Raw genomic sequence first — 50441 nt, 5'->3', positions numbered from 1 at the left:
CGACGCCAGCCTGTCCGATCGGGAAGGGGCTGAAAAGGCCATCGAAGCCTTGTCGGACTTCTTATTCAACACCTTAGGTCTCGACAGCCAACTGTCTGATCTTGGCATCGACGAATCGCACTTTGAAGAAATGGCGAAAAAAGCCTGCGGTCCTACGGGGGTCATCGAAGGTTTTGCCGATCTCACGCCGGAAGACGTCGTAAACATCTATAAAATGTGCCTCTAAGAAATCTTAAAAGGCAACAAATCTCTAAAATCCCATATTACAAGCACGGCTGCTTTAGCGGCCGTGCTTTTTTACGGTCTGTTTTGACCTTGCAGTAGGGAAAAGGGATTCATTAAGATTTCGAAAAAGGGATTCTGCTAACGATGGCGAATTACATATAATATAACAATTCTTATTGATTAAGAAGGGAGATTTATGATGAACGATTTCGTATTTCAAAATAGAACCAAGATTTACTTTGGCAAAGATCAATTAACTCACCTCGGTGAAGAAGCGGCAGCTTTTGGGAAAAAAGTCCTCCTCGTCTATGGCGGCGGTTCGATTAAACGGATCGGCCTCTATGACAAGGTCGTCGATGTCCTGACCAAGGCCGGCCTGACCGTATCGGAATTGGGCGGTGTCGAACCGAATCCGCGCCATACGACGGTCAATAAGGGCGTTAAAATTTGCCGGGAAGAAGGCATCGACGTCATCTTAGCCGTCGGCGGCGGCTCAACCATCGACGCTTCAAAGGTCATGGCAGCCACGGTCGCAGCTCCGACGGACGACTGCTGGGATTTAGTCATAAAGAAGGTCGAAAGCCCGCGGGCACTGCCCCTCATGACGGTCCTGACCATCGCGGCTACGGGCTCGGAAATGAATGCCGGCGCCGTCATCAGCAACGTCGATACAAAGGACAAGCTTCCGTACTTTTCGCCGGCCGTTCAGCCTGCCGTATCCTTCCTCGACCCGACCAATACCTTCTCCGTACCGGCTTATCAGACGGCATCAGGCAGCGTCGACATCATGGCTCATGTCTTTGACATGGTGTATTTTTCACGGCAGCCGCGGATGGATATGCTCTACCGCGTCCAGGACGAAGTCCTGAAGACCATCGTAACCTTCGCCCCTATTGCCCTCAAAGAACCGGATAACTACGAAGCCCGGGCCAACCTTATGTGGGCCTCGACGTGGGCCCTCAACGGCTTTCTGGCTGGCGGCGTGTCTCAGATGACGTCGTGCCACCGCATGGAACACGAACTGTCTGCCGTCTATGACATTACCCATGGCCACGGTCTGGCTATCCTCATCCCGCGCTGGCTCAAGTACGTCATGAACGATGACAACGCTTGGCAGATCAAACGCCTGGGGACCAACGTCTTCGGTATCGACGCCAGCCTGTCCGATCGGGAAGGGGCCGAAAAAGCTATCGAAGCCCTGTCTGACTTCTTCTTTAAGACCTTGGGCCTCGACAGCCGCCTGTCTGATCTCGGAATCGATGACAAACATTTCCGTGACATGGCTGAAAACGCCTGCAAACAGCTCGGCGGAACCCTCCACGGCTTCATCGACCTCACGCCGGATGATATCGTGAAGATTTACGAAATGTGCCTCTAAGATTTATTTATAAGGATTGAAGCCCCATATCCGATGTTTGATAAAGCACAGTTCTTTCGAGAGCTGTGCTTTTTTTGTATAGAAACGAGGCAGTGTTGGACAGAAAATCATTCTGCCAGTATAATAGAAGTATATTGCACGGAGAGGGAGAGAATGATTATGCTTCATATCGGATTGACCGGCGGAATTGCGTCGGGGAAGAGTACGGTAGTGACCATGCTCAGAGAATTTGGCGCCGGCATCGTCGACTGTGACGTCATCGCCCATGACGTCGTCTTGCCGGGAACGAAGGGCCTTGAAGCCGTTGCTGCTGCTTTTGGCCCGAAAGCTCTTTGCGAGGATGGCTCCATGGACCGGGCTTACATCGGCAGCCTTGTCTTTCAGGATAAGGCGAAAAAGGCCCAGCTCGAAGGCCTGCTGTTTCCCCTCATCCATGACGGCATCGAAGAAGAAATCCGAAAAATCGAAGAAGATAAAAAAAATCCGGTCATCTTTCTTGACATGCCTTTACTTTATGAGATAAAATACAATTCGTACGTTGACGAAACATGGCTCGTATACGTCGATGCCAAGACCCAACTTCAGCGGTTGATGCAGCGGAATGGCTATTCCGAACCGGAGGCGCTGGCGCGGATTCATGCCCAGCTTCCCATCGACGAGAAACGGTCTTTGGCACAGATTGTCATCGATAATAACGGGTCGCCTGAAGCGACGCGGGCACAAGTGAAAGCCGCATGGCAGGACTTGATGGACCGCATTGGAATGTAGGGAAAAGTCGTGAGAAAAAAGGGAAGTACAAAAGGGAAAATCATCATAGCAGCACTGGTACTTTGCTTTTCGGCATCGTATTTCTATTCATGGAAAGATGATGTCATGCGAAAATTCGTCTACCCCCTTCAGTACGATTACCTCGTTCGGCAGTATTCTTACGAATCGAAGATCGATCCGGCCCTGGTGGCGTCGGTCATCTTAGTCGAAAGCAAATTTGACGAACGGGCGGCTTCTCAACCCGGTGCCCACGGCCTGATGCAGGTCATGCCGGATACGGCGCAGTGGATTGCCGATGAGATGGGAATGACTGACTACACGCCGGATAAGCTCAGTGACGTCCGTACCAACATAAGGCTGGGAACATGGTATCTCGCCTATCTGTTAAAAGAGTATGATGGGAATCAAATACTGGCTCTGGCTGCGTATAATGCCGGTCGGGGACACGTCGATTCTTGGGTCCGGGAATATGGCTGGACAAAAGATTTTCAAGAAATTGAAAAAATACCCTTTTCAGAAACGCGGGAATATGTTAGAATAGTTTTGTTGAACGAAAAGCACTACAAGCAGCTTTATGATTTTTAAGTTATGCGGTTGTGGCGGAATGGCAGACGCGCTGTCTTCAGGCGGCAGTGATCTTCGATCGTGCGGGTTCAACTCCCGCCAACCGCACCATTCATTACTATGGATAACACATTGATTGAAACACTCAAACAATGGAATATCATGACTGTTCTCCCACTTACGGTGGGAGATTTTCAGTTATTGGAAGAATATCGCATGGTCGAGAAAGACGGCAACCCCGTCGAATATCGCCTGTTCACTTATGAAAATAAGGAGAACGGCTGGACTGTGAGAGCTATCTTCAACCCCGAATCGGAGGAATACGCCGTTCGGGTCGATATCGGCATGTTGGAATTTGCCCTTATCGAATTTATTACCGGATCCTTTGACGCCTTCCGCAAGATGGTGGAAGAGCGACTGGCCCGGATCATTCATAATTCCTATGTGGATCGAAAGGAAAACTTCGGCGTCATCTTGAAACACAAGGGACTGCCCGACCTTTCCTGGGATGATTTTCTGCCTGAATCGTACGGCGGGTTCCGACGGCTCATCAAGCCGAACGACGCAGTACGCATCATCAACGGCTCCTACATGATCTTGTCGTATTACGATAAGGCATCGCGAAGCGGGCTGTCCCTGATGTACAATGTCCTGCGAGACGATTTCTTCGCCGAACGGCGGGTGCAGAATTTCCCCAATCTGGTTCATGACTTCGATACGTCGACCCTGCGGGAGCTGGAAGCGGCCCTTCGCAAGCGGTTACTGCCGGTCCTCGATGAGATCGGTGCCGACCGGGACAAGTCGTTGTCAGAATGACCAGACAGTGGTATACTAAAAGTAATTTAGATGTTTCGATGCGAAGAGTGGGTGAGAGCCCACTCTTAACTTTTACCTAACAGAAAATTTTTTGAGGACAGGCTGGTGAATACGATGAGACGTGAACACATTGAAGATTTGATTGCTAAAGAAGTAGAAACGATTATTGCGGGATCTGATATCGAGTTAGTCGATGTCGAATACGTGCGTGAGCGGGACTGGTACTTGCGCGTGTTTATCGATAAAGAAGGCGGCGTCGACCTGGAAGACTGCCAGGCTGTCAGTGAAAAACTGAGCCAGGTCCTCGATGAAAAGGATCCGATTCGCGAAAATTATCTCCTCGAAGTATCGTCGCCCGGATTGGACCGCATCCTGCGGAAGGATAAAGACTTTATCCGCTATGCCGGCCGGAAAGTCGATATCCATTTTTTCAAAGCCTGGAACGGCGTCAAGGATGTGACGGCTGAACTGGTCAAAAAGACGGCAGACGATAAACTCGTCGTTCTGATAGACGGGGAGGAACACGAGATAGACAGGAAAGAAATATCGCAAGTCCGTTTGCATATTGATTTTTAGTGGAGGTTATTACCGTGAATAAAGAATTGCTCAATGCTATTGCTTACTTATCCAAAGAGAAAGGCGTATCTTCGGATGTCATCTGCGATTCTCTGGAAGCCGTCCTGATTACGGCCTACAAAAAAGAGCCCGATGCCAATCCGACGGCAGAAGTTACCCTGAACCGTACGACTGGGGACTATCAGATCCAGGCTGCCAAGACCGTCGTCGATGACGTCGAAGATGAAAACATCGAAATTTCTCTTGATAAGGCACGGCTCATCGATCCCGGCTATGAAGTCGGCGACATCGTCAACGTCGATGTCACACCGGCCAACTTCGGCCGCATCGCCGCTCAGGCCGCCAAACAGGTCATGATTCAGCGCCTGCGTGAAGCCGAACGCAATATCGTCTATGATGAATTTTCCGACCGCATGGATGACATCATTACAGGAATCATCCAGCGTATCGAAAATAAGAGCGTCTATGTCGATCTCGGGAAAGCCGAAGCGATCCTGCCGGCGTCGGAACAGATTCCGACCGAAACCTACACCGTAGGCCAGCGCATCAAATGCTACGTCGTCGAAGTACGTAAGACGACGAAAGGCGCCCAGATCCTCGTATCCCGGACCCATCCGGGCCTGCTCAAACGCCTCTTTGAATTGGAAGTACCGGAAATCTATGAAGGTGTCGTCGAACTGAAATCCGTGGCCCGCGAACCGGGTCGCCGTTCGAAGGTCGCCGTCTATTCCCGCGATGAAAACGTCGATTCCGTCGGCGCCTGCGTCGGCCCGAAAGGCGTTCGCGTCCAGAACATCGTTTCTGAACTGCAGAACGAAAAGATCGACATCGTCAAGTGGGATGAAGATCCGGCCGTGTACATCGCCAATGCCCTCAGCCCGGCCCAGGTCATTTCGGTCACCGTCGACGAAGCTGAAAAATCTTCAGGCGTCGTCGTTCCCGATTACCAATTGTCCCTGGCCATCGGCAAAGCCGGTCAAAATGCACGCTTAGCTGCAAAACTGACCAACTGGAAAATCGACATCAAGAGCGAAAGCCAGGCGGCCGAATCCTTCGACGATGACGCTCCGGAAGCGGCGGAAGCCGATGACATGGACGTCCTCAGCGAAATGGCCCTGCCTTCAGATGACGATACGACCGTCCCGACGGAAGGAGAATAAACGATGAAGACCCGAAAAACTCCGATGCGCGTCTGTGCCGGCTGTCAGGAACTCAAGAGCAAGAAAGAGATGATCCGCGTCGTCCGCACGCCGGAAGGTACGGTTGAAATCGACAAGACCGGCAAGAAGTCCGGCCGCGGCGTCTACCTTTGCCCGGACAGCGAATGCCTTGAAAAAGCTTATAAAGAGCATCGCTTGGAACGGTCGTTAAAGACCAAGGTATCGAACGATATTTATGAAGCTTTGAGAAAGGACCTGTTGTGAGCGACAAAATCCTGAATCTCTTAGGCCTTGCCTGCCGGGCCGGCAAGACCGTCTGCGGTGATGGAGCCGCACAGAAAACATTGAAAAAAAAGAGCGTCCCTTTGCTGTTTCTCGCAGCCGACGGCGGCAATGACAACGTCACCAAATACCGCCGCCTGGCCGAAAGAAAGGGAATCGTCATCATTGATACATATACAAAAGATGAATTAGGAAGCGCTGTCGGCAAAGCCCAGAACGTCATCGTTCTGGTCGACGATAAAGGATTTGCGGCAGCCATAGAGAAAGCGAAGCGTGATATATAGAAGGGGGTAACTAGATGACGAAACGAGTATACGAAGCCGCGAAAGAATACGGCGTTCCTACGAAAACCGTTATAAAGACGTTGGAAGATCATCAGATTAAAGCCGGTAACTTTACCAGCATCGATGCCAACATGAAGGGTATCCTTGACGCAGCCTTTAAAAAGGGCCCCAAAGAAGATGCCAAGGCAGACCGCAAACCGGAAAGGAAGCAGGAAAGCAGACCTGAAAAGAAACAGGAAAATAAACCGACAGGGGAAGGAAATAGCCGAACAGTGAACGAAACGAGCCGACAGAATAAAAACAGAAAACAGAGCAACCCGCGCAGACAGAATAGTCAGAACAATCAGGGAACGCAGAATACCCAGAACCAGAACGCCAAACGCCAGCAGGGACAGCAGGGCCAACAGAGCCATAACGCCAAAAATGCCCAGGCCGGTCAGAAACAGGGTGCGTCCCGTCAGCAGCAGGGCGGCAATAAAGGCGGTCAGAACCGTCAGGGCGGCGATACGAAACGTACCCGCTACTTCGGCAATTCCCAGCAGGGCGGAAACGAAGGCGCTAACCGCAGCGGCGGCAACAATAAGAACAACAATCGCCGCGGCGGCCAGCAGAACCGCAACAACAAGAATAACGGCGGCAGCCGTCCGCATACGCTCTTGTCCAATGTATTGAACAAAGGCAAGCATAAGAATAAGCGCAATCAGAAAAATCAGGCTCCTGTCGCTGCTGAAATGCCGAAGAAGAACTATCCGACGTCGGTCGAACTGCCGGAAACGATTATCGTTAAAGATTTTGCCGAACGGATGGGCCGCGATGTCGGCGAAGTCATGAAGAAGCTCCTCATGGGCGGCATCATGGCTACCATCAACCAGGAACTCGACTTCGATACCGCTTCTTTGATTGCCGACGAATTCGGCGTCACCGTTACCATGGAAGCCCCGCCGGAAGATCCGACGGAAATCGAAGAAATCATCGATGCACCGGAAACCCTGAAAACTCGTCCGCCTGTCGTCACCATCATGGGTCACGTCGACCACGGCAAGACGAGTCTCCTCGACGCCATCCGTCAGACCAATGTCACCAGCCACGAAGCCGGCGGCATTACGCAGCACATCGGTGCTTACCAGGTCCGTTACGAAGGCAAGAAGATCACCTTCATGGATACGCCGGGCCACGAAGCCTTTACAGCCATGCGTGCCCGCGGCGCCCAGGTTACGGATATTGCCGTCTTGGTCGTTGCCGCTGACGACGGCGTCATGCCGCAGACGATTGAATCCATCAACCATGCCAAATCGGCAGGCGTACCGGTCATCGTCGCCATCAATAAGATCGATAAAGAAAGTGCCAACCCGGAACACGTCATGCAGCAGCTGACCGAATACGGCCTCATCAGTGAAGACTGGGGCGGCGATACCATCATGGTTCCCGTTTCGGCACATAAGAAAATCGGCCTCGACGAACTCCTCGAAAACATCCTCGTCTTGGCAGAAGTACAGGATCTCAAAGCCAATCCGAACCGCCCGGCTCAGGGTGTCGTCATCGAAGCCAAGCTCGATAAAGGCCGCGGTCCTGTCGCATCCGTCCTCATTCAGAAGGGCACCCTGCGCGTCGGCGATACGATCATCGTCGGCACGGCCTTCGGGAAAGTTCGTGCCATGAACAACGAACGAGGCGAACGGGTCAAGAAAGCGGAACCGTCCCTGCCCGTCGAAATCCTCGGCCTCAACGACGTACCGGAAGCCGGCGACATCCTGAACGTCACCGACGAAAAGACGGCTCGTTCCGTTGCCGAAAAACGAATGGAAAAGAAACGTTCGTCCGAACTCCACGTCAATGCCAAGGTTACCCTCGACGACTTGTTCAACCAGATCCAGCAGGGCGAACTGAAGGAACTGCCGCTCATCATCAAAGGCGACGTCCAGGGTTCCGTCGAAGCCCTCAGCCAGTCCTTAATGGGCATCAAGAGCGACGAAGTCCGCATTGCCATCGTCCATTCCGGCGTCGGCGCCATCAACGAATCGGATATCATGCTGGCTTCGGCTTCGAACGCCCTCATCATCGGCTTTAACGTCCGTCCTGATGCCGCTGCCCGTAAGATGGCGGAACACGAAAAAGTCGACATGCGGATGTACCGCGTCATTTACGACGCCATCAACGACGTCGAAGCGGCTATCAAAGGCATGCTCGAAAAGAAATATGAAGAAAAGATCATCGGCCGTGCCGAAGTCCGTAAAGTCATTACGACGCCGAAGGTTATCGTCGGCGGTTCCTATGTCAAAGAAGGGAAGATCACCAGCACGTCTAAGATCCGCCTCATCCGTAACGGCATCGTCGTTCACGAAGGTGAAATCGACGGCCTGCGCCGCTTCAAAGACGACGTCAAGGAAGTCGCTTCGGGCTACGAATGCGGCGTCACCCTTGAAAAGTACCGCGACATCAAGGAAGGCGACGAAATCGAAGCCTACGAAATGGTCGAAGTCGAACCCGAATAAAGGAGGGGACATTCGATGGGAGAATTACGAGTACGAAAAATCCAGGAATTTATTAAACAGGAAGTATCGAAGATGCTCCTGAATGAATTAAAAGATCCGCGCATCGGTTTCGTCACCGTTACCGATGCCCGCATCACCGGCGATTTGCGCGACGCGACGATTTACGTCAGCCTCTTTGGCGACGACGAAGCGAAAAAACAGACCTTAGAGGCCTTGAAACGCGCCACCGGCTACATCCGGACGGAAGTAGGCAAACGCCTGGGCATCCGTTATTCGCCGTCCATTGTATTTAAAGAAGATACGTCTCTTGATTATGGGATGAAGATCGATAAGATTCTGCACGACATTGAAAAGAAGGATTGATGATATGAATTGCTCCGCTCAGGAAATCTATACCCTGCTTCACCATTATGAACACATCTTGGTGACGGCGCATGTCAGTCCTGACGGCGATGCCTTAGGGAGTGTCCTGGCTTTATGGCACTGGCTGAAAGCGGAGGGGAAGGATGCCGTCATGGTCATCGACGATGACATTGACGACCGCTATAACTTCCTCGACGGCTTGTCGGCGATTTGCCGGCCCGACCAGGTCAAGACCGACGCCTCGTGGCTTACGGTCGTCCTCGATGCGACCGGCCTGGGGAGAATCGGCAAGACGGCCGACCTCGTCTGCGGCAAGGTCCTGAACCTCGACCACCACATCTCAAACGAGCATTTTGCCCAGTGGGAATACTTTAAGCCCGACTATGCGGCGACGGGAGAAATCCTGACCTACCTCTTTGACCAATGGCATATCACCTGGTCTCCGGCCATAGCCGACGCCCTCTATACGGCTATCGCTACGGACTGTGGTTTCTTCAAGTTCAACAACACGACGGGCCATACCCTGCGCATGGCCGCCGTCTTGGTCGACAACGGCGCTCAGCCCGACGTCATCTCCGACCACCTCGACGCCCGGTCCCTCAATAAGCTCCGGGCCCTGTCGAAGGTCTTGGATCAATTGGAACTCTTTGCCGACGGCCGCATCTCCTGCCTGTCCTACACGCCGGAACTTTTGGCCGTCATCGGCGAGCACACGGGCATCTATATCGACTATGCCCGCCGCATCAAGGGGGCCGAAGTGGCCTTTACGGTAAAATACATCGGCCCGACCGAAACACGGGTCAGCCTGCGTTCCAAAGGCGTCGACGTCAATGCCATCGCCGCATCTTTCGGCGGCGGCGGCCACGTTCGGGCTGCGGGCTGCACCTTGGATAAACCTTTGGATGAGGCTAAAGCCCTCATCGTAAAGGAAATTGAAAAGCGCCTATGATACACGGAATCATTAACGTACTCAAGCCGACAGGCATGTCGAGTCACGACGTCATCGGCTGCCTGCGGCGTATTTACGGCATGAAAAAAATGGGCCATGCCGGTACCCTGGATCCCTTGGCAGCGGGCGTCCTTCCGGTCTATGCCGGTCAGGCGACGCGCCTCATCGAATACGGCGACAGCGACGTCAAGTCCTACCACGCTGAGTTCGTCCTGGGACTGGCTACCGATACCGAAGACAGTACGGGGACCGTCGTCGAAACGGCACCGGTTCCGGACCTTACTGCCGACGACGTGCGCCGCACCTTAGCTTCTTTCTGCGGCGATATCGACCAGGCGCCGTCGAAGTATTCGGCGATTAACGTCAACGGCGTCAAGGCCTATAAATTGGCCCGCCAGGACCGGGATTTCACTCTGCCCGTGCGGCAGGTGACGATCCACAGTTTGGAACTCTTGTCCTTCGACGGCCGGCGCGGCACCTTCGCTGTGACCTGCTCGAAAGGGACGTATGTCCGCTCCCTTATCCGCGACTTGGGGACGGCCCTTGGAACCTGCGCCTGCATGACCTATCTGGTCCGGACCCGGGCCGGGCTGTTTACCATTGAAGAAGCGGCGACCCTGGAGATGCTGGAACGAGATCCGGCGGCCTACGTCCTTCCGGCTGACATGGCCATTCATGATATACGGCGGGCGAAATGCTCGGCGAAACAGTGTGATTTTCTCCTTCAGGGGCGGCCTGTGCCCTTTGCTGGGCCCAACCTTACCGATGGAGACGTACTGCGTGTCTATGGGCCTGACGGGCGGCTGATGGGCATCGTACGCTACGATGAAGCGCACCATATCCTGCGTCCCCATAAGATGTTTGCAGACGGATTGTGAGGTAACTAACGATGGAAATATTCCACTCCTTTCAGGAAATAACCGGCTTTACCGGAGCCGTCGTGGCCCTCGGGACCTTTGACGGCATCCACAAAGGCCATCAAATGGTCATGAAGACGGCTATCAAGCGGGCTGCTGCCGGCGGTGTGAAAACCATGGTTGTCACCTTCACGGCCCATCCCATGTCGGTCTTGTGCCCGGAAAAAGAACCGCTGCGCCTGGCCACCATCGGCCAAAAAGCAGAATATATCGAAGCTGTCGGCATCGACGGGCTGGTCCTCCTGCCCATGAGCGAAACCTTACTTCGCGAATCACCGGAGGAATTCTGTCAAAATCTCGTGACCCATATTCATCCGTCGGTCATCGTCGTCGGCTCTAACTTTACCTATGGGGCCAAGGCGGCCGGCAATACAGACACCATGAAAGAATATATGGCGCAGTACGACATTCCCGTCGAAGCCCTGACCCTGCTCGAACGGCCGGGTGGGACGACGCCCATCAGCAGTACGGTTATTCGCCGGCTCATCCAAATGGGCCATATGGAAACGGCAGAAAACCTGTTGGGCCGCCCCTTTGCCCTGACGGGTGTCGTCGTGCCCGGTGACCACCGCGGCCGGACCATCGGCTTTGCCACGGCCAACATGATGATTCCCGTCAACATGGCCATTCCGCCGGACGGCGTCTATGTGACCGAATTGTGGTGGGATGGGGAAGGGCACCCAGCCATGACCAATATCGGCGATAACCCGACCTTCGAGAACCAGTACCGCCGCATCGAGACCCACGTCCTCGACTGGGACAAGGATCTCTACGGCAAGCATGTCAGCCTGCGCTTTCGGAAGCGCCTGCGCGGCGAAGAAGTCTTTGCCGGCGCCGACGACCTCATTGCCCAGATGAAGGAAGACGAAAAGGCGACGCGGCAGTTCTTTGCAGTGGATGAAATTGAATAAAAACCGTTAACAGGAAAAGGTTTTGCTCATGATTTTCTTAATTAGAGCAACTTTTCCTGTTTTTTTCATAAAAAATGTAGAATAACACACTCTGAAGTGGTATAATAAGTACCATTACGACGGATAGTTATACGTCGTATCCAAAGCAAGTCAATAGATAGGAGTGAAGTTTTATGGTAATGTTTTCTGAAGAAGCAAAAAGTTTGCACGCATCTGACATCCGTGAAATCCTGAAAGTCACAGAAAATCCGGAAATTATTTCCTTTGCCGGCGGTCTTCCGGCACCGGAACTGTTCCCGATTGACGAAATGATGAAGGTGGACGTGGAAATTTTGAAGAAAGAAGGGCGTCAGGCCGTACAGTACAGCACGACCGAAGGGTACATTCCGCTGCGCAAACAGATTGCTGCCCGCATGAAATCGTCCTTCCACACGGACTGCACCTATGAAGACATTATCATTACCGCCGGCTCTCAGCAGGGCCTGTCTCTCCTGGGCCAACTCTTTTTGAATGAAGGCGACGTCGTCCTCGTCGAAAGCCCGACTTATATGGGCGCTACGACGGCTTTTGCTGTCAATTTCCCGCAGTTCGTCGAAGTCGAAACGGATGATAAAGGCATGGTGCCGGAAGCCTTGGAAAAGGCCATTGAAAAGTACGGTGACCGCGTCCGCCTGATGTACGTCATCCCTGAATTCCAGAACCCGACGGGCATCACCTGGCCGTTGGAACGGCGCAAGGCCGTCATGGATATCATGAACAAACATGACATCCCGGTCATCGAAGACGATCCCTACGGCGAACTCCGTTATGAAGGCCAGACCATGCCGACCTTGAAGTCCATGGATACCAAGGGCAACGTCATCTTCCTCGGTTCCTTCTCGAAGATCTTCATGCCTGGCCTTCGCATCGGCTGGATGGTCGCTCACCACGACATCCTCGAAAAGGCCGTCATGCTGAAACAGACCGTCGACCTCCAGTCCTCGTCCTTTGCCCAGCGCCAGGCTTCGTATTATATCGACATGTACGACCTCGACGCTCACGTCGCCAAGATTCGTGAACTCTACGGCAAACGCCGCACCCTGATGTATGATTCGATGAAAAAATACTTCCCCCAGGGCCTTTCCTTTACCTATCCGGAAGGCGGCCTGTTCACCTGGGTCACCTTGCCTGAAAACATCGATGCCAAGGCCATCATGCCGGAAGTCATCGAAAAGAAAGTCGCTTACGTACCGGGCGGAGCCTTCTATCCCAACGGCGGCAACGGCAACCACTTCCGTTTGAATTATTCCAATATGCCGGAAGACCGCATCGTCGAAGGCATCAAACGCTTAGCTGAAGTTTTGAAAGAAAAGATGGGTAAATAATTAAACTTTGCAGGAAATGAGACGCTCTCTCCCGAGGGCGTCTTTTCTTTTTTTATTTTTTTTAAAAATTTTTTACATGAATTACTTAATATTTTCTTGAATTGACTTTTGGTATTATCGGTAATTGACTCTAATACCCACGATTTTATAGGTTTGCATAATTGAGAATGTAGCTATGACATAAACGTTTAATTGCATAAAAGTAATTTAAATGATACTATATAAACATAGATATGCGCTATGCACAATAATGAAGGAGTGAGTGAATATGCAATTTTCCAACTTAGCTATGAATTTGAAAGCCTCTGAAATCCGTGAACTCTTGAAACTGACGACCATGCCGGAAATTATTTCCTTCGCTGGCGGCCTGCCGGCTCCGGAACTGTTCCCGACAGAAGATCTCAAAAAAGTTGACGAAGCTGTATTGACCAAAGAAGGCCAGGCTGCCCTGCAGTACGGCACGACCGAAGGGTACACGCCCCTTCGCGAACAAATCGCAGGCCGCATGAAAAAATCCTTCATGGTCGACTGCACCCCTGAAAACATCGTCATCACGTCCGGCTCGCAGCAGGGTCTGTCCCTCTTGGCTCAGATTTTCCTCAACCCCGGTGACGTCGTTCTCGTAGAAAGCCCGACCTACCTCGGCGCTATCAACGCTTTTAAACTCTGTGGTCCTGAATTCGTCGAAGTTCCGACCGACGACAAAGGCATCATTCCGGAAGAACTTGAAAAAATCTTGGCAAAATACGGCGATCGCGTCCGCATGATGTATGTTATTCCTGAATTCCAGAACCCGACGGGCATTACCTGGCCGATGGAACGCCGCAAAGCTTTCATGGACATCATCAACCGTTATGACTTCCCGGTTCTCGAAGACGATCCGTACGGCGAACTCCGTTTCGACGGCGATAAAGTTCCGTCCCTTAAATCCATGGATACCAAAGGCAACATCATCTTCCTCGGCTCCTTCTCCAAGATCCTCATGCCGGGCCTGCGTATTGCCTGGATGGTTGCTGATCCGACCATCATCGATAAAGTCGTTAAGCTGAAACAGGCCGTCGACCTCCAGTCCTCGTCCTTCGGTCAGCGCCAGACTTCCTTCTTCATCGATATGTACGATCTCGATGCTCACGTCGCAAAGATCAAAGAATTGTACAAAAAACGCCGCAACCTCATGTGCGATTCGATGAAAGAATACTTCCCTGAAGGCATCACCTTTACATACCCCGAAGGCGGCCTGTTCACGTGGGTAACGTTGCCCGAAGGCATGGATGCGAAAGAACTCATGCCTAAAGTCCTAGCGAAAAACGTTGCCTACGTGCCGGGCGGTCCGTTCTACCCTCATGGCGGCAATGCCAACCACTTCCGCCTCAACTACTCCAACATGCCGGAAGAACGCATCGTAGAAGGTATCAAACGCTTAGCTGAAGTACTGAAAGAAGAATTGGCAAAATAAGCTTAAAAATGATATGATATAAGGGAGCTGTCGCTTTGCGGCAGCTCCCTTTGTCCGTTTATGAAGGAAGGATGACCTTTTTCATGCTTGAAATTGAATCGTTGTTAAAACAATATTTTGGCTATTCATCATTCCGGCCGGGCCAGCACGAAGTCATTCAGACCCTGCTCGACGGCCGCGACTGCCTGGCAATCATGCCGACAGGGGCGGGGAAGTCGATCTGCTTTCAGCTTCCGGCTCTGATGATGCCCGGCGTGACCTTGGTCATTTCACCCCTTATTTCGCTTATGAAAGATCAGGTAGACAGTCTGGTCAACCAGGAAATCCCGGCGACGTATATCAACAGCCAGTGCACCTTTGAAGAGGTAAAGGCCCGCTTTGCCGCCATCCGTGCCGGCCGTATCAAATTGGTCTATATCTCGCCGGAACGCTTGGAAAACCAGTTCTTTACGGCTTTCATGCAGACCCTGCCTATTTCCATGTTCATCATTGACGAAGCCCACTGTGTCTCTCAGTGGGGGCACGACTTTAGGCCCAGCTACTGTGCCGTCCGCGACTGGATTGCAGCCCTTCCCCAAAGGCCTGTCGTCGGGGCCTTTACGGCGACGGCGACGGAAAAGGTCAAGCTCGATATGATGAATCTCTTAGGCCTTCAAAAGGAGCGGATTTTCATCGGCGGTTTCGACCGGCCCAATCTCTATTTCCGCGTCGTCCACGTCAAGGGCAAGATGGAGTTCACCTTGTCCTATATCGCCAAACACCGGGAAGACAGCGGCATCATCTATGCGGCGACGCGCAAGGAAGTCGATCGTATCTGCGATGAACTGAACCGGCGGGGCATCAAGGCCGGCCGCTATCATGCCGGCCTCAGCGATGAAATGCGCCGGTCTATGCAGGAAGCTTTTACCTACGATAAAATACAGGTCATCGTAGCCACCAATGCCTTCGGCATGGGCATCGACAAGAGCAACGTCCGCTACGTCATCCATTACCAGATGCCGAAGAACATCGAAAGCTACTACCAGGAAGCGGGCCGCGCCGGCCGCGACGGGGCGCCGGGAGACTGTATCCTCCTCTTTAACCGGCAGGATATCATGATCCAGAAATTCCTCATTGAACAGTCCGTCCGCGACGTAAAACAGCAGGAGGTCGAATTCCGCCTGCTCCATGCCATGGTCCGCTACTGTGAAGGCAATCACTGCCTGCGCCATTATATCCTGTCGTATTTTGGCGAACATCCGTCGTGGGAACACTGCGATAAATGCGGCAACTGCGACCAGGAAACGGTTGAAGAGGATATGACCGAACAGGTCCGCAGCATCTGCCTCTGCGTCGATGAATTGAAAGGGCGCTTCGGCCTGACTATGGTGGCCGATATCCTGAAAGGGAGTCAGAACGCTAAAATTCGCCGCTACGGCTTTGAGCATAATGCCGCCTTTAGCATGCTCGGGAATTTTACCCTGTCCGAAGTTCGCGATATGATCCGTCAGTGCATCGACGACGGCTATCTCGAACAGTCCGACGGTAAGTATCCTGTCGTCTCCCTGACGGCCGACGGCCGACAGGCCATGGGCGGCCATAAGCGCATCGTCCAACAGAAACGAGTCGTCGAAGCGATTCCGGCAGCCATTCCCAAACGACGGCAAAAACGAAGTGCCGGTGCCGTTGACGAAGAAGCCTTGCGGCCCTTATTCGATGCTTTGCGGGCTGTCCGCCGCGACTTGGCCAAAGATGAAAACATTCCGCCCTTCGTCATTTTTTCCGATGCTACCTTATGGGATATGGCGGCCCTCAAGCCGTCCAGTCTCGACGCCATGGGCGACATCAAGGGCGTCGGCAGTTTTAAGCTGCATAAATATGGCCGCAGCTTCGTCAGTGCTATTCAGTCCTATATGAATAATCAGTAATTTTGAGGTGATATACATGAGCATGGCCGATACACAATACTTGAACATCGTCGAAAATATCCTCGACCACGGCTACTTCGACAACAACCGCACGGGCGTGCGGACCTACAAACTGCCGCATCAGATCATGCAGTTCGATTTAGAAAAGGAATTTCCCATCCTGACGACGAAGTTCGTCGCCTTTAAGACGGCCGTCAAAGAAATCCTCTGGATTTGGCAGCTCCAAAGTAACGACGTGCGGGAACTGCAGAAGATGAACTGCCACGTCTGGGACGAATGGATGCGGCCTGATGGGACCATCGGCAAGGCCTACGGCTATCAGATCCGCAAATATAAGCAGGTCGATAAGCTCTTGGATATGTTGAAAAATGATCCCCAGAGCCGGCGCATGATCGTCTCCTTGTGGAACATCGAAGACTTGGATGACATGGCCCTCCAACCCTGCGCGTACCAGACCTTGTGGGACGTCACCGACGGCCGCTTGAACTGCATGCTCATCCAGCGCAGCGGCGACATGGGCTTAGGCGTACCCTTCAATATGACCCAGTATGCCGTCCTCATCCACCTCATCGCCCAGTCTGCCGGCCTTCGCCCAGGCCTCTTTACGCACGTCATCAACAACGCCCATATCTACGAAAACCACGTCGAAGCCATGAAGACCCAGCTGGCACGGCGGGACCAGGCGATGGACGCTCCCAAACTGATACTCAACAGCGACATCCACGATTTCTATGGCTTTACGCCGGATGATATCCGCCTCGACGATTATCAGCATCTGGGCAAACTTTCCATGGAGGTAGCCGTCTGATGATCCACCTCATTGCTGCCGTCGACCGACAGCTCGGTATCGGCAAAGACAACGACCTTTTGTGCCATATTTCAGCCGACTTGAAGCGCTTTAAAGCCCTCACCATGAATCACACGATGCTCATGGGCCGCAAGACCTTTGAAAGCCTGCCCGGTGTCCTGCCCGGCCGTCCCCATTGGGTCCTGACCCATAATGAAGGCTATCACACCGACAGTCCGGCCGTGACCTTGTTTCACAGCCCGGAAGCCATGTGTCAGGCCATGAACGATGGGGAAGACTACTTCGTCATCGGCGGGGTCGCCATGTACCGTGCTTTTTTGCCTTTGGCCGACAGCCTTTATTTGACGGAAATCGACGAAGTCTTTCCCGATGCCGATACGTTCTTCCCTGAGTGGAAGGGTGATGACTGGACGGAAATAGAACGAGAAGTCCATGATAGGGAGAATAATAATAAATATAAGTTTGCCTTCGTTCATTATGTAAAAAAATAAGGGAATAACGGGAAATTTACTTATATAAATTCGATTGACATTAGCAATCTGTTATGTTACACTAACAAAAGAGCTATAAGGTAGCACTTGCTATGGATAGCTGTAATTGTTTTGATTTTTAGGAGGATTTATCATGCACGGTAAAGTAAAATGGTTTAGCGCAGAAAAAGGTTATGGCTTCATCGAAAGAGAAGACGGCGGCGACGTTTTCGTTCATTTCTCTGCCATTCAGGAAGATGGTTTCAAATCCTTGGCCGAAGGTCAGGAAGTTGAATTCGATATTGTTGAAGGTGCGCGCGGACCGCAGGCAGCTAACGTAGTAAAAGCTTAATCGGAAAGTATAACACATAGACCTTTTGGACCGGTAATCATCGTGATTACCGGTTTTTTGCGTCTTCAAGACCGTCGGTTGCGCTGTACGAAATTGGCTTATATGTATAAATTAAAGAAAATTTCGTATAAATACTTGATAAAGAAAATCTCTTGTGCTATGATATAGCCATCAATAAGTTATAGTTTTACTGGATGAGAGGATGGATATACATGAAACACGCCAACAGCTTTGTCGATTATACAGCCGAAGAATTGAAGGGAATCTTATTATTAGCCGATAAAATCAAGAAGAATCAAGACGCTTACAGCCATATTCTCGATGGTAAAAAATTATACACCTTGTTTGAAAAGACGTCTAACCGGACTTACTTGTCCTTTTCCATCGGCATGGAAGAACTGGGCGGCAAGGCCTATAATCAGCTCTGGAAGGACAGCAACTTTACCATTGGCGACCTCATGAGCGAAGTCAAATACGTCTGCCGCAACGTCGACTGCATCATGGGCCGGTTCAAGAAGGCTGAAACGACGGAAGGTTTCATGAAATATGCTACGGTCCCGGTCATCAACGGCTGTGACAATACTTTCCATCCGTCCCAGGCCTTGGCCGACATGCTGACCCTTTATGAAAAGACAGGCCGTTTTGAAACGAAGGTCCTCTATATCGGGGCCAAGAACAATACCTATAACTCGCTCAGTGAAATCGTCGTCAAATTGGGCGGCACCATGTACGGGCTGACGCCGTTCAGCCAGGTGACCAACGTGCCGGCTGACTTCTACGATACCTTAACGGCGACGGGCCACTATAAAGAACTGCCGACGGATATCTCCAAAGAAGACCTCAAAAAAGTCGTCGCTGACGTCGACTGCGTCTACACCGATACCTGGGTCGACATGGAATTTTTCACCAATCCCGACTACGCCGAAAAGAAAAATCAGATCATCAACATGATGATGCCCTATCAAATCGACGCCGACCTCATGACAGGGACGGATACCATGGTCTTCCACGACATGCCCATCCATCCGGGCTATGAAATCACCAAAGACGTCATGGAAACCCATTTGGAAACGATCCTCGACGAAGCCGAAAACAGACGGCACGCCGAAAAAGGCCTCTTGGTCTACCTCATGACAGGTAAACTGGACTGGTAATCGCGAAACAAGGGACGGAGATACAAAGGAGGCGTTTCCAACAATCACTTCCTACGACTTATCCATCCATTGAAACATAGACCCAGCCGTCAAGGACTGAATGCTGTCCCTGGCGGCTGTTTTTTCGCTGGAAGCGGAGTTGACAAATCGATGAATTTTATTTACAATTACTTAGGATACTAAGAAAGGAGACGGCCATGATATCTCAGCATCGCCATACGGGCAGCTATGTCAGCAAGCTGTCCAACAAGCTGCGCCGCAAACTGGATATGCTTTCATCGCGCGGCGAGTTCAGCGGCTCCCAGGGACGGGCCCTGCACTTTTTACTGGCCCAAAAGGAAGACGTCTTTCAAAAAGACGTGGAGGAAGAATTCAGCATTCGGCCGTCGACGGCAACGGAGCTCTTAAAGCAAATGGAAAAGAGCGGCCTCATCGTCCGCGAGGCGGCAGCCCATGACAACCGCTTAAAAAAGATTGTCTTGACGGAAAAAGCACTCCAGTATAAAAAACAAGTAATCGACGATTTGACCGCCTTAGATGAAACACTAGTCAAGGGCATTTCCCAAAAGGACTTGCAGACCTTCATCAAGGTCGTCGAGAAGATGATGGATAATCTGGCTGAATGAGATGACGGCCTGTTATCCATTCTTTTTCAGTAAATACTTAGGAAACTAAGATATAAGAGAAAGGTGAGGAGTCTTCATATGAAGGAAAGAAATGATTTTTCGACAGGGAAGTTATTTCCCATGATTTTGAAATATTCCGTTCCGGCGGCGATTTCCCTATTGATTACGGCTATTTATAACATCGTCGACCGGGTTTTTGTTGGAAACTTCAACGGTACGTCGGCCTTGGCCGGCCTTTCGATTTGTTTTCCGCTTTTCTACATGATGATGGCCTTCGGCCTTACCTGCAGTGCCGGCGGTTCGTCGTTGTTCAGCTTGTTTGCCGGAAAAGGGGAGCAGCAAAACATGAATCGCGCCTTTGGCAATTCCCTAATCTTAGTCGTCGTTTTTGAACTGCTGTTGACGGCTTTTTTGCTTCTCTTTGCCGATCCCATCTTACAAGTCTTCGGCGTCACCGAAACGGCTTATGAATATGCCCTGGCTTATTACCGTATCGTCGCCTTGGGCTGCCTATTTCAAGGGCTGAGTCAGGTCTTTTGCGACTTTGTCCGCGTTTCCGGAAAGCCCATCATGGGGATGTGCGTTACGGCCATCGGGGCTGTGACCAACATCATCCTCGACGCCGTTTTTGTGGCCGGTCTCGATTGGGGTGTCACCGGCGCCGCTTGGGCGACGGTTATCGGCCAGCTTCTTTCGACCCTCTTCGGAGCCTACCTCGTTTGGAAGGGTCATACGAAAGTCGAGATCAGCCGCGATACCTTTGCCCTCGATGCCTGGCTGTCGAGAACGATCATCTCCTGCGGCTTTGCCTTTTGGATTGCCCAGATGGCCATGGGCCTCATCAGCCTGGTCTATAACAGCCAGTTGGGGCAGTACGGCGGCGATACGGCCATCAGTGTCTACGCCGTCGTGTCCAGTATGATGACCTTTGTCATCATGCCGGCTAGCGGTATCAGTCAGGGCATTCAGCCCATTGTCGGCAACAACTTTGGCGCCGGGAATTACAAGCGCGTCATGGCCACCTTGTATCAGGCTTCGGCCTTTTCCGTGGCCATTACCTGCGTCATCTGGGTCATCGTCATGGTCTTTCCCGAAGCCATTCGGGCGGCCTTCGGGGCCTCGGAAGATATGATGGCTATCGGCGTTCCCGGACTGCGGGCTAACTTCTGCATCACTCCCATTTTAGGCTTTGTCATGCTGGTGACGACCTTCTTCCAGTCCATTGCCAAACCGGCGCCGTCCATCGTCATCACCTTCTTACGGCAGATCCTGTTCCTGATCCCCCTCATCTATATCCTGCCCCTAGTCTGGGATATCAACGGCATCTTCATGGCTCAGCCGGTCAGCGATGCCCTGGCCCTAATCATTTCCATTTTCTTCGTCGTCCGAGAAAAAAGGCATCTCTACGGCCTCCTCAATCATAAGGGCGAGGCTAGTCTGATGCCTTCGTGACGTAGATTATCGCATACAAAAAAGCTGTCCATCCAGGACAGCTTTTTAGGATGAAGGCAAGAGGTCAGCTAAAATAGAGGCAGACCAGGGGCAGGGTGATGATGGAGCAGATGGTCGTCACCAAGGTCATGCCGGCAGCATAATCTCCGGCGGACCGCTGGTTTTGCGCCAACATGACGATGGCGGCCATGCTGGGGAGGGCCGATAAGAGGCTCAAGGTGATGGTGATGTCGGTTCGAATGCCCAGCAGGGCTGCCAATTCGTAGAAGAAGAGGGGAAAGAGGCACATCTTGACCAGGACGGCACCGTAAAATTCTTTTTTGCCAATGTATTTTTTGACTTCGATAAAACAGAATAGACCGCCCATATAAATCATGGCCAAAGGCGTCGTTATCGAGCCGGCTTTGGTCAGGGCCGTATTGACCGGAAGCGGCAGATGGACGTCCAGGAAGATGCCGATGACGGCCAGGGTGACGGCGATCGTTGCCGGATTGACCATCTTTAACAGCCGGCTGGCGATGGACATAGCATTTTCTTTGTCCGTCGGCGCCGTGAGATTGACGCCTACCGTCCACAGCAGGAGTTGGTCGACGACGGTGAACAAGGCGATATACAGCATGCCATGTTCGGGAAAGACAGCAGCTACGATGGGGATGCCCATGAAGCCGATGTTGCCGAACATAGAACAGGCGCGATAGACATGATTTTCATTGCCCGTAAGCCCGAAAATGCGTGCCAACAGTCGGCAGAGCGGGTATAATAAAATGTACATCAGGGCCGTCGCCGCCACGACGGGCAGGTCGCCGATAAACTGCTCTCGCGTTGCTCCATTGAGGGTATTGGTAAATAAGAGCAGCGGCAGAGATATCTTGGTGATGAATTGTGATAAGACACCGAGCGATCGAGGGGTTAAGACGCCCATGCGCACGCCTATAATGCCGATGAGGATGTAGATGACGAAACCGATGATCTGTCCTAAGACGATAGAAAAGTAATCCATGGGCCAGTCTCCTTTCTTAAAACGTCCTTATTTTATCATGCCTGACCGGCCCTGACTAATGAAACCTTGGGCCTTTGCCATGAAAAAAAGTAATGAATAAGGAGAGCAATCATGGATCTTTCGAAGATACGCTATTTTTTAGAAGCGGCACGGTTATGCAATTTTACGCAGGCTGCGCACAACTGTCATATCGCCCAGACGACGATGACCAAATATATTACCAACTTGGAGCGCGATTTAGGCTGTCCGCTGTTTTACCGCGAACATCGAGGTGTGTCATTGACAGCCGAAGGACGCCGTTTTTACGACGGCATGCGGGACATTTGCCGGTCCTATGAAAATCTGCGTCAGTCTTTGCGGCGGAAAGAACATAGGGAAATCCGCTTGGGGATGGCCATACAGGAATACGTCGAAGTCCGGTGGCTGCGCCGTTTTGAAGAAACCTTCCCGGAATATAAATTGTATTTTAGTTTTGACGAAACGGTTGATTTGGAAAATAATTTAGCTGACGGAATCCTCGACGGCTTCGTCTTTTCCGATGCCCAGTCGGTAAAGCGATCCTTTGCGTACCAGCGATTATTTGCCATTGACCAGTCCCTCGTCTGTGCCAATTCCTTATGGGACCGCTATGGGGCCATCGACGCCGTCATCGGTCATTCGCCCTTTGTAACGAAGTCGGACCGACGCGATTATGTGGACAAGGTTCGTCGGAACTGCTGCCACGTTTTCAATCGCGGCTTTGAGGAAGTCCGGCGATGTAAAAATTTGTCAGAGCAGCTCTTGACGGTCAGTATGGCTCAAGGTTTTGCCGTACTGCCCATCCATCAAGGCGAGGCCTATCCGGGACTCAAGGTCATCCCCTTAGGCGATGAATTTACAGAACATGCCGTCCTGGCGTATCGACAGGACGGCATGACGGAAGCGCTGCAGCATTTCTTAACTTTTTTTGCGGGGATGCCATAGTTCGCTCAAGGCGACGCCGCCGAGGATGAGAACGGCGCCGACCCACTGCATGGGTGTCAGGACTTCCCCAAGGATGAGAGCTGACAAGAGGAGGGCCGTGAAGGGCTCGAAGTAGCCGCAGATGGAGACGCTCTGGGCCGACAGGCGCTGGACGCCGGTAAAATAGAGGGCGTAGCCAAGGCCGGTATTGATGAAGCCTAATAAGGCCATGTAGGACATGTCTTGGATAGTCAGATTGACGTCCGGTGTCGGTAGATTGTAGGTGACGGCGCCGACGAGAATGGAGGCGATGATGAGCTGACAGGCTGGAGCAAAGAAGCCCGTCAGGGGCTTTGCCTTTTTCATGACGACAATCAAGAGGGCAAAACAGACGGCGCCGAGAAAACCGCAGGCCACGCCCCAGGAGAGGCCGTGGGCCTGAAAGTCAGCCCCGTTGATGGCGATGATGCCCAAGGTGACCAGTACCATGGCCGTGACTTTGGGGACGGTGAAGGGCTCTTTAAAGACGAAGCGCGATAAAATCATGATCAGGATGGGTCCAATATAGCATAAGAGCGTGGCCAGGCTGACGCCAATCTGTTGGTAGGCCTCATAGAGGAAAATCCAGTTTCCGCCTAAAAAGACGCCGGCTAAGACGAGGAGCAGCCACTCCCTGGGCGGCATCTGATAGAGGGTTTTCCATTCATGGCGAAATCCCGTCAGGACCAGTAAAAACAGGCTGCCCAGAACCGTTCGGGTCAGGACGATTTCATAGCTCGACAGGGGAATGTGGCTGGCGACGATACCGTTGGTCCCGTAAATCACCGTGGCCAGCATGAATTTTAAATAGGCGTCTTTCATAAAGATACCTCCCTTCACGTTTCTTTTTTAAATATAACATATTTATAACGGCCTGTCTGTAAGGAAAATGCTGTAAAACGTTTATCTTTACGGTTTTTTATTTTGGACAGTATTTTTTTCAGTGAAGGACGAAGGTGTTGACAAAGAAATTTTTCTGTGCTAGAATCCTTCTCATAGCAAGACTTAATTACATATTCAGATTACCGCCGGGTACGTTCAGACTATTCCAGTAGGCCTTAGCAGGAATAGTGTGGACGTGCCCTTTTTTTGTAAAGGAGGAATTTCTATGGCATGGATTTATTTACTTATCGCCGGAATTTTGGAAATGGGCTGGGCCGTTGGCCTGAAATATACCCATGGATTTTCAAATCTCGTTCCCAGTATCCTTACGTTGATTAGCATGGCAGCCAGCTTCCTGTTTTTGAGTTTGGCCCTGCGCGACCTTCCTATCAGCATGGCCTACGCCATCTGGACAGGCATCGGCATCGTCGGTACGGTGATTGCCGGCCTCATCCTGTTCCAAGAAACACTGACCCCTTGGCAGTCTCTGTCCGTGGTCCTGATCGTAGCCGGCCTGATCGGTCTGCGCCTAACCAGCGGGGCCTGAGTCCTTGGAGGAGCTTGTCTGCAGCCGTATTCCCAGCCTTGTGATTGTGGTATAATAAAAAAAACGCCGACTATCGCGGCAGAGAAGAGAGGGAATCATCATGAGTATGCAGCATCAAGAAGAAATTACGTGTCCTGCTTGCCAAACGAAGGGAAATTTCACCGTCTGGGACCGTCTCGACATTCAAGACAACCCGGAAATGAAGGACAGCATTGCTTCTTTGGAAGTCTTCCAATATCATTGCCCCCATTGCGGTGCGACGGTAAATGTCGACTACGGATTCTTATATCACGACAAGGATCGTCACTTCATCGTCTTCTTTGCACCGACAGCTGATTTTGAACAGCGTGCTGACCTTGACATGAGCGAAGGACAGGAAGCTTTTCGCGCCATGCAGCAAAACGAAGGCTACATCTTCCGCTTAGTCCGGACGAAAGAAGATTTGTTAGAAAAAATAACCGTCTTTGAAGCCGGCCTCGATGACCGCTTGGCAGAATTGACGAAAACGGCAGCCCTGGCCCAATTTAAAGCACAAAATCAGTCCTTTGATGTTACCAGCTGTCACTTTGTCGTTCAGGACGACGGTTCCCTCCGCCTGGTATTCTTCAACAACGCATCGGGAGAAGGCGCTTACATCGGCTTTAATGACAGTCTCGCTCCTTTGTACCACCAGTTTGAACAATCCTTGGCCGACAAGTTGCCCCAGGAAGAAGCGGCACTGGCCCGCATCGATTCGGCTTGGACGCAGGATTTCTTACATGCCAACGTATATAATTAAAAAGGAGGGATTCCTATGTCCCAATTAGTCGTCGTCATTCAATGTGATATCGTCACCAAGCGCTGCAGCGGCTATGCCTGCATGAATACCTTCGTCAACCGTGTTGATACTATGGCTGATTATCCGCCCGATACGCGGTTTCTCATGATGACCTGCGGCGGCTGCTGCGGTGCCGGTATCTCGGCAAAACTCGAAAATTTGGCGCGGAAGATGAAGCGCTACGGCGATGAAAAAGAAAACGTCACCATCCATTTTGCTTCGTGCGTCGTCTCCGACTCGTATCACCGACCGCCCTGTCCCTTCCGCAATTACATGGCTCAGATCATCGAGCGCAAGGGCTATCCCTTAGTCCTCGGGACCTATCTTTCAAAGTCTACGGAAGCCAAACGGAAGAAGGGCGTCTATCGTGAATGGTAAGATAAACAGATGGCTTGCGGCAGGCCTTATGGGGGCAGTGCTCCTAGGCCTGCCTCTTTTTACGCAGCCAGCCGTTCAGGCTGAAGCCGGCCCAGATCTTGGGACCATCGAAAAAGCCTCGTGGCAGGTAAAACCGGCTTACGAACAACCCCTTCTCGACGTGCCGGCCGGCGCTGATACGATCATGGGGCCGGCGACAATATCTCCGGAACAGATGGTTCATTTTATCCGCAAGCGCAATGAAAAGCCTAAATTGAATGCTCCTTTGGAAGACGTCGTACAGGCCTATTATGAAGAAGCGGGCCGCGAAGGCATTCGTCCCGATATCGCCCTTTGTCAGGCGTTGAAAGAGACGGGCTACTTTGCCTACGGCGGCGACGTATCGCCGGAACAGAATAATTTCTGCGGTCTCGGCGCCACGGGAAACGGCGCTCCCGGAGCCAGTTTTGCCACACCTCAGCTCGGCGTCCGGGCTCATATCCAGCACCTTTTGGCCTACGCCAGTACGGAGCGGCCTAAGACAGAGATCGTCGATCCCCGGTATGAACTCCTCGTTCATAATCATCCCGAACTTTTCGGCAAGGTGACGAAATGGACCGGACTTAACGGTCGCTGGGCCGTTCCCGGCAAGCACTACGGCCAGGAAATCCTTTGGATGTGGACCGAAGCCCAGACGCCCGACGGGAGCGACGACGATTTGCTGACGGGCTTTGAAAGAGTCATCCTCCATCGCGACGACCCGTCTTCCTATCTCTATCGGGGCATTTTATTCTTCCATCAGGGATACTACTGGCTGGCCGAAGAGGACTTCCGAAAGGCCCTGAAGAAAAACGGCAAGTCGCCGGCAGCCTGGTACGACTTGGCTTTGGTACAGCAAAAAAGAGGGAACCTCGACGCAGCCCTTGACAGTTACGATAAGGCTATTGCCGTACGGCCTGAGTTTTTAGAAGCCTGGTATAATCGAGGAATTTTGGCGATGGGCCTGGGAAAGAATCAAGAAGCCCTGCGTTCGTTTCAAGAAATCCTTCGCTTTTCGCCCCAATCAGCTGACGCCGCCAACGCCATGGCGGTCGTCTACTTCAAGCAGGGAAAATACGATGCCGGCCGTCAAACCTTAACGAAAGCCGGACAGATCAATACAACTAATGAACGCGTGAAAGCCAATCAAAAACAGCTGCAAGCCTACGATAAAAAGTAGGTCTGCAGCTGTTTTGCTGTATTTAGGATTTCATGGAAATTTCGGTATCGATAATTTTTTCGATGATGTCGGCGTGGTGGGTAGCGATGATGAGGGTCTTGCCGGCTTTTTTCAGGCTCGGCAGAAAGTCTTCCAACCAGGCAAGGCCGTCGGCGTCGAGATAGCTTTCGGGCTCATCCATAGTCCAAATCTGGGGGTTCATGGCCAGAATGGAGGCGATGGCCGTCCGCTTCTTTTCCCCGCCGGACAGGGAATACGGCGCCCGTTCAGAAAGTTTCGTCAGGCCCAGGAGGTCCATGGCGTCGTCGACCCGTTTTTTGATCTCGTCGGCAGGAAGGCCCATTTGAACGGGACCGAAGGCCAGTTCTTCACGGACACTGCTGCAAAAGAGCTGGGAATCGGGATGCTGCCAAATATAGCCGATGCGTTGGTGAAACCATTTGGAATACTTGTGGTCGCGCATCTTGGCTGCCGTAATGACCGTACCGTCAAAGGTATAGGTCCCTTGTTGGGGGAAAATCAGGCCGTTCAAGAGCCGCAGGAGGGTCGACTTTCCGGCACCGTTGGGACCGGTGAGGAGGACGGCCTGTCCGGGCTCAATGGTTTTTGTCAGGTGACTGAGTATGGGTCTGTCGTCGTAGGCAAAACAGACGTCGTCGAGAATAATCATGAAAGAACTCCTTCCAAGCGGACGAAGAGGTAGACGTAAGATAAGAGCATTAAAAGCAGCACGCCCGTCGCCGGGGACAAGGGGCGTTTTTTTCCGTCATCATAGACTTGGTATTCACCGGTAAAGCCGCGGCAGCGCATGGCTTCATAGAGATCCTGGGACAGGCGCTGGGATTTTTGCAGCATAATGCCGGCGACGCCGCTGAGGGCTGCTTTTTTATCGGGATTTTTGCCGACGGAGCGTAGCTTCAAGGCCGTCAGGAGTTCGGCCGATTCCTGGCCGAGAATGGCGATGTAGCGCAGGGTCGTATCCAAAATGAAGATGATCAGGGACGGAACGTGAAAGGCCCGCAGGGCCGCCGTCAGTTTGTGCCACGATACATTTTGCTGGAGGAGCATCAGACCGAGGACGGTGAGACAGGTCTTACAGGGCAGGAGATAGACGTGTTGGCCGTTGCCGAGAAAGAAGGCCGGTGCCACGATGACGGCGCAGACGGCGGAAGCGGCCAGGGCTGCGGCTAAGGTCGTGCGCAATTGACGGCCGGGATGGAAGGCCAGGAGTACCAATTCACCGGCCAGAACAGCCCACAGAAAGGCCATGGTCCGACAGAGGACTACGAGCAGAATCATCATCAGCGTCGTGACCAGGGCCGGGCCGGCGCCGACGGCCCAACGGGACGGACCGTGCTGCTGACGCAGGGCCTTTAAGATGGAAACTAAACGCAGGAGGGAGCGGGAAATGAAATAATCCCGGTCACGGCCGGGATTATAGTTTTCTTCACGCTGCGCCCATTCAGGGAGCTTCATGGGTCAGGCCTCCTAATGCTGGGACGGCGTGTCGAAGGACGGCTTCGCCGGCAGGAAGGATGCGATGACTTTAAAGATGATGATTAAAAGCGCCGTGCCGATGAGGGCTGAAAGGACATAGCCCAAGGCGTCGGGGAGTCCGGCAATGGCGTAATCCGGCATGAGAACGTCAAAGGAGAAGCCATTTTCCATGCCCGACGGCGTATAGCCTAAGGCCGAGCCGAAGAAATCCGTTTCTGCCAGTTCTTCGACATCCCATTCACCCCAAGCCGTACCGGCGGCCAAGAGGCCTAAGGGCGTGGCTAAGATGAGGGCGCCTAAGAGTCCGAACAGGGATTTGCTCGATGAAGCCGGTGCAGTCATTTGGAATAAATCAGGCGACGTCTTTTTGAGGTAAGCCAGGACACCTGTCGTAAAGATGACTTCGGCCAAGCCAAAAATCGTGATATGGCCGATCATCATGGCCGGAATCGAAATCGACAGCGGATAGGGACAGTACAGTGCTTGACCGGCTGCATCGGTGAAGAGCAGAGGCTGGATGCCGAATTCAACGGCAGCACAGAAGGCGGCGACGTTGATGCCGACGTAAGAGCCGATGCCGGCGGCAATAATATCCGAAGAGATGAGTTTCTTTACGCCGTGATAGACGAAATATCCCGTAAAAGGCAGGGCAAAGGCCATGTTGAAACTGTTGGCGCCAAAGGCTAAGATGCCGCCGTCGCCAAAGAAGAGTGCTTGGATGAGCAGGGCCACACTGACGGCCAGACAGGCTGCGTACGGTCCGAGGAGGATGGCGATGAGCGTGCCGCCGACGGCATGACCCGTCGTACCGCCCGGAAGGGGAACGTTGAACATCATGGCCAAAAAGGAGAAGGCCGCGGCTACACCGAGGAGGGGCAGCTTTTCACGAGGCACCGTTTCCTTGACCTTACGGATCGATAACAGCCAAATGGGAACCATGACGGCTCCGAGGATGCCGCACGTCGAAGGGCTCAGATAATTCTCAGGGATATGCATTGATAATAACCTCTTTTCCACGAATAATTTAATATAGTATTATTTTACTGAAAAAAAGGAAGAAATATAAGCCCATAGGGGGGATACAAAATTATTCTTCTTTCATGATAGCCTTAGAATCTTGAGATAAGACTTTGCTTAGAAGTGTTTTAGTCGGATGAAGCCGAGTCAAACATTTCCGACTAAAAATAATGTAAGCGCCGTTGTTTTCTCTCGATTAGAAAATCTGTTTGCATAATATAGTCCTGAGTTGGGGCGGGGGCAATTTTTTTCTTGTACCGCGAGGAATTTTGCGTTACAATAAGGAAGTATTGGGGCATTAGCTCAGCAGGGAGAGCGCAAGGTTCGCAATCTTGAGGTCAGGGGTTCGATCCCCCTATGCTCCACCAATTTGACATAGGAACCCACGCAGCTCGTGCCGCGCGGGTGTTTTTTTACGAATTCGACGATGTGCTTTTCGCGCCTTTTCGGCGACAGAAAGTGAGTATAGACGATGATTGACTATCATGAAATTTTATCCCGTATGAATCCCAATCAGCGGATCAACTACGATACGGTCTACCAGCTAATGGCCAAGCGCTGGCAGCAGGACGGCGTCAAGCCCCGCATCCTGCTCCATTCCTGCTGCGGCCCCTGCAGTACGGCCGTTTTGGACCGCCTGGTTGAGGTTGCCGACGTGACGGTGTATTTCTTCAATCCCAATATCCATCCCGAAGCCGAATACAAGCGGCGGGAATGGGTACAGCAGCAGTTCATTGCCGAGTATAACGAGAAGACCGGCCACGATGTCCACTTTTTGGCCGCCCCTTATGAGCCGAAGGATTACTTTGAAGCCGTAAAAGGCCTGGAAGACGAGCCGGAAGGCGGCGCTCGCTGCCGCGTCTGTTTTGAGATGCGCATGAAGGCCGCGGCTGAAAAGATGAAGGAACTCGACTACGATTACTTCACGACGACCTTGACCGTTAGCCCTCATAAAAATTCACAGGTCATCAATGACGTCGGCCGGGAGATTGAAGAAGCATACGGCATTGCTTACTTGCCTACAGATTTCAAAAAAGGCAACGGATTCCTGACGTCGACCAAGATGGCCGAAGCCTATGATCTCTATCGCCAACCCTACTGTGGCTGTATCTTTGGCGCTCGCAGCCAAGGCCTCGATTTAGAAGCAATCGGCAAAGAAGCAGAAGCCTTTTTAGCCGATAAAGAGAAAAATAAATAAGTGATATTTTGCTAAAGTCCTTTCGAAAGAAAGGGCTTATTTTTATGGATCATGTTCCAATATTACAATTAAAATACGATTAAAATAAATAATAATAATATATTTGTGTGGATTTACACTTAGATTTGATTTACAATATAAGTAAATAAAACAAATTATGTTGATTGGAAGTGGAGTCTATGAGTAAAGAGAGACAGAATATATTGCGGGCCTGTATCTTGACCGTACTGATGGCTATGCCTGTTGCCGGTATCTGTTCGGCGTCTTATTATCCTTGGACCGATGAGAATGATATCGGTGGTACATATGAAATTAAAGGTAGAGAACATGCCATTTACTTTGATGAGAGTGAAAAAGCTGTTCAAGCTAAAAATGACGTAACTATCACCAATGGGCCAGAAGCTGATTTGGAGAACAATAATGATACAATGTCTATCATTTCAACTAACCGGGCAGATGGGAATTCCTTTACCTTCGACATGAATGGAAAGAATCTTACTGCTGGCGACTACGGCTCATTTATCAATTTGACAGGTGGGAGCAATAATAAGGCGGAGATTGTGAATGCTTGGAATATCACCGGCACCACACATAAGGCTAATCTCATATATGCCGTTGGATCAGGGCATAAGATTTCCTTAGATGCCAGGAATGATATTCAGTTGAATAAAAAGAGGTCTGATTCACCGGCAACTCTTATTTCTATTGTTGGGGATAATCTCTTTCATCTATCGGCTGGTCGCGATGTGACTATGACAAATGAGAATCCTACGAATATACTTAATCTTAAGGATGGAGGAAAGGCGAAGGTGCAGGCCGGTCGTGACTTATTGTTTAACCAGGCTAACGTAGGAGGCTATCCAATAATTGCCATGAGCAATGACTCCTCATTGGAGATGATTTCCGGCAATGATATTGTCTTTGACAATGAAGGTAACGGTAATATCATTTATGGTAAGCAGAGTCAACTCAATATTGAAGCGGGGCGTGACATTGTCTATAATCATAAACATAAGAAAGGGAGTCCTGTCAATTCTTTTGCCTCTGAGATGAAGGCGAGAATCAACGCTGGTCACAACATCGTAATAAACAGCATTCGCTCAGCCAATTTGTTTAAAATTGTGGGTAATTCTTCTGTTGAAGTAGTGGCTGATAACGACGTCTTATTTCATATTACGAATTTGTCATCACCGCCTGCTATAGGAGTTACAAATAATTCATCTTTTTCTTTAAAGGGTAGGGATTTTTTCAGTAATGCACAAAGAACTTTGTGGGCAGGTGATAAATCTACGATAAATATCGATGTTAGCCATGATATCCAATTTATCACGCCTGGAATCGACGTCGGTACCAGCATGATTTTAGCTAACATTAACGGTACGGTTGATGTTACAGCTGATCGCGATATTATTTTAGACGCTAGTGTAGCAGCTCCTAACGTCCGAGCCGATACAAAAGGTCAGGTCAATTTGGTGGCTGGGCGTGATATGATTCTTTCGACGGCGGGTAAAGACGCAACGAATCCTCGCGAGTCTAATCTCTATGCCAACGACGGCACGATTACGGCCAAGGTCATTGACGGTACCATGTCTATCGCCAACGAAGGTGCTGTCGGAGCTTATGCGAATAACAGCGGCAGCATTACCCTCGAAGGACCTGTCGTCATGGAAGTCGGGAATGGTGCCGTGGCCACAAAGGATGGAGCAATCCTTTTTAAAGGACCTTTAACGCTTCATGGTACGGCAACGGGACTTAACGCCGATGGTGGCAGTGTTACCCTTGAAGGGGAAGCTGTCATGGATACGGTGGATGGAGCTATTGCTGGAAACAGTGGAACTATCCTCTTTAAAGGGCCCTTGACGTTACGCAGTACATCAACCGGTCTTACTGCCGATGGCGGCAATATTACGCTTGATGGAGAAGCCGTTATGGATACGGCTGACGGAGCTGTGGCCACTAATGGCGGGACGATTCTTTTCAATGGACCGTTGACGTTATATAGCAGCGACACGGCTTTGCGGACTGCTGACGGTGGTGTCATCGATGCGGCGGCAGCCGATACGGATAAATACATTGAAGGCAATGTTGTTTCTAACGGCGGTATCGTTTCTCTCGACTTGAATACGGTCGGATCCTATTTGACGGGGACGACAACCGTGTCGGACGGTACGGACAGTACCGGAATGCTGAACATGACCCTTGGGAATGGCACTGTCTGGAACGTGGCCGGTGACAGTTCTTTGACCAACCTCACTAATAACGGCACCGTCAATATGGCCGACAGCAATCGGACGGGTCAGCAAGTTACGGCCAAGACCCTCTCCGGTACGGGCACTTTGGTCATGGATTTGGACTGGTTGTCTAATCAGGGGACGAAAGGCGTCACGGCCAACAGCGATTATCTGACCGTTACCGACAGCGCCACCGGGACGCAGGCTTTAGTGAGTGATCCGACCGTCATGAACCTCGATAAAATGGGGGTTAACGACCGCCTCTATGTTGCCGAACTCAATAACAGCGACGCTGTACTTACCAGCTCCATTCAGCAGCGCAACGTCAATAAGGGCCATCTCTATGATTACATTATCGGTCTGACCCATGAAACGACGGGCGACACGACGGATTGGTACTTCGGCTCTGTCGGCAGCGTCGAAAGTCCCATCGTCCCGGCAGCGGACGTGCAGAACCGGACCCTTTTCGACATGGCGACCAACATGGATACCCTCAATAAACGTCTCGGTGAAGCTCGCTATGCCGATGGCCAAGATGCTGGCATGTGGACCCGTTTGACCTATTGCCACTTGGGACGCGACAGCTACGACGGCCACAGCAATCGCTTTGAACTCGGCTACGATAGGGTAAAACCGGGCGCTAACGACAGTACCCTTCGTCAGGGCCTATCTTTCAGCTATCTCCGGGATCGGACGTCCTTTACGGAAGGGCAGGGAAAATATAAGGGCTACTCGGGCAGCTTCTATCAGACCTGGCTCGGTCAGAAGGGCCATTACCTTGACGTCGTCGGCCGCATTGGCCGATTGAACGGCGAAGGGACGACGAGGCTTATAAACGGCGAAGCATCGAAGAGTTCCTTCGGGACCTGGTACCAACAGGCCAGCGTCGAATGGGGCCGCAAGAAAGCTCTGCGCGACTCGTGGTACATTGAACCCCAGAGCCAACTTCAGTATACTCACCTCAATGGGACGAACTACCGGGCCAGTGACGGCATCGGTCAAAACTTTGACAGCGTCCACAGCCTCATCGGCCGCTTAGGTTTCCGCCTCGGGAAAGACATCGATGCACAGAAATCCTGGTACATCAAAGCCGACATCCTCCACGAATTTGCCGGTAACCGCACCTTTGACCTGACCTCTATCGATGGCTTGGAACGGATCCATTATGACAAGACCAATCACGACACATGGTACGATGTAGGTGCCGGCATCACAGCCGAACTCAGTCACGATCGGAGCCTGTGGTTTGAATTTGAACGGACCTTCAACGGTTCTTACGGTAAAGATTGGGAACTCAATGCCGGCATGACCTGGCGCTTCCATTAAGGGAAATCAGGCAAACAATTGAATAAATAAACTATAATCCCCGATATCAAGTGGAATACCTTGGTATCGGGGATTTTTTGGGGTTTAAAAACTCATTCATATGGCGGAGCTTATTTCCGTTTAGAGTCCTTTGAATAAGGTTGTCGTTTGTTGGAACTCATCGACATATTTTTGGAACGTTGTGAGTAGTGGAATGTGATTCGAAAGGGGTTCCTTATGGGTAATTTGATAGATCGTTCTTTCCGGCGGCGGTGACGTCAAGGTGTAGATGGACAGATCCATTTCTTTTCGAAGGGCGTGGGCCATGGAAATGGGAAGGATAGACCAGTAGTGGCGTTCCAGAAAATAATGAAATAGGGACGGGTTATTGAATTTGATGCGCGGACTGGTGACGGTATTGAACCAGAAATCATGCCAGGCCTGGAATTCAGGGCTCCAGTCAATGAACATTTCTTCTTTTACATCCAAATCATGGGGATGGATAGCGCCAGAAGGATGCGGCGTGTCTTTTTTGCATAATAACACCATCGGTTCCGTGAACAAAGGCCGCGTAACGACATTCTTATAGGCGAAAGGCGTAATGACGAAGCCCGTATCGATTTCGTGATTCAGGAGCAGCGTATAGATTTCCTGTGAATGCTGGGTCCGAATGGCTAAGTCAAGGGTTTCTTCGTGAGCGAGTAAGTTTTGGTACAACTCCGGCAATACATAGGTATTGAGGCTGTCCGTGCAGCCCAGGGATAAGATGCTGTGCGGTTGGGACGTTTGAAGGGCCTGTGTATCTTTGAATAGTGAGAGCCAACGTTCGGCCAGAGGAAGAAAGCTTTCTCCTTTTGGGGTCAGATGGATTGTTCGTTGTCCCTGGTGGCGGACGATGAGTTGACTGTGGAGCTCGGCTTCCATGGCTTTCAGGTGGTGACTGACTGTTGACTGCGATAAGTATAGGTTTTCGGCTGCTTTAGAGAGACTGTGGGTATTGACGATTTCTAAGAAAATCCGTATGGCCGTGATGTTCATGATTTTCCTTTCTTACAGCAAATCCATTTTATAAAATATCTAAGTTATCTATATTATAATATCAAATCATTCATTATTCAAATGAATGATTTGGAAATATAATAAGGATAAGAAATACGAATGTTTGAAAGGAGTTGGTTTTATGTATCCAGGCATGGATATGATTCGTTGTACGATCATGCGGGGCGGTACGAGCAAAGGAATCTTTCTCATGGCCCACGACTTACCGACGAATCCGTCTCAGCAGGATGACGTGATTTTGCAGATTTTCGGGACACCGGATATCCGTCAGATTGACGGACTGGGAGGCGGAGACTTATTGACCAGCAAATGTGCTATCATCGGTCCGTCGTCACGACCGGATGCAGATGTAGATTATACGTTTGCTCAGGTGGCACTCGATAAAGCGTTGGTTAACCGCAAAGGAAATTGTGGGAATATCGCAGCCGCTGTCGGTCCCTTTGCCATTCACCAGGGTCTTGTGCCGGTAACCGAACCGGTAACAACCGTGCGTATCCACTTGACGAATTCTCATAATATCGTCACTGCCGAGATTCCTGTCGCCAACGGCGAAGCTGTCGTTGACGGAGAGCTTCATATCGATGGTGTCCCGGGCACGGGGGCTAAGATCATCTTGGACTGGAAAGACGGACAAGGCGCCTTTACGGGAAAGATGCTGCCGACTGGACATGTTTCAGACGTCATTGAAGCGGGAGGGCGGAATTATCATGTCTCCATCTTTGATGTCGGCAACCCCTTGGTCTTTGTCCCGGCCGGCGAACTTAATTTGACGGGCCTTGAAACGCCGAAAATGATTGAGTCAAATCCGGAAGTCATGGCCTTATTAGAAGAAATACGAGGAAAAGCGGCTGAAAAAATCGGAATGGTACAGCATTGGCAGTCTTCCGTGCAAGAGTCGGGGTACGTCCCCTTCATTGCCTTAGTAAGTCCGCCGGCTGCGTATGAGACTTTTGATGGAAAACAGGTAGAAGCAAAAGATGTCGATGTCGTCAGCCGATTACTATTCATGCAGCAGGTCCATAAGAGTTACCCCGTGACATCGACGGTTACCTTGGCCATTGCTGCCAAGATTCCCGGAACCGTCGTCAGTCAGGTGGTTCGTCCGGAGTCCAAACAACAGCAGGATATTCGCATCGGCCATCCGGCCGGTGTCATTCCGGCAGAATCAATGGTCGATATTGAAAAGGATACTATCGTGGTGCGTAAGGCTGCGATGTACAGAACGGCTCGGCTTATCATGGATGGGTACGTGTATGTTCGTCAGTCTCAGCTCGGTCGGACATAAGAGGGGGAAAATACTATGGTTGAAAAAACGAAAGAAGGTTTGCAGCGTGGTTTGAAAGAACGGCATATACAGTTGATGTCCATTGGCACGGCTATTGGCGTCGGCCTTTTCCTGGGTTCTTCACCAGCGATTCAGTTGTCAGGTCCGTCGATTATCCTTGAATATATCGTCTGTGGGGTCATCGTCTTTATCGTCATGAGAGCTTTGGGGGAATTGTCCGTACATAATCCCGTTTCCGGGTCCTTTGCCCGTCATGCCAGGGATTATATCAGCCCTTGGGCCGGCTTCATGGCTTCGTAGAATTACTTGTACATGATTTGGGCAGTCTGCACGGCGGAAATCATTGCAGCTCCTATCTTTATGCAGTTTTGGCTGCCCGATACGCCGCGATTGTTATGGTCCTTTTTAGCCTTTCTCCTGATCGTCGGGCTGAATTTTATGGCAGTCCATAACTTTGGAGAATTTGAATTTTGGTTTGCCATGATTAAGATCGTCGCTATTGTCGGGATGATTTTCTTCGGCGGACTCATGATTTTTGTGGGTATCGGTCAATTTTCAGAACCTGTCGGCATTTCAAATTTATGGAATAATGGAGGCTTTTTCCCGAAAGGGGCCTTTGGGTTCTTGATGGCATTGCCGTTTTGTATCTATGCGTACGGCGGTTCGGAAATGATCGGCAATACGGCCGGCGAAGTACAGAATCCTGAAAAAACCTTAGCCAAGGCCATCAACAATATTTTCCTGCGAATTCTTATTTTCTATGTCGGCTCCTTATTCGTCGTCATGTGTATTTTCCCATGGGATCAGGTCGGCGGGACTTTCGGCAGCCCTTTCGTGCAGGTTTTCCACTATGCCGGCATTCAAGAAGCGGCAGGCATCATGAACTTTGTCGTACTGACGTCAGCCTTGTCTTCGTTTAACAGTAATCTCTTTGCCGGAACGCGAATGGTATTTAACTTAGCAGAACAACATCAGGCGCCGCAGTGGCTGCGGAAGACAAATTCCAACAGCATCCCTTATCGCTGTGTCCTCGCTATCGCGGCCTCCCTCTGTGTCGGCGTCGTCTTAAGCCTCTTCGTGCCGCAGGATGTCTTTAGTGCCATGGTCGGCGCCGGTTCGACGTCGATTATGCTGACGTATATCATCATCCTGGTGTCGCACCATCGTTACCGCCGTATGCTGGCAGCCGGCAAAGTAACCAGAAGCAGTTTTCGTTTGCCTCTGTACCCCTTTACGACGTGGATCGCAGGAGCTTTCATTGTCGTTTCCCTTGCCGTCATCGCCTATGGTGAGACGACTCGTATCGGCTTTGGCGTAGCCCTTGTGCTATACGGCGTTCTTACAGCCATTTATTTTTTATCAGGCATGAATAAACATAGTATTATTCTTGAACCACAGAAAGGATGCAGTCAACATGAACTATAACGAATTGGATACATCAATCTTAGAAGCTTTTAAAGAATTGGATACGTCTTCCTTGACGGATGCCTTGGACAAACAGGGGATTGCCGGAGGACTGTTGGGCATTAAAGCCGTTGTTCCGGGAACCCGTCTTTGCGGTCAGGCTTTTACGGTGCAATATATTCCCTGCGGTCAGACCAAGGGCAATGTCGGTGATTTTCTCGACGATGTCCCGCAAGGCCATGTCGTAGTCATTGATAATGGCGGCAGACAGTACTGCACGGTCTGGGGCGATATCATGTCGCAGGTGGCGGAATGGAAGGGTGTTGCCGGTACGGTCATCGACGGGGTATGCCGGGATGTTAAGACCATTCAGGACCTCAAGTATCCTATCTTTACAAAAGGAAACTATATGATGACCGGTAAGGACCGCGTCGAAGTGGCTTCCATTAACGAACCGGTTTCGATTTCATCGGTCAAGGTCTGCCCCGGTGATTTGATTGTCGCCGATGAAAACGGTGCCGTCTGCATTCCTTTGCAGGTCGTAGAAACGACGCTGCAGATTGCCCAGTCCATTGAAGCGAAGGAACAGCAGATCGTAGCCTTGGTCAAGAGCGGTAAGACCTTGAAAGAAGCTCGGGCCCAGATGGGGTACCATCATTTACAGACGCACGAAGAAAATTGACAGGGGGAATCGAGATGGATATTGCCAGTGCTTTTAAGGGAATCCCAACCGGGAATATTTGTGATATGAATGGCCGGGAAGGAAGTATGGATGCGGCTATTAAACCGTTAGATTATCATTTTGAGATGGCCGGCTATGCCATGACCGTAACCTGCGTGCCAGGAGACAACTTGACGATTCACCGCGCCATTGCTGAAGCCAAACCGGGCGTCGTCTTGGTCATTCAGTGCCAGGGGTACCTTCAGGCCGGCGTCTTCGGAGAACTCTTTGCGACGTCTTGCCGGGCCAGAGGCATTGCCGGAGTCGTCATCGATGGCGCTTGCCGGGATAAGCGGGATATTATTGAAATGAATTATCCGGTTTTTGCCCGCGGCGTCTGCCCCAATGGGACGCTGAAAGAAACTTGCGGCACTATCGATGAAGTCATCGAATGCGGCGGTCGTATCGTCCACCCCGGGGATATCATTGTCGGTGATGCCGACGGTGTCGTCGTCATTCCCAAAGAACGGGCCGAAGAGGTCCTTGAAAAGTCACAAGGGAAGAAGAAAAAAGAAGATGAATTGAAAGTCCTTTTACAACAAGGCCAGACGACGGCAGAGTTGATGGGCTTTGCCAAAAAATGGCAATCATGAAACAGGGGGATCAGTGATGCGTGATTTTATTAGTCAACGGGTAAAAGACCTGCAGCCGTCGGCAACGGTACGGCTTATGAGTTTAGCAAAACAGATGAAAGAAGAAGGTCAAGATATTATTAACCTGGCTGGTGGCGAACCGGATTTCAAGACGCCGTCACCTATTATCGAACGAGCCTATGCCGATATGAAGGCCGGGTTCACGTCGTATGTCCAAAGTCAGGGGCTGCCGGAACTGCGCCGAAAATTGGCTCAGAAACTACAGATGGAAAATGGGATTGATGCCGTCCAGGAAGGTATTTTGGTCACAGCCAGCACGAAATTAGCTCTTTTCATCGGCCTATTTACATGCCTCCAGGCCGGCGATGAAGCCCTGTATTTTGAGCCGGCCTATGTGTCCTATAAGCCCATCATCGAATTGACCGGAGCCAAGGCCGTCGGCATTCCCTTGGCCTACGAAGATAATTATCTTATCCGCAAAAATGAAATTGAAAAATTCGTTACTCCGCAGACGAAGGCCATTGTCTTATGCTCTCCCAATAACCCGACAGGACGAGTTTGCCAGGCTGAGGAACTGCAGGCGATTGCGGAAGTGGCTTGTGAACGGGACTTGCTCATTTTCTCCGATGAGATTTATGAACGAATTATTTTTGATGACTTCAAACATATAAGCCCGGCCAGTTTGCCGGACTTGAAGGACCGCGTTGTTACGCTCAACGGTTTTTCAAAGGCCCATGCCATGGCCGGTTGGCGGCTGGGATACGTCGCGGCCGCTCCGGATTTGATGCGTCAAATGGCCAAAGTCCAACAGCATATTCTCAATTGTGCGACGTCTTTTGTACAGAGTGCGGCTCTTACGGCCCTGGACTGCGAAGCCGACGTCAGTCGGATGTGTCAGGAATATGCTGAACGGCGTCAGTATTTCGTGCAAGCCTTGAATGAAATTCCCTGCATTACATGCCGGGCTCCGCAAGGTGCGTTCTATGTTTTGCCGCAGATCGATTATCGCGGTATGGATTCCCTGGCTCTGAGCGAATACCTCCTGAAAGAAGGTCATGTAGCGGCAGCACCGGGCGATGCCTTCGGCAGGGGCGCTGAAAATTGTATCCGCATGCCTTTTGCAACGTCCATGGAAGTCTTGCAGGAAACGGTCCGCCGTTTGCAGCGCATTTTACAGTAAAGAATAGAAGGAGTATTACGATGGTACGCATAGCTTGTGCTCAACTCCGTTTGGGCAAAGATCAAGAAGAAAATTATCAGAAAGCCCTGGACTACCTGCATCGGGCGAAAGTGGCCGGAGCGCAGTTGGTTTGCTTCCCTGAAGGGCAGCTGATGGAATATATACCGCAGTATGCCGGGCTTTCCAAGGATAATATTGCCATTCCTTTAACGGACCGGCATATCGAAGGATTTCGTCAGGCCTGCCGGGAAGAAGGCATCATCGGTGTCTTTTCCCTGGTCTTGACCTGGGAAGGAAAGATTTATCCGACCATGATGATTGTCGATGAAACGGGGGAAATTAAAGCCATTGTTCGCAAGAACCATATCGTCCGGGCACCGCATTTCTATGAACAGGATTACTTTACCCCCGGCGATGACGGCTTTGTCGTCGTACCGACGTCGGCCGGAAACATCGGACTCATCGTCTGCTTCGACCGCCATTATCCGGAAAGTTTTCGGACGCTGGCTCTGAAAGGAGCAGATCTAGTCATTACGGCCGTCGCTAATGAAACGGCAGAACCCCTGGATGTATTCCAATGGGAAATCCGTATTCCTGCTTTCCAGAACAGTTTTTATGCGGTTATGGTCAACCGTACCGGACAGGAAGGGGTCATGGAATTCTGCGGTCAGAGCATCGTCGCAGGCCCCGATGGTTCCGTAGTGGCCCTGGCGGGAGCGGATGAAGAACTTCTATTGGCCGATTTGGATTATGAAACGTCTCGCAGATTGAGGGATGAAAAACAATATCTCCCGCTACGGCGCAAAGAAGCTTTTGAATTATAAGTAAAATAGGCTGTGCAGAAGGGAACCTTTCTCGATGTGACAGCCTATTTTTCTGCAAAGGGCTGTGAGCAGTCCGTTAGAACCGTGTTTGTGATAGTTGGAAAAGGATAGTTATGACAAGATAAATACCCACATTGGGTACGAGGCAGGTCCGGCATGACCTGGCGCTTCCATTAAGCGAAATGAAGAAAACAATTGAATAAATAAACTACAATCCCCGATATCAAGTGGAATACCTTGGTATCGGGGATTTTTTCGGTTAAAAAAATAGATATATCACAGAAAAATATCGATAAAATCATTATACAGACATAAAACTTACACATATTATACAAATAAATGACCGTTATATTACAAAAGTATATAGATAAATGACCAAAAGTAATTTATACTTGAATAAAATGAATGATTTTCGGATTTTTTATGTTTGGAGAGGATACCATGAAAACGGAGAAACGGAATGTATTACGAGCTTGTATTTTGACCATGCTGCTGGCCATGCCCGTGGCCGCTTCCTATGCCAGCTCCCCCCTTTGGACGGAGGGAGAGGAGATATCCGGTGAATATACCCTTCCTCCTTGGCGCTATGGGGTTACGGTGGATAAGAATGAAGAAATAGTCAAGGCTACAGGGGATGTAAAAATCAATAACAACGATACTAGCAACAGTTGGCCGATTATTGGTGCGAGTGGTCAAGAACATAAGTCCTTTACCCTTGATATGGATGGGCATACGCTTACTGCCGGAGAATATGGCTTTTTTGTTAATTTTTCAGGCGGAAATAATAATAAAGTTACGATTACCAATGCCGACAATATAGTTAGCAATTTCCATAAGGTTTCTTCTATCTTTTCTTGGGGAACAGGACAGAAAATTTCTCTCGATGCGAAAAACAATATTGAATTTAATAAGGTTGAAAATAATAATGATTATTCCCCGCTTTTTATTCGAGATAAGGATAGCGTTCTTTCTTTATCGGCAGGGAAGGATGTCGTTGTGACCAATGGCAGTATGAGTTTTATATTAGAGCTTAAAGCAGAGGGAACGGCGAATATACATGCCAATCACGATGTGATATTGAATCAGGAGTATGGTCAGGCTTCAAAGTATGGTAAGAATCAGATGATTCACTTGGAGAATCAGAGTCAATTGAACATATCCGCCAATCATGATATCCGCTTCAATAATAAAGGTGTGAATCGTGTTGTATTCGGGACGAATAAGGCCGGAATCAATTTTAAGGCCGGGAACGATATTATCTATGATAATCAGAAGGAAGAGGCTAACCCTGTTCATATCTTGGAAGCTGAAAGCAAGGCGTCTATCGAGGCCGGACACGATATTATCCTAAAGGATGCCCAGTCGGTAAAAATGTTTGATCTTAAGGGAGCGTCGTCTGTCAATGTAGTGGCTGGTAACGATATCTCCGTCAGTACTAAGGATGGTCAAGTAGTCAGCCTGATCGATGCTGATGAGAGCAGTACGGCAAATATCACGTCCAATCGCAACATGACCTTGGATATCGGTGTAGCCGCACCTGTCGTTCATGCAAAGGGCCAGGTCAATTTGAAAGCCGGCAACAATATGACCCTTTCGACGACTGGCGCGGATGGGCGCGACTTGAAAATCGCCAATCTGTATGCCGACGGCGATAAGGCTGTGATTACGGCTGAGGCTACCGAAGGGACGCTGACTATCTCCAATAACGGAGCTGCTGGGATATATGCTGATAACGGCGGTAAAATTACCCTTGGAGGAAAGGTGGTCATGGATACGGGTGATGGAGCCGTAGTTATCGATGGAGGAGCGATTTCCTTTACCGGCCCATCTCTGACGCTTACGAGTAGTGACGTAGGACTTGATGCCGATGCGGGTACGATTACGCTTGACGGGGCTGCTGATGTGGAGGCCGTCGACGGAGCTATTGCTCAAAACGGCGGAACCATTCTCGTTAAAGGGCCTTTGACCGTACGCACTACGGATACCAGCCTTGTAGCTTACAGAGATAAGAGTAGTATTACTGTCGAAGGTGAAGCTGTCCTGAATGGGTTAGACGGAGTCATTGCTGAAAATGGCGGAACGGTTCTCTTTAACGGACCCTTGACCCTCAATAGCACGGCGACGGGACTTACGGCTGACGAGGGTAGTATTACGGTCGGTGGCGACGCTGTCTTAGATACGGCAGACGGAGTTATTGCTGAATATGGCGGAACGGTTGTCTTTAACGGACCCTTGACGTTACACAGTACGGCGACAGGTCTTACGGCAGACGGGAGCAACATTACTGTCGGTGGGGACGCCGTTTTGGATACAGCCGACGGAGTTGTCGCTTTCAATGAGGGGACGATTCTCTTTGAAGGGCCATTGACACTTAAGAGCAGTGCAGTTGGCCTTACCGCTGATGGCAGTACTATTACCGTCGATGGAGCCGCTGCTCTGAATGGGGCAGACGGAGCGGTAGCTGACAATGAAGGGACCATCCTTTTTAGTGGACCTTTGACGATTCGCAGCACCGGCATGGCTTTACAGGCTGTCGACGGCGGTGTCATCGATGCTTCGACAGCTGATACGGCTAAATATATTGAGGGCAATATCGTGGCCGAAGATGGTACTATTTCTCTCGACTTGAATAAGGCCGGTTCGTACCTGACCGGGACGACGAACGTGTTTGATACGGCCCTTTCTCGTGCTGCCTATGGTTATCAATCAGCAGGGGACGGCAGCGATGACAGCACGGGGCTGAACTTGACCCTTGGGACGGGAACCGTTTGGAACGTGACCGGTGACAGCTCCCTGACCAACTTAACCAATAACGGCACCGTCAATATGAGTGACAGCAGTCGGACGGGTCAGCAGTTGACGGTTAAGAACCTCGCTGGAGAGGGCACGCTGGCCATGGATTTGGACTGGCTGTCCAATCAGGGGGCCAAGAGTGCTACGGCCAACAGCGATTATCTGACTGTTACGGATAGTGCGACGGGAACGCAGGCCTTAGTAAGCAATTCATCTGCCATGAACCTCGATAAGATGGGGGCTGACGATCGTTTATATGTAGCCACACTCAATAACAGCGACGCCGTCCTTACCAGCTCGATTACACAGCAGAATGTCATCTCCGGCCATCTCTATGATTACGTCATTGGCCTTAGTCATGAAACGACGGGCGATACGACGGATTGGTTCTTCAGCGCCACTGACAAAGTCGAAAGCAATGTCGTTCCGGCAGCTAAGGTACAGAATCGTGCCCTTTTCGACATGGCGACCACCATGGATACTCTCAATAAACGCCTCGGCGAAGCTCGCTATGCTGAAGGCGAAGATGCAGGCATATGGGCTCGTTTAACCTATCGTCACCTCGGCCGCGACAGTTATGACGGTCATGGCAACCGCTTTGAACTCGGCTGGGATACGGTCAAACCGGGCGATGACGACAGCACCCTTCGTCAGGGCCTGTCCTTCAACTACCTCAATAACCGGACCTCTTTTGATACGGGAAATGGGAAATACAAAGGCTACACGGGTAGCTTTTACCGGACCTGGCTCGGCCAGACCGGTCACTATCTCGACGTCGTCGCCCGCATTGGCCGGTTGAACGGTGAAGGAACGACGAGGCTCATAAACGGCGACGAATCGAAGAGTTCTTTCGGGTCTTGGTACCAACAGGCCAGCGTCGAATGGGGCCGCAAGAAAGCCTTGCGTGACTCGTGGTATATCGAATCTCAGAGCCAGCTCCAGTATACGCATCTCAATGGGACCGACTACCGGACCAATGACGGCATCAAACAAAACTTCGACAGCGTCCACAGCCTCATCGGCCGCTTGGGCTTCCGCCTGGGCAAAGACCTCGATGCCAACAAATCCTGGTACTTCAAAGCTGATATCTTCCATGAATTTGCCGGCAACCGGACCTTTGACCTGACTTCTTTGGATGGCTCGGAACGCCTGCGCTATGACAAAACGAATCACGATACCTGGTACGATATTGGGGCCGGACTTGCAGCCGATCTCAGTCACGATAGAAGCCTTTGGCTCGAATTTGAACGGACCTTCAACGGGTCTTACGGCAAAGATTGGGAACTCAACGGCGGCATGACCTGGCGCTTCCATTAATCGCAAGACAGATGAAAATTGAACGAATAGAGATGTATCCCCGGTATCCAGAGACGCAGTGGATATCGGGGATTTCTTTGAAATGTCTGTTTTAGGGGGAGCGCGTTATTTCACCGAAATGTCTCATGATTAGAAAACAATTACAATTCAATTAAAAGTATAAATAATAACAAAAATGTGTAGATTTATAATTAGATATGATTTACAATGTAATTAGATGAAAACGTTCCGATATTTTAGTGATTAAAGTGGAGACAAAACTATGAGGCAAGAGAGACGGAAAATATTACGCGCTTGTATTCTGAGCATGATGATGGCGATGCCTGTCGCCGGTGTCTGTGCGGCCGAAGAGTATCCTTTGTCCGGTGATAAAATCGGCGGTGAATATAAAATAGAAGGCCGAAATTATGCCATTTTTTTTAGAGAATCGAGAGATATCGAGGCCGTGGATGACGTGACCATCACCAATACGGTGGAAGCCGATGGAGATGCCAACGACACGACGATGAGTATCGTTGGCACTACCGATGGAGAGGGTAAGTCCTTTACGCTCGACATGAAGGGACATAGTCTGACTAGCGGCGATTACGGCTCATTTTTAAATTTAACGAATGGGAAGAATAATAAAATCATCATTAAAAATGCTAAAGATATTGTCAGCACTTCTCATAGATCGAATGATATCCATGCTACGGGAACAGGGCATGTGATTTCCTTAGAGGCTGCAGGAGATATTCAATTCAATAGAGAAGATACGATTGAAAATAAGTATCCTATCATTTATTGGGGTGGTGATAACGAGCTTTCCTTATCGGCGGGAAACAATATCGTCATGAACAATAAAGATGACGTCGTTATGGTTTATGTTGAGAAGGAAGGCAAAGCGTCCCTCGTTGCCGGTAATGATATCATCTTTAATAATGATGGGAAGAGCAATGAAGTCAATGTTCATCAGGGCGTGATAAATATCGAAGCCGGTCATGATATTATCAACAACCATAATCGTCAAGAGAGTCTTCCAGTTTATTACTTTGGTGATGAGGCGGAAGCTCACGTTAAAGCCGGTCACGATTTGATGATAGACAGCCTTTACTCGACCAATCTGTTTAACGTCCAGAATGGATCTTCGGCAGACGTCGTGGCCGGCAATGATATCGTATTTAAGGTGAAAACGTTGGCTTTAACTCCCAGTGCTTACAGCATGTATAATTCATCGCTTTCGCTCCAAAGCCGAAACTTTTTCAGTAATGCCCAGCGAACCCTGCGAACCCGTGATGATTCTCAATTGACGGTTCGGGCCGATAATGACATCATCTTTGATACGCCAGGGGCTTTTGATGAGCTCAGTATGATTGCCGTGAATGCCAGGAGTACGGCCGACGTCTCAGCCGGTCATGATCTGGTCTTAAAGGTTGGCGTCGCAGCGCCTAACGTCCATGTCGATACGAAGGGTGTCGCCAACTTGACGGCCGGTCACGATATGATTCTCACGACGGCAGGTAAAGACGCAACGAATCCTCTGGAATCTAATCTCTATGCCGATAACGGCACGATTACGGCAAAAGTCATTGACGGTACTATGTCTATCTCTAATGACGGCGCCGTCGGAGCCTATGCGAATGATGGCGGCAGCATTACCCTCGAAGGACCTGTCGTCATGGAAGTAGGGAATGGCGCTGTGGCTACAAAGGATGGAACGATCCTCTTTAACGGCCCCTTGACGTTACGCAGCACATCAACCGGCCTTACTGCCGATGGCGGCAATATTACGCTTGATGGAGAAGCCGTTATGGATACGGCTGACGGAGCTGTCGCCACTAATGGAGGGACGATTCTTTTCAATGGCCCCTTGACACTTCATAGCACTGATACGGCTTTGCGGGCTGCTGACGGCGGTGTCATCGATGCGGCGGCAGCCGATACGAATAAATATATTACAGGTAATGTCGTCGCAGCCGGAGGTATCGTTTCTCTCGATTTGAATACGGCAGGGTCCTATTTGACGGGGACGACCTCGGTATCAGACGGCACGGTTTCTCTGGACTCTTCTTTGGATAGGGCGGCTGCAGCGGACAGCACTGGGACACTGGACCTAACCCTTGGAAACGGTACTGTTTGGAACGTGACTGACGACAGCTCCTTGACGAATCTTACTAATAACGACACCGTCAATATGGCGGACAGCAGTCGGACGGGACAACAGGTTACGGCCAAGACACTCTCCGGTACGGGGACGCTGGCCATGGATTTGGACTGGTTGTCCAATCAGGGCACGAAAGGTGTCACGGCCAACAGCGATTATTTGACCGTTACCGATAGTGCGACGGGAACGCAGAATTTAGTGAGCGATCCGACCGTCATGAACCTCGATAAGATGGGGGTTAACGACAGACTGTATGTAGCTGAACTCAATAACAGCGATGCCACGCTTACCAGCTCCATTCAGCAGCGCAACGTCAACAAAGGCCATCTCTATGATTACATTATTGGTCTTACCCATGAAACGACGGGCGATACGACGGATTGGTATTTCGGCTCTGTTGATAAGGTCGAAAGCAATGTCGTTCCGGCAGCCAATGTGCAGAACCGCACTCTTTTTGACATGGCAACCAACATGGATACCCTGAATAAACGCCTCGGCGAAGCTCGCTATGCCGACGGTGAAGATGCTGGCATGTGGGCCCGCTGGACCTATCGCCACCTTGGACGCGATAGCTACAACGGCCACAGCAATCGCTTTGAACTCGGCTGGGATACGGTCAAACAAGGCGCCGATGACAGTAGCCTTCGTCAGGGGCTTTCTTTCAGCTACCTCCGTAGCCAGACGTCCTTTGATACGGGAAATGGGAAATACAAGGGCTACACGGGCAGCTTCTATCAGACCTGGCTCGGTCAGAAGGGACACTATCTCGACGTCGTCGGCCGCATTGGCCGGTTGAACGGCGAAGGGACGACGAGGCTCATAAATGGCGACGAATCGAAGAGCTCCTTCGGGACCTGGTACCAACAGGCCAGCGTCGAATGGGGACGCAAGAAAGACTTACGTGATTCGTGGTACGTCGAGCCTCAGGGACAGCTCCAGTATACGCACATCAATGGTCGAGACTATCGGACCAACGACGGCGTTGGAATGGACTTTGACAGCGTCCACAGCCTCATTGGCCGTCTTGGATTCCGCTTCGGGAAAGACATCGATGCACAGAAGTCTTGGTATATCAAAGCCGACATCCTCCACGAATTTGCCGGCAACCGCACCTTTGATCTGACCTCTTTGGATGGATTGGAACGAATCCATTATGATAAGACGAATCACGACACCTGGTACGATGTTGGTGCTGGCCTCACGGCTGAACTCAGTCACGATCGGAGCTTGTGGTTTGAATTTGAACGGACCTTCAATGGCTCTTACGGCAGAGACTGGGAACTCAACGCCGGCATGACTTGGCGCTTCCATTAAGCAAAATAAGGGAAACAATTGAATAAATAAAATAGGATACCCGATATCGTGGACGCCACCCGATATCGGGTATTTTTATAAAAAGAAGGTGTTCTTTTCGGAGTCGGCTCTCTCTTGACGGTTTGGAAAGCCTGGGGTATGATAAAACAAACCACGCTAGATGGTATTACGCAGACGCTGACATTTCGGCCGGACTAAAATATGACAGGAATTGTCAAATTTAAAAGAGACTTCAGCGACGTCCCGACAGGGATTGAGTCCTCAAGGCCGGCATGATCTGGCGCTGCGATTAAATTTATATGAAAACAATCTTTCAAAAGAGGTGAAGACAGTGACCCACTTAACGGATACTCTTACATTTAAACGCGGCCTTACGGTAAAAAATCGCTTGGCCATTCCGCCCATGACGACTCGCATGAGTTATTATGACGGCACGGTTACGGGGGATGAAATTGCCTATTACGGCATGCGCACCGGTGCTGTCGGCATGTTTATCACCGGCGTAGCCTATATTCAGCCGAACGGCAAGTGCTGGACCGGGGAATTGAGCGTCGATGACGATGCCTTCTTGCCTAATCTCAGCAAATTGGCGTCGGCCATCAAACGGGACGGAACCCGGGCCATTTTGCAGATCTTCCATGCCGGCCGCATGACCGACAGCAAGACTATCGAAGGCGAACAGCCCGTAGCTCCCAGTGCCGTCGCCGCGGCTAAAGACGGGGCTGAAACGCCTCGCGAACTGCGCGATGACGAAATTGAAGAAATCATCGAAAACTTCAAAAAGGCGGCCGTTCGAGCTGTCAAAGCCGGGTTCGACGGTGTAGAACTCCACGGTGCCAACCATTACCTGCTGCACCAGTTCTTCTCGCCGCACTCCAACCGCCGTACCGATAAATGGGGCGGGAGCCTCGAAAAGCGCTATACCTTCATTGAACGCGTCGTTGACGGTGTCATTGAAGCCGTCGATGCTATGAACGTTCCCAACTTCATCATCGGCTACCGCTTTTCTCCTCGGGAAGAAACGGATCCGGGCTTTAATTTGAAGGAAACGCTGTGGCTTGTCGACAAACTGGCCGATAAGAAATTGGATTATCTCCACATTTCCCTGACCCGTTATGATCGCAAGACCAATATTCCGGAATATCAGGATAAGTCGATGCTGGCTTATGTTCACGACGCCATTGGCGGCCGCATGCCCCTCATTTCGGTCGGCGACGTCCGCACGCGGGCTGACGTAGAAGCTGCTCTGGCCGACTCGGAAATCGTCGCTGCCGGCTGCTCGTCCCTCATCGACCCCAATTGGAGCGCTAAGATCTTGGCTCATCGGGACGATGAAATCCGTTCGATGCTCAATTTGCAGGATCGGGATCTGCTGATGATTGCCAACGGTACCTATGCATTTATGAAAATGAAAGTGCCTGATCGTTTAATCGAATAAAAGCGCTCTTCAGCGAGTCGCCTCCACCCGTAAAACGGGTGGCTC

Annotated in this window: 44 protein-coding genes, 2 tRNA genes and 1 pseudogene; 41 read left to right on the top strand and 6 right to left on the bottom strand. The window is 50.8% G+C overall.

Translation table 11 applies throughout. The features are described from left to right. From HMPREF3201_RS08670 to HMPREF3201_RS08555, 24 genes are all read left to right on the top strand, one after another. Window positions 1-226 (top strand): iron-containing alcohol dehydrogenase (locus HMPREF3201_RS08670; protein WP_197408285.1); only part of this gene is annotated, 226 nt, incomplete at its 5' end. 195 nt (window positions 227-421) lie between these two features. Continuing rightward, window positions 422-1603, top strand: coding sequence for an iron-containing alcohol dehydrogenase (locus HMPREF3201_RS08665; RefSeq protein ID WP_197408284.1), 1182 nt, complete (start codon window positions 422-424; stop codon window positions 1601-1603). Between the two features lie 159 nt (window positions 1604-1762). Further along, the gene (gene coaE / locus HMPREF3201_RS08660) at window positions 1763-2371 is read left to right on the top strand and encodes a dephospho-CoA kinase (protein ID WP_062412679.1); all 609 of its coding nucleotides are present in this window, start codon (window positions 1763-1765) and stop codon (window positions 2369-2371) included. Window positions 2372-2380: 9 nt separating this feature from the next. Beyond that, complete coding sequence (locus HMPREF3201_RS08655) at window positions 2381-2956, top strand: lytic transglycosylase domain-containing protein (RefSeq protein ID WP_062412678.1); 576 nt, start codon at window positions 2381-2383, stop codon at window positions 2954-2956. 5 nt (window positions 2957-2961) lie between these two features. Next, window positions 2962-3046 (top strand) — tRNA-Leu (locus HMPREF3201_RS08650). Between the two features lie 9 nt (window positions 3047-3055). Next, the gene (locus HMPREF3201_RS08645; protein ID WP_227163165.1) at window positions 3056-3751 is read left to right on the top strand and encodes a hypothetical protein; all 696 of its coding nucleotides are present in this window, start codon (window positions 3056-3058) and stop codon (window positions 3749-3751) included. 114 nt (window positions 3752-3865) lie between these two features. Beyond that, window positions 3866-4327 carry a ribosome maturation factor RimP gene (gene rimP / locus HMPREF3201_RS08640; RefSeq protein WP_062412716.1) on the top strand — a complete coding sequence of 154 codons (462 nt, stop codon included), beginning with the start codon at window positions 3866-3868 and terminating at the stop codon, window positions 4325-4327. A 14-nt stretch (window positions 4328-4341) separates the two neighbouring features. Then, the gene (nusA, locus tag HMPREF3201_RS08635) at window positions 4342-5487 is read left to right on the top strand and encodes a transcription termination factor NusA (protein ID WP_062412676.1); all 1146 of its coding nucleotides are present in this window, start codon (window positions 4342-4344) and stop codon (window positions 5485-5487) included. Window positions 5488-5490: 3 nt separating this feature from the next. Beyond that, a complete protein-coding gene (gene rnpM / locus HMPREF3201_RS08630) occupies window positions 5491-5751 on the top strand; it encodes an RNase P modulator RnpM (protein ID WP_044503549.1) in 261 nt (86 codons plus the stop codon). Then, the gene (locus tag HMPREF3201_RS08625; protein WP_062412675.1) at window positions 5748-6053 is read left to right on the top strand and encodes a L7Ae/L30e/S12e/Gadd45 family ribosomal protein; all 306 of its coding nucleotides are present in this window, start codon (window positions 5748-5750) and stop codon (window positions 6051-6053) included. Before rnpM ends, HMPREF3201_RS08625 begins: the two co-directional genes overlap by 4 nt. A gap of 14 nt (window positions 6054-6067) precedes the next feature. Next, window positions 6068-8545, top strand: a complete 2478-nt coding sequence (gene infB, locus HMPREF3201_RS08620; protein ID WP_062412674.1) for a translation initiation factor IF-2 — start codon at window positions 6068-6070, stop codon at window positions 8543-8545. A 15-nt stretch (window positions 8546-8560) separates the two neighbouring features. Further along, window positions 8561-8908: a 30S ribosome-binding factor RbfA gene (rbfA, locus tag HMPREF3201_RS08615; protein WP_062412673.1), complete on the top strand. Its 348-nt coding sequence runs from the start codon at window positions 8561-8563 to the stop codon at window positions 8906-8908. Window positions 8909-8912: 4 nt separating this feature from the next. Beyond that, window positions 8913-9857: a DHH family phosphoesterase gene (locus tag HMPREF3201_RS08610; protein WP_062412672.1), complete on the top strand. Its 945-nt coding sequence runs from the start codon at window positions 8913-8915 to the stop codon at window positions 9855-9857. Next, window positions 9854-10735, top strand: coding sequence for a tRNA pseudouridine(55) synthase TruB (gene truB / locus HMPREF3201_RS08605; RefSeq protein ID WP_062412671.1), 882 nt, complete (start codon window positions 9854-9856; stop codon window positions 10733-10735). Before HMPREF3201_RS08610 ends, truB begins: the two co-directional genes overlap by 4 nt. Before the next feature lie 11 nt (window positions 10736-10746). Further along, window positions 10747-11685, top strand: a complete 939-nt coding sequence (locus tag HMPREF3201_RS08600; protein ID WP_062412670.1) for a bifunctional riboflavin kinase/FAD synthetase — start codon at window positions 10747-10749, stop codon at window positions 11683-11685. Between the two features lie 173 nt (window positions 11686-11858). Further along, window positions 11859-13049 carry an aminotransferase-like domain-containing protein gene (locus HMPREF3201_RS08595; RefSeq protein ID WP_062412669.1) on the top strand — a complete coding sequence of 397 codons (1191 nt, stop codon included), beginning with the start codon at window positions 11859-11861 and terminating at the stop codon, window positions 13047-13049. A gap of 268 nt (window positions 13050-13317) precedes the next feature. Beyond that, the gene (locus HMPREF3201_RS08590; protein ID WP_062412668.1) at window positions 13318-14505 is read left to right on the top strand and encodes an aminotransferase-like domain-containing protein; all 1188 of its coding nucleotides are present in this window, start codon (window positions 13318-13320) and stop codon (window positions 14503-14505) included. An 83-nt stretch (window positions 14506-14588) separates the two neighbouring features. Further along, window positions 14589-16412, top strand: a complete 1824-nt coding sequence (gene recQ, locus HMPREF3201_RS08585; protein WP_062412667.1) for a DNA helicase RecQ — start codon at window positions 14589-14591, stop codon at window positions 16410-16412. Between the two features lie 16 nt (window positions 16413-16428). Then, the gene (locus tag HMPREF3201_RS08580; RefSeq protein WP_062412666.1) at window positions 16429-17220 is read left to right on the top strand and encodes a thymidylate synthase; all 792 of its coding nucleotides are present in this window, start codon (window positions 16429-16431) and stop codon (window positions 17218-17220) included. Beyond that, window positions 17220-17711 carry a dihydrofolate reductase gene (locus HMPREF3201_RS08575; protein WP_062412665.1) on the top strand — a complete coding sequence of 164 codons (492 nt, stop codon included), beginning with the start codon at window positions 17220-17222 and terminating at the stop codon, window positions 17709-17711. Before HMPREF3201_RS08580 ends, HMPREF3201_RS08575 begins: the two co-directional genes overlap by 1 nt. A gap of 130 nt (window positions 17712-17841) precedes the next feature. Further along, a complete protein-coding gene (locus HMPREF3201_RS08570) occupies window positions 17842-18042 on the top strand; it encodes a cold shock domain-containing protein (protein WP_197408288.1) in 201 nt (66 codons plus the stop codon). A gap of 212 nt (window positions 18043-18254) precedes the next feature. Next, entirely contained in the window at window positions 18255-19196 is a 942-nt protein-coding gene (locus HMPREF3201_RS08565) for a Rossmann-fold NAD(P)-binding domain-containing protein (RefSeq protein WP_062412663.1), read from the top strand. A 197-nt stretch (window positions 19197-19393) separates the two neighbouring features. Next, window positions 19394-19822: a MarR family winged helix-turn-helix transcriptional regulator gene (locus HMPREF3201_RS08560; protein WP_062412662.1), complete on the top strand. Its 429-nt coding sequence runs from the start codon at window positions 19394-19396 to the stop codon at window positions 19820-19822. A gap of 78 nt (window positions 19823-19900) precedes the next feature. Then, window positions 19901-21274 (top strand): MATE family efflux transporter, encoded by a 1374-nt coding sequence (locus HMPREF3201_RS08555; RefSeq protein ID WP_062412661.1) that lies wholly within the window; start codon window positions 19901-19903, stop codon window positions 21272-21274. A gap of 64 nt (window positions 21275-21338) precedes the next feature. On the opposite strand, the gene HMPREF3201_RS08550 is transcribed toward HMPREF3201_RS08555, so the two are convergent. Next, window positions 21339-22274, bottom strand: coding sequence for an AEC family transporter (locus tag HMPREF3201_RS08550; RefSeq protein ID WP_062412660.1), 936 nt, complete (start codon window positions 22272-22274; stop codon window positions 21339-21341). Between the two features lie 111 nt (window positions 22275-22385). Here HMPREF3201_RS08550 and HMPREF3201_RS08545 point away from each other — a divergent pair, with 111 nt between their 5' ends. Further along, on the top strand, window positions 22386-23237 hold the full coding sequence (locus HMPREF3201_RS08545) for a LysR family transcriptional regulator (protein ID WP_062412659.1): 852 nt from the start codon (window positions 22386-22388) through the stop codon (window positions 23235-23237). Here the strand turns inward: HMPREF3201_RS08545 and HMPREF3201_RS08540 are convergent. Further along, window positions 23211-24077 (bottom strand): DMT family transporter, encoded by an 867-nt coding sequence (locus HMPREF3201_RS08540; protein WP_062412658.1) that lies wholly within the window; start codon window positions 24075-24077, stop codon window positions 23211-23213. The two genes, HMPREF3201_RS08545 and HMPREF3201_RS08540, sit on opposite strands and share 27 nt — an antisense overlap. A gap of 286 nt (window positions 24078-24363) precedes the next feature. Between HMPREF3201_RS08540 and HMPREF3201_RS08535 the strand changes: the two genes are divergently transcribed. The 4 genes from HMPREF3201_RS08535 (at window position 24364) to HMPREF3201_RS08520 (ending at window position 27077) form a co-directional block, all read left to right on the top strand. Then, on the top strand, window positions 24364-24684 hold the full coding sequence (locus HMPREF3201_RS08535; RefSeq protein WP_062412657.1) for a DMT family transporter: 321 nt from the start codon (window positions 24364-24366) through the stop codon (window positions 24682-24684). Window positions 24685-24784: 100 nt separating this feature from the next. After that, window positions 24785-25462 (top strand): CpXC domain-containing protein, encoded by a 678-nt coding sequence (locus tag HMPREF3201_RS08530; RefSeq protein WP_062412656.1) that lies wholly within the window; start codon window positions 24785-24787, stop codon window positions 25460-25462. Between the two features lie 15 nt (window positions 25463-25477). Beyond that, a complete protein-coding gene (locus HMPREF3201_RS08525; RefSeq protein WP_062412655.1) occupies window positions 25478-25879 on the top strand; it encodes a CGGC domain-containing protein in 402 nt (133 codons plus the stop codon). Beyond that, a complete protein-coding gene (locus HMPREF3201_RS08520; protein ID WP_227166398.1) occupies window positions 25869-27077 on the top strand; it encodes a glucosaminidase domain-containing protein in 1209 nt (402 codons plus the stop codon). Before HMPREF3201_RS08525 ends, HMPREF3201_RS08520 begins: the two co-directional genes overlap by 11 nt. Before the next feature lie 22 nt (window positions 27078-27099). Here the strand turns inward: HMPREF3201_RS08520 and HMPREF3201_RS08515 are convergent, their stop codons facing one another. From HMPREF3201_RS08515 to cbiM, 3 genes are read right to left on the bottom strand one after another with little or no spacing between them, the layout of a single operon-like run. Beyond that, a complete protein-coding gene (locus tag HMPREF3201_RS08515) occupies window positions 27100-27747 on the bottom strand; it encodes an energy-coupling factor ABC transporter ATP-binding protein (RefSeq protein WP_062412653.1) in 648 nt (215 codons plus the stop codon). Next, window positions 27744-28553: an energy-coupling factor transporter transmembrane component T gene (locus HMPREF3201_RS08510; protein ID WP_062412652.1), complete on the bottom strand. Its 810-nt coding sequence runs from the start codon at window positions 28551-28553 to the stop codon at window positions 27744-27746. The genes HMPREF3201_RS08515 and HMPREF3201_RS08510 overlap by 4 nt, the downstream gene beginning before the upstream one ends. Before the next feature lie 12 nt (window positions 28554-28565). After that, complete coding sequence (gene cbiM, locus HMPREF3201_RS08505) at window positions 28566-29570, bottom strand: cobalt transporter CbiM (RefSeq protein ID WP_062412651.1); 1005 nt, start codon at window positions 29568-29570, stop codon at window positions 28566-28568. A 313-nt stretch (window positions 29571-29883) separates the two neighbouring features. On the opposite strand from cbiM, the gene HMPREF3201_RS08500 reads away from it, so the two are divergent. The 3 genes from HMPREF3201_RS08500 (at window position 29884) to HMPREF3201_RS08490 (ending at window position 34346) form a co-directional block, all read left to right on the top strand. Beyond that, window positions 29884-29959 (top strand) — tRNA-Ala (locus HMPREF3201_RS08500). A 104-nt stretch (window positions 29960-30063) separates the two neighbouring features. Beyond that, a complete protein-coding gene (locus tag HMPREF3201_RS08495) occupies window positions 30064-30789 on the top strand; it encodes an epoxyqueuosine reductase QueH (protein WP_062412650.1) in 726 nt (241 codons plus the stop codon). Between the two features lie 1355 nt (window positions 30790-32144). Beyond that, complete coding sequence (locus tag HMPREF3201_RS08490; RefSeq protein WP_197408283.1) at window positions 32145-34346, top strand: autotransporter outer membrane beta-barrel domain-containing protein; 2202 nt, start codon at window positions 32145-32147, stop codon at window positions 34344-34346. A 120-nt stretch (window positions 34347-34466) separates the two neighbouring features. On the opposite strand, the gene HMPREF3201_RS08485 is transcribed toward HMPREF3201_RS08490, so the two are convergent. Next, window positions 34467-35363: a LysR family transcriptional regulator gene (locus HMPREF3201_RS08485; RefSeq protein WP_062412648.1), complete on the bottom strand. Its 897-nt coding sequence runs from the start codon at window positions 35361-35363 to the stop codon at window positions 34467-34469. A gap of 154 nt (window positions 35364-35517) precedes the next feature. On the opposite strand from HMPREF3201_RS08485, the gene HMPREF3201_RS08480 reads away from it, so the two are divergent. The 9 genes and pseudogenes from HMPREF3201_RS08480 to HMPREF3201_RS08440 all read left to right on the top strand — a co-directional run bounded on the left by HMPREF3201_RS08480 (window position 35518) and on the right by HMPREF3201_RS08440 (window position 50396). After that, on the top strand, window positions 35518-36669 hold the full coding sequence (locus HMPREF3201_RS08480; protein ID WP_197408282.1) for a 2-methylaconitate cis-trans isomerase PrpF family protein: 1152 nt from the start codon (window positions 35518-35520) through the stop codon (window positions 36667-36669). A gap of 15 nt (window positions 36670-36684) precedes the next feature. Next, window positions 36685-38094: pseudogene (locus tag HMPREF3201_RS08475) on the top strand (amino acid permease). Next, entirely contained in the window at window positions 38084-38755 is a 672-nt protein-coding gene (locus HMPREF3201_RS08470; protein WP_062412646.1) for an RraA family protein, read from the top strand. The pseudogene HMPREF3201_RS08475 and the gene HMPREF3201_RS08470 overlap by 11 nt, the downstream one beginning before the upstream one ends. A gap of 14 nt (window positions 38756-38769) precedes the next feature. Next, the gene (locus HMPREF3201_RS08465; protein ID WP_062412645.1) at window positions 38770-39387 is read left to right on the top strand and encodes a 4-carboxy-4-hydroxy-2-oxoadipate aldolase/oxaloacetate decarboxylase; all 618 of its coding nucleotides are present in this window, start codon (window positions 38770-38772) and stop codon (window positions 39385-39387) included. Between the two features lie 16 nt (window positions 39388-39403). Beyond that, window positions 39404-40567: a pyridoxal phosphate-dependent aminotransferase gene (locus HMPREF3201_RS08460; protein ID WP_062412644.1), complete on the top strand. Its 1164-nt coding sequence runs from the start codon at window positions 39404-39406 to the stop codon at window positions 40565-40567. Between the two features lie 20 nt (window positions 40568-40587). Continuing rightward, on the top strand, window positions 40588-41391 hold the full coding sequence (locus HMPREF3201_RS08455; RefSeq protein ID WP_062412643.1) for a carbon-nitrogen hydrolase family protein: 804 nt from the start codon (window positions 40588-40590) through the stop codon (window positions 41389-41391). A gap of 441 nt (window positions 41392-41832) precedes the next feature. Next, the gene (locus HMPREF3201_RS08450) at window positions 41833-45501 is read left to right on the top strand and encodes an autotransporter outer membrane beta-barrel domain-containing protein (RefSeq protein WP_062412642.1); all 3669 of its coding nucleotides are present in this window, start codon (window positions 41833-41835) and stop codon (window positions 45499-45501) included. Window positions 45502-45808: 307 nt separating this feature from the next. Then, window positions 45809-48958 carry an autotransporter outer membrane beta-barrel domain-containing protein gene (locus HMPREF3201_RS08445; RefSeq protein WP_062412641.1) on the top strand — a complete coding sequence of 1050 codons (3150 nt, stop codon included), beginning with the start codon at window positions 45809-45811 and terminating at the stop codon, window positions 48956-48958. A 331-nt stretch (window positions 48959-49289) separates the two neighbouring features. Then, the gene (locus tag HMPREF3201_RS08440; RefSeq protein ID WP_062412640.1) at window positions 49290-50396 is read left to right on the top strand and encodes an NADH-dependent flavin oxidoreductase; all 1107 of its coding nucleotides are present in this window, start codon (window positions 49290-49292) and stop codon (window positions 50394-50396) included. Window positions 50397-50441 lie beyond the last annotated feature (45 nt).

This window comes from Megasphaera sp. MJR8396C, assembly GCF_001546855.1.
Taxonomy (GTDB): Bacteria; Bacillota; Negativicutes; order Veillonellales; family Megasphaeraceae; genus Megasphaera.
The sequence above is the reverse complement of the archived record's forward strand: the minus strand, read 5'-3'. Positions and strand labels throughout refer to the sequence as shown.

Bases quoted from the DNA above. Each gene is read 5' to 3' on its own strand.
- HMPREF3201_RS08665 (WP_197408284.1), top strand. From the start codon at position 422: ATGATGAACGATTTCGTATTTCAAAATAGAACCAAGATTTACTTTGGC.
- coaE (WP_062412679.1), top strand. From the start codon at position 1,763: ATGCTTCATATCGGATTGACCGGCGGAATTGCGTCGGGGAAGAGTACG.
- HMPREF3201_RS08645 (WP_227163165.1), top strand. From the start codon at position 3,056: ATGGATAACACATTGATTGAAACACTCAAACAATGGAATATCATGACT.
- rimP (WP_062412716.1), top strand. From the start codon at position 3,866: ATGAGACGTGAACACATTGAAGATTTGATTGCTAAAGAAGTAGAAACG.
- rnpM (WP_044503549.1), top strand. From the start codon at position 5,491: ATGAAGACCCGAAAAACTCCGATGCGCGTCTGTGCCGGCTGTCAGGAA.
- infB (WP_062412674.1), top strand. From the start codon at position 6,068: ATGACGAAACGAGTATACGAAGCCGCGAAAGAATACGGCGTTCCTACG.
- rbfA (WP_062412673.1), top strand. From the start codon at position 8,561: ATGGGAGAATTACGAGTACGAAAAATCCAGGAATTTATTAAACAGGAA.
- HMPREF3201_RS08610 (WP_062412672.1), top strand. From the start codon at position 8,913: ATGAATTGCTCCGCTCAGGAAATCTATACCCTGCTTCACCATTATGAA.
- truB (WP_062412671.1), top strand. From the start codon at position 9,854: ATGATACACGGAATCATTAACGTACTCAAGCCGACAGGCATGTCGAGT.
- HMPREF3201_RS08600 (WP_062412670.1), top strand. From the start codon at position 10,747: ATGGAAATATTCCACTCCTTTCAGGAAATAACCGGCTTTACCGGAGCC.
- HMPREF3201_RS08595 (WP_062412669.1), top strand. From the start codon at position 11,859: ATGGTAATGTTTTCTGAAGAAGCAAAAAGTTTGCACGCATCTGACATC.
- HMPREF3201_RS08590 (WP_062412668.1), top strand. From the start codon at position 13,318: ATGCAATTTTCCAACTTAGCTATGAATTTGAAAGCCTCTGAAATCCGT.
- recQ (WP_062412667.1), top strand. From the start codon at position 14,589: ATGCTTGAAATTGAATCGTTGTTAAAACAATATTTTGGCTATTCATCA.
- HMPREF3201_RS08580 (WP_062412666.1), top strand. From the start codon at position 16,429: ATGAGCATGGCCGATACACAATACTTGAACATCGTCGAAAATATCCTC.
- HMPREF3201_RS08575 (WP_062412665.1), top strand. From the start codon at position 17,220: ATGATCCACCTCATTGCTGCCGTCGACCGACAGCTCGGTATCGGCAAA.
- HMPREF3201_RS08565 (WP_062412663.1), top strand. From the start codon at position 18,255: ATGAAACACGCCAACAGCTTTGTCGATTATACAGCCGAAGAATTGAAG.
- HMPREF3201_RS08560 (WP_062412662.1), top strand. From the start codon at position 19,394: ATGATATCTCAGCATCGCCATACGGGCAGCTATGTCAGCAAGCTGTCC.
- HMPREF3201_RS08555 (WP_062412661.1), top strand. From the start codon at position 19,901: ATGAAGGAAAGAAATGATTTTTCGACAGGGAAGTTATTTCCCATGATT.
- HMPREF3201_RS08550 (WP_062412660.1), bottom strand. From the start codon at position 22,274: ATGGATTACTTTTCTATCGTCTTAGGACAGATCATCGGTTTCGTCATC.
- HMPREF3201_RS08545 (WP_062412659.1), top strand. From the start codon at position 22,386: ATGGATCTTTCGAAGATACGCTATTTTTTAGAAGCGGCACGGTTATGC.
- HMPREF3201_RS08540 (WP_062412658.1), bottom strand. From the start codon at position 24,077: ATGAAAGACGCCTATTTAAAATTCATGCTGGCCACGGTGATTTACGGG.
- HMPREF3201_RS08535 (WP_062412657.1), top strand. From the start codon at position 24,364: ATGGCATGGATTTATTTACTTATCGCCGGAATTTTGGAAATGGGCTGG.
- HMPREF3201_RS08530 (WP_062412656.1), top strand. From the start codon at position 24,785: ATGAGTATGCAGCATCAAGAAGAAATTACGTGTCCTGCTTGCCAAACG.
- HMPREF3201_RS08525 (WP_062412655.1), top strand. From the start codon at position 25,478: ATGTCCCAATTAGTCGTCGTCATTCAATGTGATATCGTCACCAAGCGC.
- HMPREF3201_RS08515 (WP_062412653.1), bottom strand. From the start codon at position 27,747: ATGATTATTCTCGACGACGTCTGTTTTGCCTACGACGACAGACCCATA.
- HMPREF3201_RS08510 (WP_062412652.1), bottom strand. From the start codon at position 28,553: ATGAAGCTCCCTGAATGGGCGCAGCGTGAAGAAAACTATAATCCCGGC.
- cbiM (WP_062412651.1), bottom strand. From the start codon at position 29,570: ATGCATATCCCTGAGAATTATCTGAGCCCTTCGACGTGCGGCATCCTC.
- HMPREF3201_RS08495 (WP_062412650.1), top strand. From the start codon at position 30,064: ATGATTGACTATCATGAAATTTTATCCCGTATGAATCCCAATCAGCGG.
- HMPREF3201_RS08490 (WP_197408283.1), top strand. From the start codon at position 32,145: ATGATTTTAGCTAACATTAACGGTACGGTTGATGTTACAGCTGATCGC.
- HMPREF3201_RS08485 (WP_062412648.1), bottom strand. From the start codon at position 35,363: ATGAACATCACGGCCATACGGATTTTCTTAGAAATCGTCAATACCCAC.
- HMPREF3201_RS08480 (WP_197408282.1), top strand. From the start codon at position 35,518: ATGGATATGATTCGTTGTACGATCATGCGGGGCGGTACGAGCAAAGGA.
- HMPREF3201_RS08470 (WP_062412646.1), top strand. From the start codon at position 38,084: ATGAACTATAACGAATTGGATACATCAATCTTAGAAGCTTTTAAAGAA.
- HMPREF3201_RS08465 (WP_062412645.1), top strand. From the start codon at position 38,770: ATGGATATTGCCAGTGCTTTTAAGGGAATCCCAACCGGGAATATTTGT.
- HMPREF3201_RS08460 (WP_062412644.1), top strand. From the start codon at position 39,404: ATGCGTGATTTTATTAGTCAACGGGTAAAAGACCTGCAGCCGTCGGCA.
- HMPREF3201_RS08455 (WP_062412643.1), top strand. From the start codon at position 40,588: ATGGTACGCATAGCTTGTGCTCAACTCCGTTTGGGCAAAGATCAAGAA.
- HMPREF3201_RS08450 (WP_062412642.1), top strand. From the start codon at position 41,833: ATGAAAACGGAGAAACGGAATGTATTACGAGCTTGTATTTTGACCATG.
- HMPREF3201_RS08445 (WP_062412641.1), top strand. From the start codon at position 45,809: ATGATGATGGCGATGCCTGTCGCCGGTGTCTGTGCGGCCGAAGAGTAT.